This is a genomic window from Bacillus sp. M6-12, assembly GCF_002860285.1.
In the GTDB taxonomy this organism is placed as follows: domain Bacteria; phylum Bacillota; class Bacilli; order Bacillales; family DSM-1321; genus Peribacillus.
This window is the reverse complement of sequence record NZ_PGVF01000020.1, coordinates 1-55,735: the sequence shown is the minus strand read 5'-3', so window position 1 is coordinate 55,735 and position 55,735 is coordinate 1. Positions and strand designations below refer to the sequence as shown.

General features: G+C 38.9%; 64 protein-coding genes, 10 tRNA genes, 1 rRNA gene and 6 pseudogenes (1 of these 81 cut by a window edge). 27 read left to right on the top strand and 54 right to left on the bottom strand.

From position 1 onward, the window contains the following. A protein-coding gene (locus CVD28_RS20320) for a GNAT family N-acetyltransferase (protein WP_101595881.1) crosses the window boundary here: on the bottom strand, positions 1-428 show its 5' portion. Its footprint begins 67 nt before the window's first position; 428 of the gene's 495 nt are visible here — the first part of the coding sequence; its start codon is at positions 426-428; its stop codon lies beyond the left edge, outside the window. 298 nt (positions 429-726) lie between these two features. After that, on the bottom strand, positions 727-876 hold the full coding sequence (locus CVD28_RS28265) for a hypothetical protein (protein WP_180954250.1): 150 nt from the start codon (positions 874-876) through the stop codon (positions 727-729). 145 nt (positions 877-1,021) lie between these two features. Here CVD28_RS28265 and cysK point away from each other — a divergent pair, with 145 nt between their 5' ends. After that, positions 1,022-1,948 (top strand): cysteine synthase A, encoded by a 927-nt coding sequence (cysK, locus tag CVD28_RS20315; protein ID WP_374702555.1) that lies wholly within the window; start codon positions 1,022-1,024, stop codon positions 1,946-1,948. A 339-nt stretch (positions 1,949-2,287) separates the two neighbouring features. On the opposite strand, the gene CVD28_RS20310 is transcribed toward cysK, so the two are convergent. The 3 genes from CVD28_RS20310 to CVD28_RS20300 all read right to left on the bottom strand — a co-directional run bounded on the left by CVD28_RS20310 (position 2,288) and on the right by CVD28_RS20300 (position 3,995). Next, positions 2,288-3,076 carry a YhcN/YlaJ family sporulation lipoprotein gene (locus tag CVD28_RS20310; protein WP_101595877.1) on the bottom strand — a complete coding sequence of 263 codons (789 nt, stop codon included), beginning with the start codon at positions 3,074-3,076 and terminating at the stop codon, positions 2,288-2,290. A 257-nt stretch (positions 3,077-3,333) separates the two neighbouring features. Then, on the bottom strand, positions 3,334-3,513 hold the full coding sequence (locus tag CVD28_RS20305; RefSeq protein ID WP_101595875.1) for a hypothetical protein: 180 nt from the start codon (positions 3,511-3,513) through the stop codon (positions 3,334-3,336). A 170-nt stretch (positions 3,514-3,683) separates the two neighbouring features. After that, complete coding sequence (locus CVD28_RS20300) at positions 3,684-3,995, bottom strand: hypothetical protein (protein ID WP_101595873.1); 312 nt, start codon at positions 3,993-3,995, stop codon at positions 3,684-3,686. Positions 3,996-4,158: 163 nt separating this feature from the next. On the opposite strand from CVD28_RS20300, the gene CVD28_RS20295 reads away from it, so the two are divergent. Both CVD28_RS20295 and CVD28_RS20290 read left to right on the top strand, forming a co-directional pair. Next, on the top strand, positions 4,159-4,302 hold the full coding sequence (locus CVD28_RS20295; protein WP_101595871.1) for a DUF3941 domain-containing protein: 144 nt from the start codon (positions 4,159-4,161) through the stop codon (positions 4,300-4,302). A 411-nt stretch (positions 4,303-4,713) separates the two neighbouring features. Beyond that, positions 4,714-5,034: a hypothetical protein gene (locus CVD28_RS20290; RefSeq protein ID WP_101595869.1), complete on the top strand. Its 321-nt coding sequence runs from the start codon at positions 4,714-4,716 to the stop codon at positions 5,032-5,034. 306 nt (positions 5,035-5,340) lie between these two features. Here the strand turns inward: CVD28_RS20290 and CVD28_RS20285 are convergent, their stop codons facing one another. From CVD28_RS20285 to cidR, 7 genes and pseudogenes are all read right to left on the bottom strand, one after another. Then, positions 5,341-6,138, bottom strand: coding sequence for a cytochrome c oxidase assembly protein (locus CVD28_RS20285; protein ID WP_101595867.1), 798 nt, complete (start codon positions 6,136-6,138; stop codon positions 5,341-5,343). Continuing rightward, positions 6,138-6,641: a DUF2243 domain-containing protein gene (locus CVD28_RS20280; RefSeq protein ID WP_257985935.1), complete on the bottom strand. Its 504-nt coding sequence runs from the start codon at positions 6,639-6,641 to the stop codon at positions 6,138-6,140. Before CVD28_RS20280 ends, CVD28_RS20285 begins: the two co-directional genes overlap by 1 nt. Positions 6,642-6,828: 187 nt before the next feature. Next, positions 6,829-7,209: a YidH family protein gene (locus CVD28_RS20275; RefSeq protein ID WP_101595865.1), complete on the bottom strand. Its 381-nt coding sequence runs from the start codon at positions 7,207-7,209 to the stop codon at positions 6,829-6,831. Between the two features lie 308 nt (positions 7,210-7,517). Then, a pseudogene (locus tag CVD28_RS20270) lies at positions 7,518-7,848 on the bottom strand (zinc ribbon domain-containing protein YjdM). Positions 7,849-8,126: 278 nt separating this feature from the next. Continuing rightward, positions 8,127-8,498: a hypothetical protein gene (locus CVD28_RS20265; RefSeq protein ID WP_101595863.1), complete on the bottom strand. Its 372-nt coding sequence runs from the start codon at positions 8,496-8,498 to the stop codon at positions 8,127-8,129. 15 nt (positions 8,499-8,513) lie between these two features. Beyond that, positions 8,514-9,032 carry an acyl-CoA thioesterase gene (locus tag CVD28_RS20260; RefSeq protein ID WP_101595861.1) on the bottom strand — a complete coding sequence of 173 codons (519 nt, stop codon included), beginning with the start codon at positions 9,030-9,032 and terminating at the stop codon, positions 8,514-8,516. 262 nt (positions 9,033-9,294) lie between these two features. Further along, complete coding sequence (cidR, locus tag CVD28_RS20255; protein WP_101595859.1) at positions 9,295-10,191, bottom strand: cidABC operon transcriptional activator CidR; 897 nt, start codon at positions 10,189-10,191, stop codon at positions 9,295-9,297. 192 nt (positions 10,192-10,383) lie between these two features. Between cidR and CVD28_RS28260 the strand changes: the two genes are divergently transcribed. Further along, the gene (locus tag CVD28_RS28260; protein ID WP_180954249.1) at positions 10,384-10,593 is read left to right on the top strand and encodes a hypothetical protein; all 210 of its coding nucleotides are present in this window, start codon (positions 10,384-10,386) and stop codon (positions 10,591-10,593) included. A gap of 703 nt (positions 10,594-11,296) precedes the next feature. Here the strand turns inward: CVD28_RS28260 and CVD28_RS20240 are convergent. Further along, positions 11,297-11,800, bottom strand: a complete 504-nt coding sequence (locus tag CVD28_RS20240) for a tyrosine-type recombinase/integrase (protein ID WP_257985934.1) — start codon at positions 11,798-11,800, stop codon at positions 11,297-11,299. 332 nt (positions 11,801-12,132) lie between these two features. On the opposite strand from CVD28_RS20240, the gene CVD28_RS20235 reads away from it, so the two are divergent. Further along, the gene (locus CVD28_RS20235; RefSeq protein WP_101595857.1) at positions 12,133-12,954 is read left to right on the top strand and encodes an STAS domain-containing protein; all 822 of its coding nucleotides are present in this window, start codon (positions 12,133-12,135) and stop codon (positions 12,952-12,954) included. Between the two features lie 191 nt (positions 12,955-13,145). On the opposite strand, the gene CVD28_RS20230 is transcribed toward CVD28_RS20235, so the two are convergent. From CVD28_RS20230 to CVD28_RS28255, 6 genes are all read right to left on the bottom strand, one after another. Then, entirely contained in the window at positions 13,146-13,517 is a 372-nt protein-coding gene (locus tag CVD28_RS20230) for an FAS1-like dehydratase domain-containing protein (RefSeq protein WP_101595855.1), read from the bottom strand. Between the two features lie 150 nt (positions 13,518-13,667). Then, complete coding sequence (locus CVD28_RS20225; protein ID WP_101595852.1) at positions 13,668-14,174, bottom strand: SMI1/KNR4 family protein; 507 nt, start codon at positions 14,172-14,174, stop codon at positions 13,668-13,670. A gap of 404 nt (positions 14,175-14,578) precedes the next feature. Next, on the bottom strand, positions 14,579-14,881 hold the full coding sequence (locus tag CVD28_RS28515; protein ID WP_219621205.1) for a hypothetical protein: 303 nt from the start codon (positions 14,879-14,881) through the stop codon (positions 14,579-14,581). Positions 14,882-14,887: 6 nt separating this feature from the next. Next, the gene (locus CVD28_RS28510) at positions 14,888-15,109 is read right to left on the bottom strand and encodes a hypothetical protein (RefSeq protein WP_219621204.1); all 222 of its coding nucleotides are present in this window, start codon (positions 15,107-15,109) and stop codon (positions 14,888-14,890) included. A 9-nt stretch (positions 15,110-15,118) separates the two neighbouring features. Continuing rightward, a complete protein-coding gene (locus CVD28_RS28505) occupies positions 15,119-15,760 on the bottom strand; it encodes a hypothetical protein (RefSeq protein ID WP_219621203.1) in 642 nt (213 codons plus the stop codon). Positions 15,761-16,197: 437 nt separating this feature from the next. Continuing rightward, complete coding sequence (locus tag CVD28_RS28255) at positions 16,198-16,362, bottom strand: hypothetical protein (protein WP_180954248.1); 165 nt, start codon at positions 16,360-16,362, stop codon at positions 16,198-16,200. Positions 16,363-16,776: 414 nt separating this feature from the next. Between CVD28_RS28255 and CVD28_RS20215 the strand changes: the two genes are divergently transcribed. After that, positions 16,777-17,754, top strand: coding sequence for an SDR family oxidoreductase (locus CVD28_RS20215; RefSeq protein ID WP_101596031.1), 978 nt, complete (start codon positions 16,777-16,779; stop codon positions 17,752-17,754). A 679-nt stretch (positions 17,755-18,433) separates the two neighbouring features. Here CVD28_RS20215 and CVD28_RS28250 read toward each other — a convergent pair. The 14 genes and pseudogenes from CVD28_RS28250 to CVD28_RS20150 form a co-directional block, all read right to left on the bottom strand. Continuing rightward, the gene (locus tag CVD28_RS28250) at positions 18,434-18,577 is read right to left on the bottom strand and encodes a hypothetical protein (protein ID WP_180954247.1); all 144 of its coding nucleotides are present in this window, start codon (positions 18,575-18,577) and stop codon (positions 18,434-18,436) included. An 89-nt stretch (positions 18,578-18,666) separates the two neighbouring features. Next, positions 18,667-19,224, bottom strand: a complete 558-nt coding sequence (locus CVD28_RS20210; RefSeq protein ID WP_180954246.1) for an MEDS domain-containing protein — start codon at positions 19,222-19,224, stop codon at positions 18,667-18,669. A gap of 1,012 nt (positions 19,225-20,236) precedes the next feature. After that, positions 20,237-21,010 carry a sulfite exporter TauE/SafE family protein gene (locus CVD28_RS20205; protein ID WP_180954245.1) on the bottom strand — a complete coding sequence of 258 codons (774 nt, stop codon included), beginning with the start codon at positions 21,008-21,010 and terminating at the stop codon, positions 20,237-20,239. A 40-nt stretch (positions 21,011-21,050) separates the two neighbouring features. Next, positions 21,051-21,284 carry a sulfurtransferase TusA family protein gene (locus CVD28_RS20200; RefSeq protein ID WP_101595846.1) on the bottom strand — a complete coding sequence of 78 codons (234 nt, stop codon included), beginning with the start codon at positions 21,282-21,284 and terminating at the stop codon, positions 21,051-21,053. Positions 21,285-21,324: 40 nt separating this feature from the next. Beyond that, a complete protein-coding gene (locus tag CVD28_RS20195; RefSeq protein WP_101595843.1) occupies positions 21,325-22,452 on the bottom strand; it encodes an MBL fold metallo-hydrolase in 1,128 nt (375 codons plus the stop codon). 97 nt (positions 22,453-22,549) lie between these two features. Next, positions 22,550-23,116, bottom strand: coding sequence for a sulfurtransferase TusA family protein (locus tag CVD28_RS20190; protein WP_101595841.1), 567 nt, complete (start codon positions 23,114-23,116; stop codon positions 22,550-22,552). Positions 23,117-23,167: 51 nt separating this feature from the next. Further along, positions 23,168-23,464, bottom strand: coding sequence for a rhodanese-like domain-containing protein (locus tag CVD28_RS20185; RefSeq protein WP_101595839.1), 297 nt, complete (start codon positions 23,462-23,464; stop codon positions 23,168-23,170). 21 nt (positions 23,465-23,485) lie between these two features. Further along, a pseudogene (locus CVD28_RS29380) lies at positions 23,486-23,844 on the bottom strand (rhodanese-like domain-containing protein). Positions 23,845-23,894: 50 nt separating this feature from the next. After that, positions 23,895-24,374 (bottom strand): DsrE/DsrF/DrsH-like family protein, encoded by a 480-nt coding sequence (locus CVD28_RS20175; protein ID WP_101595837.1) that lies wholly within the window; start codon positions 24,372-24,374, stop codon positions 23,895-23,897. 21 nt (positions 24,375-24,395) lie between these two features. Next, a pseudogene (locus CVD28_RS20170) lies at positions 24,396-24,597 on the bottom strand (sulfurtransferase TusA family protein). A 148-nt stretch (positions 24,598-24,745) separates the two neighbouring features. After that, positions 24,746-25,006 (bottom strand): metal-sensitive transcriptional regulator, encoded by a 261-nt coding sequence (locus CVD28_RS20165; protein ID WP_101595835.1) that lies wholly within the window; start codon positions 25,004-25,006, stop codon positions 24,746-24,748. Positions 25,007-25,030: 24 nt separating this feature from the next. Beyond that, positions 25,031-25,357: a sulfurtransferase gene (locus CVD28_RS20160; RefSeq protein ID WP_101595832.1), complete on the bottom strand. Its 327-nt coding sequence runs from the start codon at positions 25,355-25,357 to the stop codon at positions 25,031-25,033. 344 nt (positions 25,358-25,701) lie between these two features. Next, positions 25,702-26,274 (bottom strand): cupin domain-containing protein, encoded by a 573-nt coding sequence (locus CVD28_RS20155; RefSeq protein ID WP_101595831.1) that lies wholly within the window; start codon positions 26,272-26,274, stop codon positions 25,702-25,704. 495 nt (positions 26,275-26,769) lie between these two features. Further along, a pseudogene (locus CVD28_RS20150) lies at positions 26,770-26,972 on the bottom strand (cation:proton antiporter domain-containing protein); the annotation flags it as partial. Positions 26,973-27,335: 363 nt separating this feature from the next. Between CVD28_RS20150 and CVD28_RS20145 the strand changes: the two are divergent. Next, the gene (locus tag CVD28_RS20145; protein WP_101595829.1) at positions 27,336-28,691 is read left to right on the top strand and encodes a TrkH family potassium uptake protein; all 1,356 of its coding nucleotides are present in this window, start codon (positions 27,336-27,338) and stop codon (positions 28,689-28,691) included. A 300-nt stretch (positions 28,692-28,991) separates the two neighbouring features. Here CVD28_RS20145 and CVD28_RS20140 read toward each other — a convergent pair whose 3' ends face one another. Then, positions 28,992-30,140, bottom strand: a complete 1,149-nt coding sequence (locus CVD28_RS20140; protein WP_101595827.1) for a cation:proton antiporter — start codon at positions 30,138-30,140, stop codon at positions 28,992-28,994. 357 nt (positions 30,141-30,497) lie between these two features. Between CVD28_RS20140 and CVD28_RS29375 the strand changes: the two genes are divergently transcribed. The 10 genes and pseudogenes from CVD28_RS29375 to CVD28_RS20095 all read left to right on the top strand — a co-directional run. Further along, the gene (locus CVD28_RS29375) at positions 30,498-30,728 is read left to right on the top strand and encodes a YetF domain-containing protein (RefSeq protein WP_374702557.1); all 231 of its coding nucleotides are present in this window, start codon (positions 30,498-30,500) and stop codon (positions 30,726-30,728) included. Between the two features lie 13 nt (positions 30,729-30,741). Further along, on the top strand, positions 30,742-30,798 hold the full coding sequence (locus tag CVD28_RS29370; protein ID WP_374702556.1) for a hypothetical protein: 57 nt from the start codon (positions 30,742-30,744) through the stop codon (positions 30,796-30,798). An 11-nt stretch (positions 30,799-30,809) separates the two neighbouring features. Continuing rightward, positions 30,810-31,034: a YetF domain-containing protein gene (locus CVD28_RS20130; RefSeq protein WP_180954244.1), complete on the top strand. Its 225-nt coding sequence runs from the start codon at positions 30,810-30,812 to the stop codon at positions 31,032-31,034. A 606-nt stretch (positions 31,035-31,640) separates the two neighbouring features. Continuing rightward, positions 31,641-33,137 (top strand): glycine betaine uptake BCCT transporter, encoded by a 1,497-nt coding sequence (locus CVD28_RS20125; RefSeq protein WP_101595823.1) that lies wholly within the window; start codon positions 31,641-31,643, stop codon positions 33,135-33,137. Between the two features lie 175 nt (positions 33,138-33,312). After that, complete coding sequence (locus CVD28_RS20120; RefSeq protein ID WP_101595821.1) at positions 33,313-33,696, top strand: transposase; 384 nt, start codon at positions 33,313-33,315, stop codon at positions 33,694-33,696. Next, positions 33,683-34,012: a hypothetical protein gene (locus CVD28_RS20115; protein ID WP_101595819.1), complete on the top strand. Its 330-nt coding sequence runs from the start codon at positions 33,683-33,685 to the stop codon at positions 34,010-34,012. Before CVD28_RS20120 ends, CVD28_RS20115 begins: the two co-directional genes overlap by 14 nt. Before the next feature lie 104 nt (positions 34,013-34,116). Further along, positions 34,117-34,587 carry a transposase gene (locus CVD28_RS28915; RefSeq protein WP_257985933.1) on the top strand — a complete coding sequence of 157 codons (471 nt, stop codon included), beginning with the start codon at positions 34,117-34,119 and terminating at the stop codon, positions 34,585-34,587. Next, the gene (locus tag CVD28_RS20110; protein ID WP_257985940.1) at positions 34,469-35,158 is read left to right on the top strand and encodes a transposase; all 690 of its coding nucleotides are present in this window, start codon (positions 34,469-34,471) and stop codon (positions 35,156-35,158) included. Before CVD28_RS28915 ends, CVD28_RS20110 begins: the two co-directional genes overlap by 119 nt. Before the next feature lie 342 nt (positions 35,159-35,500). Continuing rightward, positions 35,501-35,707: pseudogene (locus CVD28_RS29365) on the top strand (magnesium transporter CorA family protein); the annotation flags it as partial. Beyond that, positions 35,700-37,071, top strand: a pseudogene (locus tag CVD28_RS20095) (APC family permease); the annotation flags it as partial. The pseudogenes CVD28_RS29365 and CVD28_RS20095, both read left to right, overlap by 8 nt. 67 nt (positions 37,072-37,138) lie before the next feature. Here CVD28_RS20095 and CVD28_RS20090 read toward each other — a convergent pair. Continuing rightward, entirely contained in the window at positions 37,139-38,119 is a 981-nt protein-coding gene (locus CVD28_RS20090; protein WP_101595813.1) for a zinc-binding dehydrogenase, read from the bottom strand. Between the two features lie 153 nt (positions 38,120-38,272). Between CVD28_RS20090 and CVD28_RS20085 the strand changes: the two genes are divergently transcribed. The 8 genes from CVD28_RS20085 to CVD28_RS20050 all read left to right on the top strand — a co-directional run bounded on the left by CVD28_RS20085 (position 38,273) and on the right by CVD28_RS20050 (position 43,788). Continuing rightward, entirely contained in the window at positions 38,273-38,707 is a 435-nt protein-coding gene (locus tag CVD28_RS20085) for a MarR family winged helix-turn-helix transcriptional regulator (RefSeq protein ID WP_101595811.1), read from the top strand. A gap of 50 nt (positions 38,708-38,757) precedes the next feature. Beyond that, positions 38,758-39,396: an SDR family NAD(P)-dependent oxidoreductase gene (locus CVD28_RS20080; protein WP_101595810.1), complete on the top strand. Its 639-nt coding sequence runs from the start codon at positions 38,758-38,760 to the stop codon at positions 39,394-39,396. A 110-nt stretch (positions 39,397-39,506) separates the two neighbouring features. After that, positions 39,507-40,043, top strand: a complete 537-nt coding sequence (locus tag CVD28_RS20075) for an NAD(P)H-dependent oxidoreductase (RefSeq protein WP_101595807.1) — start codon at positions 39,507-39,509, stop codon at positions 40,041-40,043. A 142-nt stretch (positions 40,044-40,185) separates the two neighbouring features. Next, positions 40,186-40,710: an NAD(P)H-dependent oxidoreductase gene (locus tag CVD28_RS20070; protein WP_101595805.1), complete on the top strand. Its 525-nt coding sequence runs from the start codon at positions 40,186-40,188 to the stop codon at positions 40,708-40,710. A gap of 15 nt (positions 40,711-40,725) precedes the next feature. Beyond that, positions 40,726-41,748 carry an aldo/keto reductase gene (locus tag CVD28_RS20065; protein WP_101595803.1) on the top strand — a complete coding sequence of 341 codons (1,023 nt, stop codon included), beginning with the start codon at positions 40,726-40,728 and terminating at the stop codon, positions 41,746-41,748. Between the two features lie 13 nt (positions 41,749-41,761). Continuing rightward, complete coding sequence (locus CVD28_RS20060) at positions 41,762-42,196, top strand: SDR family NAD(P)-dependent oxidoreductase (protein ID WP_180954242.1); 435 nt, start codon at positions 41,762-41,764, stop codon at positions 42,194-42,196. A gap of 496 nt (positions 42,197-42,692) precedes the next feature. Further along, on the top strand, positions 42,693-43,403 hold the full coding sequence (locus CVD28_RS20055) for an SDR family NAD(P)-dependent oxidoreductase (RefSeq protein ID WP_101595795.1): 711 nt from the start codon (positions 42,693-42,695) through the stop codon (positions 43,401-43,403). Positions 43,404-43,422: 19 nt separating this feature from the next. Further along, positions 43,423-43,788, top strand: a complete 366-nt coding sequence (locus CVD28_RS20050; RefSeq protein ID WP_101595793.1) for a MerR family transcriptional regulator — start codon at positions 43,423-43,425, stop codon at positions 43,786-43,788. A gap of 260 nt (positions 43,789-44,048) precedes the next feature. Here CVD28_RS20050 and CVD28_RS20045 read toward each other — a convergent pair whose 3' ends face one another. Then, a complete protein-coding gene (locus CVD28_RS20045; protein ID WP_101595790.1) occupies positions 44,049-44,579 on the bottom strand; it encodes a cupin domain-containing protein in 531 nt (176 codons plus the stop codon). A gap of 497 nt (positions 44,580-45,076) precedes the next feature. On the opposite strand from CVD28_RS20045, the gene CVD28_RS20040 reads away from it, so the two are divergent. After that, positions 45,077-45,262, top strand: coding sequence for a hypothetical protein (locus CVD28_RS20040; protein WP_101595787.1), 186 nt, complete (start codon positions 45,077-45,079; stop codon positions 45,260-45,262). Between the two features lie 126 nt (positions 45,263-45,388). Here the strand turns inward: CVD28_RS20040 and glmS are convergent, their stop codons facing one another. From glmS to sigW, 6 genes are all read right to left on the bottom strand, one after another. Next, positions 45,389-47,191: a glutamine--fructose-6-phosphate transaminase (isomerizing) gene (gene glmS / locus CVD28_RS20035; RefSeq protein WP_101595784.1), complete on the bottom strand. Its 1,803-nt coding sequence runs from the start codon at positions 47,189-47,191 to the stop codon at positions 45,389-45,391. A gap of 505 nt (positions 47,192-47,696) precedes the next feature. Beyond that, positions 47,697-49,043 (bottom strand): phosphoglucosamine mutase, encoded by a 1,347-nt coding sequence (gene glmM / locus CVD28_RS20030; RefSeq protein ID WP_101595781.1) that lies wholly within the window; start codon positions 49,041-49,043, stop codon positions 47,697-47,699. 49 nt (positions 49,044-49,092) lie between these two features. Further along, positions 49,093-50,424 (bottom strand): CdaR family protein, encoded by a 1,332-nt coding sequence (locus tag CVD28_RS20025; protein ID WP_101595774.1) that lies wholly within the window; start codon positions 50,422-50,424, stop codon positions 49,093-49,095. Further along, the gene (cdaA, locus tag CVD28_RS20020) at positions 50,417-51,238 is read right to left on the bottom strand and encodes a diadenylate cyclase CdaA (RefSeq protein WP_101595771.1); all 822 of its coding nucleotides are present in this window, start codon (positions 51,236-51,238) and stop codon (positions 50,417-50,419) included. Before cdaA ends, CVD28_RS20025 begins: the two co-directional genes overlap by 8 nt. A 499-nt stretch (positions 51,239-51,737) precedes the next feature. After that, positions 51,738-52,364 carry an anti-sigma factor family protein gene (locus tag CVD28_RS20015; protein WP_101595769.1) on the bottom strand — a complete coding sequence of 209 codons (627 nt, stop codon included), beginning with the start codon at positions 52,362-52,364 and terminating at the stop codon, positions 51,738-51,740. Positions 52,365-52,379: 15 nt separating this feature from the next. After that, positions 52,380-52,943 carry an RNA polymerase sigma factor SigW gene (sigW, locus tag CVD28_RS20010; RefSeq protein WP_101595767.1) on the bottom strand — a complete coding sequence of 188 codons (564 nt, stop codon included), beginning with the start codon at positions 52,941-52,943 and terminating at the stop codon, positions 52,380-52,382. Between the two features lie 165 nt (positions 52,944-53,108). On the opposite strand from sigW, the gene CVD28_RS20005 reads away from it, so the two are divergent. Then, positions 53,109-53,282: an aspartyl-phosphate phosphatase Spo0E family protein gene (locus CVD28_RS20005; RefSeq protein WP_101595763.1), complete on the top strand. Its 174-nt coding sequence runs from the start codon at positions 53,109-53,111 to the stop codon at positions 53,280-53,282. A 69-nt stretch (positions 53,283-53,351) separates the two neighbouring features. Here CVD28_RS20005 and rocF read toward each other — a convergent pair whose 3' ends face one another. From rocF to rrf, 12 genes are all read right to left on the bottom strand, one after another. Continuing rightward, positions 53,352-54,248, bottom strand: coding sequence for an arginase (gene rocF / locus CVD28_RS20000; RefSeq protein ID WP_180954255.1), 897 nt, complete (start codon positions 54,246-54,248; stop codon positions 53,352-53,354). Between the two features lie 262 nt (positions 54,249-54,510). Next, positions 54,511-54,586 (bottom strand) — tRNA-Ala (locus CVD28_RS19995). 23 nt (positions 54,587-54,609) lie between these two features. Next, positions 54,610-54,684, bottom strand: a tRNA-Gly gene (locus CVD28_RS19990). Positions 54,685-54,691: 7 nt separating this feature from the next. After that, positions 54,692-54,764 (bottom strand) — tRNA-Lys (locus CVD28_RS19985). 3 nt (positions 54,765-54,767) lie between these two features. Next, a tRNA-Gln gene (locus tag CVD28_RS19980) sits at positions 54,768-54,842 on the bottom strand. 94 nt (positions 54,843-54,936) lie between these two features. Next, positions 54,937-55,020 (bottom strand) — tRNA-Tyr (locus CVD28_RS19975). A 6-nt stretch (positions 55,021-55,026) separates the two neighbouring features. Continuing rightward, a tRNA-Thr gene (locus CVD28_RS19970) sits at positions 55,027-55,102 on the bottom strand. Between the two features lie 17 nt (positions 55,103-55,119). Continuing rightward, a tRNA-Val gene (locus tag CVD28_RS19965) sits at positions 55,120-55,195 on the bottom strand. A gap of 7 nt (positions 55,196-55,202) precedes the next feature. Continuing rightward, positions 55,203-55,277: transfer RNA gene (locus CVD28_RS19960), tRNA-Glu, on the bottom strand. 18 nt (positions 55,278-55,295) lie between these two features. Then, positions 55,296-55,368, bottom strand: a tRNA-Thr gene (locus tag CVD28_RS19955). A 1-nt stretch (position 55,369) separates the two neighbouring features. Next, positions 55,370-55,444: transfer RNA gene (locus CVD28_RS19950), tRNA-Asn, on the bottom strand. Positions 55,445-55,494: 50 nt separating this feature from the next. Continuing rightward, positions 55,495-55,610 (bottom strand): 5S ribosomal RNA (gene rrf, locus CVD28_RS19945). Positions 55,611-55,735: the final 125 nt, after the last annotated feature.

Genomic DNA, 55,735 nt, shown 5'->3' with positions numbered 1-55,735 from the left:
TGGAATCCGCTTCTTAAATATAAATTTTTGGCAGGTAAATTCTTTGCATTTACGGCCAAAACAATCTCTTCGATCTGCGGGAAGTTTTTTTTCACAAAGTCCGTTAGCTTAAGAAGACCTTTTTTGGCATAGCCTTTTCCCTGATCTGCATGGTTAATGGAAAAAGCCCTGAGCAGCATCGCATGTTCCTTGGTTGTATAAGCTTTGATATCTTCCCCGTCATATAAAACGAAAAATCCTACAGGTATAGAATCAGCCAGAATGACGAGTGGAAATCTATGAATATCCTCAATCGCTAAAGAAAGTATATCAACAGGCAGACCTGTAAATTGCTTTTGTTCTTCGGGAAGATAAAACTTGTTCAGTGTTTCTTTATGTTGTGAATGGTATAAGCTCAGTTCCACTTTTACATCTTGTTTTACATTCATAAAAATCACTCCAAATGAAATCAGTAAATTTGCAAGATAACAATATAACAATAAATGGTAACTGTCAATTCAGAAAAGCGGAAGTGCCTTGGCAAAAGGAACTTCGACTAAGGTTGGCACGTCCTCTGCCAAACGTCGACGCCAGCACATCCTCACAAGGCTAATGCTTTGTTTCATGCGATGTATCGCTGCCGAAGCATTCCTTGTCCTGTCGGCCTCGACTAATTCCAAAAATGTGATCCTTTCTTCCCTGAAAATAAAAATACAGGAAACATTACCTGTATTTTTGTAATTGCATCTATTTATCAGTGTTAACGCCTGCAGACTCTTGGTCGATCGATACATGCTGAGGGCGCTTCGGAAAGTTTCTTTTATTTTGGTCATCAGGACCCGTGAGATCATTCCGCTTGTCCAGGTTTCCGTATTCAACTGGTTTTCTATGTGGCATGGTCTTTCACCTCCTTTTTTAGGATTGGTTTAATAACCAGGCAGGATAACAGGTAATTTCTACATCTGCCAAAACGGGGAATTTTATTTACGATCCGCCGTTTGATAAAATATAGCTATGGAGTGGCGGTTTAACTCATGCAAATATGGAGGTTTTTGAATTGAAGGTTGTTAATAACATCACAGAATTAATCGGGGAGACGCCTGTTGTGCGTTTAAACAGGCTTGTTCCGGAAAATGCCGCAGAGGTCTATGTTAAGCTCGAGATGTTCAATCCCTCGGGAAGTGTTAAAGACCGGGCTGCTTATAATATGATCAAGGCTGCCGAGGAAGAAGGATTAATTAAGCCGGGAGATACAATCATTGAACCAACCAGCGGGAATACTGGGATTGGGCTGGCTATGACAGCTGCAGCGAGAGGCTATCGGGCGATCCTGATAATGCCAGATAATATGACTAAAGAGAGAATCAATATATTAAAAGCATATGGAGCGGAGGTTGTCCTGACTCCAAGTGAAAAAAAAATGCCGGGTGCCATTGAAAAGGCATTGGAACTGCATAAGGAGATCGAGGGCAGCTTTATCCCCCAGCAGTTCGAAAATAAAGCGAACCCGGATATTCACCGTACCACAACAGCGATGGAAATCTTCGAACAAATGGAAGGCAAACTCGATGCCTTTGTCGCAACCGCCGGAACTGGAGGAACCATTACCGGCACTGGAGAAAAGCTAAAAGAACTGCTTCCTCACCTTTATGTTGCTGTTGTTGAACCAAAAGGCTCACCTGTCCTGTCTGGCGGAAAACCTGGTCCGCACAAATTGGTCGGCACAAGCCCAGGTTTTGTTCCTAGTATTTTAAACACAGATGTTTATAACGAAATTTTTCAGATCGCTGATGAAGAAGCGGTTGAAATGTTTAAAAGACTGGCTCGCGAAGAAGGAATCTTTGTCGGCCCATCAGCCGGCGCTGCAGTCTACGCGGCCATTGAAGTGGCAAAGAAATTAGGGCCAGGCAAAAAAGTACTCTGTATCGCACCGGATACTGGAGAGAGATATTTAAGTATGGAGCTATAAAAAATTGTTTTTGCAGAAAGTTCTTCATCAGACCGAGTCACATTGTGATTTGGTCTTTTTTGTATAAACGAATGTGAGCAATCTGTCCGTGTTATTTATTTTGTTGGTTCAATTAATCATGCTTTTACCTCCGCAGCTGCTTTAGCTAGCAGTAATGAACACAATTTTGGAAATAGTTGGATATTAGGCAGGAAAAGTAACAAGATGAGTTCCTATTGGGAGAACTTTAGTTTTCGGGTGTATATTTCACCTTCCTAAATATGAAAAAAACGCTTGGTATTTCATTCCCAAGCGTTTTCTCTATAACCTTTAGGTTAATAACGATAGTACTAAAAAATGTTATTTATTTCTTCCAAAGAACCTGCCTACTGCATCATTAAAATCTTCAAAGAGACCTTCTCCATTGTTATTGCCTCCGCGAAGACCCTCTGCATAATCGGTCATATTGTTATATACATCAGGACTTGTTGATACATACACGTTGTTAATATTTCTGTCGACTTTTCGAATCTGATCAGCAACTTTTTGTTCAAATGCCGTTGAAACCCGGCTATATTCACCGCCGTCGTTTCCGCTAGCACCGTTATTTCCGTTATTATTATTGTTGCCGATATTCATATCACCTAGATTGTTATCCCCCACTCCGGCATCACCATCATTAGCTCCTATAACTCTTCCCGTGCCGTCCGTGTTATAACCGGCTCCATTACCAAGCCCATAACCATTCCCAATGCCATTGTCATTGGCGTCACCAGTTCCGTCATTATTCCTAATTCCTAATGGATTTCCATTATTATCTCCGTTGGCATTGTTGTCCCCGCCATTATTTCCATTCTTGTTTCCATTCCCATTATTCTTCAATCTAACGGCTACATATGCATCATTGTTTGATACAATTACATTCGCGTCATCAACTTCACCCATTTTCTCTACATTGCGTTCCAGCTTGTTGGAAATTCTGACTTTATCATCGTTTCCATTTCCATTGTTCCCAACGTTTCGAGTTTGAACATTGTTACCATTGTTATTTCTAATGCCCATATCCCCTGCATTATCATTATCTCCAGCACAGCCTGCCAATCCGGTCAGCAATACTGCCGAAAGGATTATCTTTGATCCTTTTTTCATCTATGCTCACTCCTTATATATAGTGTTGCAATGATTAGCATGCCAACAACAAAGGGAAACTATTCTGTACTCAGAAAAAGCGGAATGAGGAAATAATTTGTCGGTTTTTGCAAAATTCTACTGTAGAAGTTTAGTCATTTATGCGGTTCAAATATCAATTGTAGATTATTGCAATAGAGTATTTCTAGAGAAGATGATAAGGATTAAGGTTCATAACAAAAAGAAGAAAAGCAGCCTGTTTAAGGCCGCTCGTCTTTTTAACGCAGGGAGTTTTCACGATTAATTGCGAATGTATCGCGGGACAAACCAGCACGATTTAAAAATGAATTAGCATCCGTTCCCAATTGAAACCTATCTAATTCGTCGTTGCTTAAAGTCAATTCTCTTTGAAATTCTGTTCCCTCGATGGGTCTTAGTACACCATTTACATTTGCCATGGATACTCACCCCCTACCTATAATGTGTGAAAGAAGATGAATAACATGAAAGGAAATATTCGGAAATAATATTGTGTTTAGTTCATCACATCGACTAAATGTAATAAGTACGCTATTTCTACTCAGGACGAATTCACATAAAAAGCACCCCAAAGGATGCCCTAAAATACTCACTTATAATTTGTTACTATATTCCGGTTAGACCTTGCTGCATCCACCATTAAAAGAATAGCAGTAATAATATGCATAATCATTCCTACAAACGGAATCCATGCCAGCAGGGAAGTGACAATCCCCAGGATGCTGCCATGCTTGTTTTGATTTTCTTTAGCAGAAAAAACTAAAGTTATGATATGTAAAAGAGCCATTATAAATAAAGGTGTCCAAGCAAAACCGATAACAATTGCACCGCCTAAGACCGGGATACCCAACAAACCTTCCAGTCCTCCTGAAACCCATTTAAGAATCGTTGAAGTTTTCATCTATTCACCTCCGTTATATTCGTACATTTTACCATAAATAATTGGTATTTCCTTTCCATTACATTTATTTCACGCTAACTGCAGCTAAGCAAAAATCTATCCATCACACATAAAAAGATTCACTCAAGCTAACATTAAGTAAAAGGTGAAAGGAGAGATTAATGTGGTTAAATCCAATCCTACAACTAAAGATGATGATAAAAGACCTGATGATAATAATGAGAAAAACCGCCAAAAAAATATTTTGGCAGAGCACAATGCGGAGATGGGAAGGCACCAGTATTCCAAGAAAACTGATCACCTCTAACTAAAAGCCGGATGGATGTAAATCCCGATTTCTGAATTTGAACACTATATATATGGCAGACACCTGCTAGCGCGAAAAAAACTGGTCAAATTTCCTAGACCAGTTTTTCATTATATCGTTGTTTATGGAAATTCTGTTTTATTTATGGACCTGATGCAGAAAAATCCCCATCTCAGCAAAGTCTTCGTAAAAACTAGTTTACCCTTTATAGACTCCATATTTAATGATCGTAAAAATACCATCAACTTGTTTTAATATCTTATCATCCCAGTCATCATCCTCTGCGTCAATTAAGACCGTTTTATTAAATAAATAACCCAATAAATTAAGGTCCAAATTCATATATAAGTAATCGGTATACTTTTTTAGGTAATACTATAAACAAATTTTTAAATAGCAAGGAGGGAAAGGATGCCGCGAAAGCCTGCAGCAAGTAAAGAAGAGTCGGAAAAAGGAAATGAAGGAGTACCTAATGAGCAAATAAATGAAAAAGAAATCGGAAAACTCCATCGAATGTTAGCAGCTGTCTTAAATTATCTGTCAGATGATGAAGTAGAAGAGATTGATATTGAATATCTTCTTAGCAATACAGAAGGACTACGGGAATGGTGGGACCAATATCGTGAAAGCACCAGAAAAGAACTCGAGGCAGAAATCAAACAATCACTTGGGGAGCTGTCACTTGAAGAATTAGAACGTATCCGTGAAAAGATAGAAGAAAAGAAGAAGTGATTTCCTTAGTTATTTACTCTTAACCCGCAATGTGTTTTTCTTTTTGAAGTTACGGGTGTCTTAAACTCCCACTTTACCCTCGATCTAAACTTGAATCCTGGTGAGTTATTTTACTCGGCTTAAAATAAAAGGCTCCCCTACTATCGTCATCCTAATTACGTTCATAAGTTCAATCAGCTTAAGGCTTTATTTATCCACATTGCCTGTCCACTCAAACTTACCGGTGGGGTATATTTTTAATTTTGAAGCCTATCTCTTTTTGCCATTCGCCAGCAAGACTTCCTGATTCTAATCGTGAAGACAGTCCTACGTATTTAATGCGCTATTGGATTCTGATGAGCTCGGTCTGCTGGACTTGAACCATTGATAGCAAAGTCCAATAATAAGACAAGCATCTATTAAATCCCCGCCATAGTACATTAGCATAGCTCCTGTCTCTGCCTGGTGTACGGGAACGTTGCCAGGCGGGTTAGCGTATATGTTCTTGGATAGAATTCCGTGGGCAGCTAAAGCCAATACCAGCACTGCTGTACGATAAATGAAGCTGCTCTTATGGGGTTTCGGATCTATATCAATAAAAGCAATCGCAAAAAGATAGCCCGCGAAAAATATATGTATGTGTATTAAGACATAAACCAGCATACTTTGGTGCATTATGGAGTACAAATTTGTCGTGTAGAGTAGCCACAATCCTCCAACATTTAGCGTAGAAGCAACAATGGGATCGGTATACATACGTACTGGCCAACTTTTCAGAAGGGATGAGATGCGTCTTGCCAGAGTTACATTGATTGTCCGAAGGAGGAGTGTCATAGGCGCAGAAAACACTACTAGGAGCGGAGAAAGCATACCAAGGAGCAAATGAACCAGCATATGTGCTAAAAAGTTTTTATGAGCAAGATCTGCTAACGGGCCCACAACTGCAGAAGCCATACACAACACTCCCAATATCCAAAAAGCAGTCCGGTACAACGGCCATGGTTTATTGCGGTGACCCGATAGAATAGAGGCAAAAATATAAACAGCTATGGCCAGAATAAATGATATAGCCAGGAGAGATTCAAACGAAATTCCATTATCATGGTGGGTGTGGCTATTGGTCATTATGAGACGTCCCTTCCAGTGAATTTCAGCTGGCGGCCCGTCCTAATAACAATAATGAAACCGATGGCCAGCATGGCAGCGGCAAGTATGTTCCACGTGAAATCATAAGGCAGAATATTCACATTATATCGAATTTGGTGTAATTTCATGAGCTTGTGCTGGATAATGCCATCATATAATTGGAATGCGCCTCCGCCCAGCATTACTCCTCCCAGCCACCGTTTAAACCAAAATGCATGCCTGCGATTCAGATCAGCTATAAGGAAAGACGACCCAATAGTAGAAAACCAGCTAAAGGCATGAAAAAAACCGTCCGATACGAGACCTATATCTGTAGTAGACTTGTCATAGAAATGGTGCCAATGCAGCAGCTGATGAAAGACAGCTTCATCTATAAAGCCAACCAAGCCTAGGCCGAACAGAATTCCGGACCATAAATTGCGACTAGAGTATTTAGTGCGATTCTTATCATGTTTATTATTTATTGTAACAACTGTTTCCACCAGTTTATTCTCCCTTCGTTCTACAGGTGATCGTCACTGATGTTCATTTATAAAAACATTATTTATTCTATTTCCAATTAGAACGAAAATAAACGCAGAGGGGTAATCTTAACCAGAATAATTCACTCTGCTTAATAGGTCTTTCCTACCCAACTTGACGCCTGTGATCTAAAGAGGGAGCCTTTAATTAAAGCATTCTCAACAGAACTAAGTAATAAACTCCAAATGTCAGGAAAATAAGGGTTATTAAAATCGATAAAGTAAGAATGACCATTTTGGAGAAAACAAATGTTTGTTCGTTAATCTCCTTTCCTTTTCTGAAATAATTAACGGTTGTTAGGATCAGTCCTATAATCCCTACAACAATAGAGGAGAGTCCAATGACCTTTGCCAGTGTATCACTTGCAGCCACGCCACTGGCCATAGTATTAAAATGCAGGTTGATGATGAGAAAGCCTATCCCGATTATCGCAATGCAAGTTCGTACCCACGCCAGATAAGTACGTTCATTAGCCAAATGCTGCTGAATATATTTCGAGTCTTTTGTGGTTAAATCCATACCTTCCATTGTTTCCGCCTCACTATACTTAGAGTTCCGATGATCTTTATTTCTTATAGTTATTTTTAAAGTACCCATTTTTAATGTTGGATTAAGCTAGAGATGAATAATAATAAGACCAATACAAGTTGTTGATTTACGATGTAAAATAAAAGACGTGGCACCCACGTCTTATTCGGATAATATTAAAAAGCATTTATTCCTACTCTTATCGACAGGCTTACTAGACCTTCCCTTTGGAAAGTTCTTTTATTCTTGTCATAATGGGTGCTTACTGTTCAGAACAAAGTTTTAACGATAGTTCCTTAATATTGTACTTATATCTTCTTAACAAACTCTGATTTCAATTTCACCGCACCAAAACATCTTACAATCAAAATCATGGTCACCGTCAACGAGACGAATGCTTTTTACTTTTGTACCCATTTTTAACACTGAAGAGGAACCCTTTACCTTTAAATCCTTAATTATAGTGACAGAATCCCCATCATTTAACACATTTCCATTCGCATCTTTCGTAATCTTTTCACTTTCCTCATTTTCTGTTTGTAAGTTCCACTCATGGGCACATTCCGGACAAACAAACATGCTTCCATCCTTATAAGTATACTTCGACTGACACTTTGGGCAATTAGGCAAACCTGACATTATATATTCCCCCATCCCTTCACTTTACTCCCATTATATCGGAATGGTCTTTGTTAAATTGGCAATGTTTTTTCATTTAATTTAGACAATAAAAAAACTGGTCAAAATCTTGGCCAGTTTGTTACTAATAAAATATGATTTGTTAAAGTTCAATATTGATTTTTGCACTAAGTTGAGATTGGAGCGGAAATCAACTGGCAAATATATCAGAGCTAAAAAATAAAATTGTATACAAATAACTAGCGGAACCGCTTCGTTTTTATTAATTGAATATGAATTTACCTAATGCAAGTTGAATCTACAAATGATTCAGGTTTCATACCGAGAACTAAAAGACTGATTTTTGCGTAACCGGCATTTTTGAATTCAGCAAAAGTTTGTTTTAACACTTGGTAATCTTGATCATCTTTTAATTTTTGCATTTCTTTTTTATACAAGCGCAGTACAGAGCCATACACAAAATTAGGGGTATATTGACCAGGATCTTCATCCATAATTAAACATCCCATGTAATGATATTTAAATTGGAATGCACGAGTTAGATTAACTATATGCAAAACTTTTTCAAAAAGATTTGGGTAGTCTTTTTTTATCTTTTCAAAGGCTTCTTTGGCGGAGTTTAACTCATCAATACTAGATAAAGTTATCATAAATTCTTCCTCCTCTTATTTATCCCACGGTTTTTCAAGTGAGATATACTCAGCTAATTCTTTACTTTTCTGTCTTCTAAATCTACGAATCTCTGCTCTTTCTTTAGCTGTTTTATAGAGAAATTCTTCTTCTTTTGTTTCTGGAATAACATTTGGAACTTCAACAGGCCGCTTATTTTCATCCAAAGCTACAAAAGTCAAAAATGCCGTAGCAGCAATTCGGCGTTCACCACTCATAATATCTTCGGCGATGACTTTACAAAAAATTTCCATAGAAGTTTTTCCTGTATATGTTACAAACGATTCCACACAGACTGAATCAGTTTGATGAATTGCGCATAAGAAATCGATTGAATCTGTAGATGCAGTCACACACTCTTTCATCCTAGAATGCCTGCGAGCTGATAATGTTGCGGCATCATCCAGCTTTTTCATTAGAACGCCGCCAAACAATGTATTGTAGTTATTTAAATCGCATGATAATACTTGAGCTGTATTTATAATACGGCTTTCTCTCACCTTTTTTGCTTCCATTTAGTAGCTTCCTTTCATGATGTGGATTTCACCTGGTAAATACCATATCCATGTTAATAAAAGGTTTTTCCACCTCACACTAGTGTACGCCTCATGGTTCAGAGAGTAAAATGGTTATATTTTATCATCAGCATAGCTTTTATCTATGTAAACGCTTACAAGTATTCATCATATGTATAAATTGATTAAATGTAAAAAAAAACGGTTCTCCACAAAGAACCGTTTTCCCGAAATATAGAATATCATATAAATTATATGTGAACTAATCTTCTTGATTACCCATTTTAAACTGTTCTATAGTAAAATTCAGCCATTCTGATGCAGCATAGGAGAAGTATTGATCTTTGCCCCAAATAATCGCTAGGTTCCAGCTGATAGTTGGGTTCACCACTGTAACCGCAATTACATTTTTATTTAGCTGGTTACAAACACTTTCCGGCAAAAGAGAAACTCCCAACTTGCTTGCAACCATTTCTTCTATAAATGATCGTTGTGAACTTTCTGAAATAATGTGTGGATTAAAGCCTGCACTTTTACACGAGTGAATAATCCGGTCATTTAGGACAAAGTCCTTATTAAATAAGATGAACGATTCATTTGCCAATTCAGCTAAATTGACTTCCTTTCTTTTGGCTAGCGGGTGCGATGGGTGAAGGATAAGCTTCAGGTCTTCTTCCATAAAGGAAAAATGCTCAAAGATGTCATTCTTAGTCGGAAGAACAATCACACCAACATCAAGAAGATTGTTTGCTACATCTTCTTCTATTTTCTTGGAACCATCCTCAACCAATTGGAACGTAATCCCAGGGTATCTTTCGTGAAATCTGCCAACTATTTTGAGAAAATAATGCGCATTAAATATTGGCGGTAAACCAATGCGTATATGCCCTTTTTTTAACCCTGTAAGGTTATCTAATTCAATTTCCAGATTATTGAATGCTTTATCAATCAATTTTGCTTGCTCCAAAATGATACGTCCTGCATCGGTTAGGGTTAATTGCTTTCGAGACCGATCAAAAAGGGCAACTCCTAGCTCAGTCTCAAGGTTTTTAATCATTTTACTAATGGTTGGCTGAGTAATAAATAGGTGATCAGCCGCCCGGGAAAAACTATTGAAGTTTGACACTTCAATAAAATATTGCAAATGCTTGATATCCAATATCTTACACCTTCTTGCGATTCAATTTGTAGGTTTAAAGCCCGAGAGGAATTTTTATTAATAATAGTAGCTTAAATAGCTTAAAGCCACAAATTTGGTTATCGAAAGGCCTATTCCCAGCTTAATCTTTGTCCAAATTACATTCTTTTTAATTGTATGGAAATATAGAGTTCAATTATAAGTTTTAGTGCATTGAACAAATCAATGAAGTTTAGATATTGGAAGGAAATCGATTCAAAAGATGTTAGAAGGAGCCAACGTAAAGCTGGCACTGTTGTTTCTGATGTAATAGGTGTTTTTGCTCGAGAAATGCTTAACGCGATTGCTGATGGAGAAGAGGATCCTGAAAAACTAGCAGATTTTACACGAAGAACCATGAAAAAGAAAAAAGAGGAACTTTAATTAGCTCTAAAAGGATATATAAGTTCCCATCAACGAATGATGCTTAAAACCATTCTTACTCACATTGACTTCTCACTGATCAAACCGAAATGTTAGATAAGGAAGCGGCTCGGAAAGTCAGTGGCCACCAGGAAGATATTAATTGCTTATTGCTCGTTACCATTCTTTCAATAAATTGGTTGAATAAAAGACTTATAGATTGGGAATAATGTTATCAATAGTAACTTTAAAGGAGGAATTACAATGAAACAGATTACAGAATTCATTAACGAAAACGGGTTTGAGCTCAAGGGGTACATTACTCAACTGTTTGAAAAAGCAGGGGATAAAAATGAAAAAAACTGATCCTATTTGGTCAGTTTTTTTTGTTAAACGATAGTGTTGATATTTGTTTCAACAAAAAGAGACCGAAAAAATTGGTCTTTTTGTTTGTTGAACTAATGCACCCATTAGTTTAAGTACATTACTTCACAATCTTTAGTTTTTCGCATTAAATAAATCCTTTCACTTCTTTTCAACATATAATGATGTAACCTAACTAAAAGGAGTGAAATCACATAGGATATTTCTCTCGCCAGGGGACACTGAGCCCACAATCTCCTCCTCCAACATTTATACCACCAAAACCTTCCGTATCTTATATCGTAGACTGTGTATATCAATACACTTATGTATGGCTTAGAAATGGGAGTCAATTTTGGTTTTATCCAACTCGTGTGGAATATGGTGAGGTATCTGGATATAGGTGGAACGGCGTGATTGAATTTCTATCTAAGTTTACAACTTCTCCTATTCTAGATCCAGTTGAATACATAAACTCGAATAACGCTTTCTCAAAAGTAGAATCACATGCTTCACGCAATAACTCGATTTCCTCTTCTGTTAAAAAATTAGGAATTCTACTTTCAGGCTTCGGTTCTTTTATTGTAGATACTGAGTTTGTAGAAACATATTTCTCTTCTTGAGCCCATTTAAACAATGATTTTATAAATCGAATTCGATGGCAAAGACTAGATGCCTTCAACTCTGCAGCTACTTCTCCAAGATATAGTTTAATAGATTCAGTCGTAATATCAGTAATCTTGATATCACCAAAATATCTAATTAATAAGGATAACTGAACTTTGTATACCTTCAATGTTTGAGAAGAATAGCCCTGAATTTGTTTATCTGCTTTATATAGATTCCAGGCTTCGGATACAAGCATTATGTACAACTTCCCGATCGTTCTTTTACTAACAGTATTCACCTATAAGCTATAAAATATACTAGTTTTATAGTTTTTTATTAAGTTATTGCCCCCGTTTGTTTAAGTATAATATTACACAATCCTGCTTGTCTTTGGCTAATCTGACCCTTTAGTACCCAAAGGGGTACTAATATATTAATGCCAAATCTTTCACTACTCATTATTTAAATAAGAACCTTTGCTATCCCTAGCTGAGAAAAGAAAGATGAAGGTTTAAATGTCATCAATCACGGGTATAATTAATAAGTTCTTTTTTTATCAAGTGGATTATTAGGAGGAGCATAAGAGAAATGCGTACAAAACAATTCTTAGAGAATGAATTAAGAGCTTATCTTAATGAAAATACAGACAAGTTTGAAGAAAAATTACTAAATGAAGCAGTAAATGTTTCAGGAAAAATCAGTGAGATTCTAAATAAGGGGAACATCGATTTATTAAGTAACGCCAAGAAATTAACTTACTATATAATAGAAAGAAATGAAAAAGATTTAATCGCTTTTGCAAACCAGGAGGGGATAGCTTGGGCGGGACAATCATTAACACTTGCTTTGAAATTAGAATGGGTTCAAGCAATCAGAAGAACATTGTGGCAGTTTGTTTTTTCTCTTAACGAGGAAAAAGACAAAACTTTCGAACCTTCAGAATTTTCCGAGCTGGAAAAAGTAATAAATGACCAGATAGACCAATTTCTCAACAATTTTTTCCTTAGTTACTCAAAATATAAAGATGAGATGCTCTTTAAGCAGAGAAAAATAGTTGAGCATTTGTCGGTTCCAATTATTCCAGTCAGTGAAAGTGTTTACGTTTTACCTTTAATTGGTGCAATTGACACTTACAGAGTTGATATAATTGAAGAGAAAGTATTAAACGAAATAGGTTCCAGAAGATTCCAAACCCTTATTATAGACCTATCAGGTGTGGCTGTAATGGATATGGATGTAATTAATCATTTTGAAAAAATCTTAGCTGGGGTATCTATGATGGGCTGCAAAGCCATTATAACTGGAATTCGACCTGACCTTGTTAGAAAGATGGTACATGCAGGAATCCGATTTGAAAAAGACGCAGAAACGAAAGGTACTCTCCAAGAGACTTTAAAGAAATATCTTTAATTACGGGAACAAGACCACTGCAATGGTCTTGTTTATTTTTTATTCACTTTAAAATGCAGGCTTATTGAGTCAACCTGCCCCGTTATCATAATAAGGAATTCTACAAAAAAGGAGGTTAATCCTTCTTAAACTAACGCATCCGTTAGTACAATAAGTGGGTTTTGAAATCTTTTATGAAAACATCATTTTTCCTAGTCTCTGATTATCCCATGACTTGAACCTTTAAGAACTTCTTTTCCTTTTTGATTACGATATACCGTTTTCATTTTCACAGTTTTAAAACCTTCAGATTGCTCAACATTTGTAAGGGTTATTTCGCATGTGATAGTATCTCCAGTAAAAACAGGTCGAATAAATTCACTTACCATTTCTCTAGCGATGTAGTTTAAATCCCCACCAATCTTCGTTCCTATACTTGCAGTTAATAACCCTTGAACCATTAATCGTCCATTTTCATCAGGTTCAACATGATGCTTACCTTGGTCTCCAGAAATTCTCCCGAACTCTAACACCTCATTTTTAGTAAAAGTTCTTTCCCATGTGTAGACATCACCAGTTTTCATAAAAGCCCCTCCAGTATTTAGAATTTTCTGTCTACTAATCATAACATTAAATGAATGGTTGTTCATTCTTTTTTTCTTATTTAACTAACCTCCCCGTTTGTTCAATAACGAATCAACAATCCCTCTAACAAGCCATTGAATCCCCCCTAGTTACAACTCTTTACTTGCCCACTCCCAATACATTTCTCCATTTACTCTTATCATCCGATCCAGCCAAGCGGGAAAATCGCAAAGTAAATCGTATACAGGTATTCCCATTAAAATCAAATGATTCTTATCTGATGAAAGATCGATGTAAAGTCCACCTATATCTTGGACGTAACCAATTGGGAACCAATCATCTTTATATTCCATTGGCACATAGTCACCTGTTTTTACCTTTTCTAATATTGATACCGCTTCTTCTAAGGAATGTACAGCAAACAAAGTACCGTATTCCCAAGAAAAGAATTCTGTTCCATTGTGTAGCCGAAGAAAATTTTTATAGTCTTCAGGTAAACTTTCGTACGTGTTCAGAACATCTTCATCAATTGGTGCATTAAATTTAAAACTCATATCGAAAAGATGCCCGTCACTTGATTGAATGGTTAGAGAGTTTGTATCGCCCAGCCGATTTTTTAAGCCACTCAGTACATTTGCAATACTCGGCTTTGACAAATTCATCCCCTCCGTTTTTATGTTGGTAATTGAACTAACCTCCCTCAATAAAAGAAGCTAATACGGCCGATTTCTTCGTTTTTCTTAGATTTTCATAGTTGTTTACCTAACGGTGAATGTTTTATGTTGGGGAATTATCACTGGAAAGGGTATATTTGAATCCTCAAAGGAAAAAGAGATATAACCCATTAACCCACCTATTACAGAAATTGGTAGATTAGTAAAAATATGATCGCACTGGTGGATGTCCACATTTCTCATGGAGGTCAACCCTCCCATGCCTCAAAGAGTCTTCGCTCTCAAATTCCTTCGTTCAACCTGGTTAAACTACATTTCTTAACAAAGTGAGAATTTCTATCCAGGATAAAATGTTCATTGTCTCTTTTACTGTTACCGTCACATCCTTAGATTTCCTTTCCAGGTAAGGTAAGCGTCTCACCAATTGTAGCTGAATTTCCTTTTGATTTAGCATACCAAGGTGATTTTCCTCCTGATTGGACCTTTACATCCAGTTCAGAGATAAGGTCACCAGTTGAAACGAAAACATTACCTTTACGCAGGCTTTCCATGACGTCTTTATAGTCTTTCTCTGCTTTTACATATGTTTTTGAATATTCACCAGGCCAGAAATCACTACCTCCGTCGCGCCAGTTTACATGGGAGTCAGATGTGGAAGTAATCCACCAGTGCCTTCCTTCCCCTAACATGGAATCCTATAGCCCGCCGACTTTTGCCGTCATTTGGTCAAAACCGCCCATTGTAGGAGCATTTACGTTTCCGTATGAACCACGGGCTCCTTTCGGATCAAGAGAGCCGTCTGGATTAATGGCAGCAGCCTGGTGTCCAGGAGCTCCTTCCATCCCAATGGAGATATTCGGAGCTGTATCGTTCCAATTGCGGAATTCCTGTGGCGTGTCCTGTCCCCACTTATCCATGCCGGTTGCTTAACGTGAAGGATGATGGGCTATATGGATAGGAAGCTCGTCCATTTCCTTCATATAATTTAGAGCTTCAATCATAACCTCTTCTTTATCCCTGCTTCCGTCGATTGGATGAGGGTCACGCTTATTGAATTTGCTTTCAATTTCATACAGTGTCTGGGATTCCTTTTCACTTTTGGGAATAATAATGGAACTGTGGTCAGCAGCTGGTGTGTCGAACTCCATTCCATAGAACTGAAGGACTTCAGGAACTGCTTGCCGAGACTTCAGTAACTCGGGATATGCTTGTTCTAAATTTACCTTTGAGTGGTTAGGACCACCGTGGTCAGTTGTAACCATCCAATCCAGACCGTATTTCTTTGCGTTTTCAGCATTCTTTAAGGTTGGGTAAATGGCATCCCCGCCTCTGATGGGAGTTGGAGGGTTTGTGGAGTTGTCCCAGCTCACACTCCACTCGCTATTTATATGGTGATCTCCTGCTAGCCAACTGGGTTTGTTCTTCTTCGATTCTTCTTTTGAGAAACCTCTCGCTTCCGCCTTTTGATCGCTTCCCTCATTAAAAAAGCTTTGCGTTGTAAGTGCTGTGGCAGCAAGAACCGTTGTTGCAAGTATAGGAATAGCCTTCTTTTTCAATCCGGATTTCATGTTCCCAGTCCCTTCGCTAATGTATTTCATGCAAAATTGTAGGAAAATTTTGTATAGAGAATATAAATGCACGGTAAAAACAGTGTTAATATTCTGTTACTTCTTTCCGGTATTTTCAATATCACCGGTCGCCTGATACCTAGCGATTTCCTCGCTGGAAGTGGTGCCCTACAGTCCCATGCCTCCCAGCTCTACATGAATATCTTGTTTTAAACCATTTCGCTTTTGATCCATGATCCTCACCTCCTGAAGAAAATGTAACCATTATGCAAAATCTTAATAGTAGTGTTTTTTCCGTGCTAGTTTTTAGAGAATTGCCTTTCACTTGCTTTAAGGGTTGCATGAACATTAATAATGCCTGTATCAATGATCACTGCTGGATCAAAAAATACAGGCTTTTTTATTTACCTATTGCTATGATGTATCTGCTAAAAAATTCAAATGACAGGATAGTTAAAACCATAACGCGGGTTGGTGTAAAATGGCGGTCTCCAGCCGATTTCAGGCATTGGCCAGGAATGAGCGTCATATACCATCGTTACCTTGGCGTCTGAGTGGTTGACCAGCAAAAGTCTTACTTCTGGATTAAATTCAAATTGCAAAGCTTTAGCCCCCTCTAGTCATTAATTCTTACGTGTTACCTTATTCAATCCCTTTCAATGTGGAGCCAGTACTACCCTGCCTATTAATAGTAGGTACAGGCTCCTTCGCGAATAACTTTCTCTGTTCGTGATTTTTGGCATTTTACTTTATTTAGGAACATGCACTTCAATTTCTATTGCCACATACGGTAAACAGAACGTTTAAAACCCAGGAGGATTCCAATGAACAGAGAAAAAGAAAATCGCGAAATGCCTGAAAACGATGAATATCAAATGGACTCAATGGACCAAACGATGAACCAACAGTATAGCTACGATTACCAACAAACGAGTGAAATGCCGAAATATCAAATGCCGCAGTATCAGTTCCCCCCGTACCCAATGAACCAATATCAACATGATAACGGAATGCAGATGGGGCAGCTGGATGAAATGAAACTGCAACAGATTCAACAGCTGCAACAAATGTTTGATGCGAACAAAGTTGAACATCCATACCCGATGTACCCTAACTATGGGCGAATAGTCCGATATGAGGAAATCCCATTAAACTTACCAGAACAGCGTCAGCTCTTTCATCCTGGGGTTGAAGGGTTAATGGTTCCCCGGCCGATTATTGAAAATCCAAATTATCGAGGAAGCGGGAAACTAAAAGGAAAGATTGCGCTCATTACAGGCGGTGACAGCGGAATTGGCGCGGCCGTAGCTATTGCTTTCGCCAAGGAAGGTGCCGACGTAGCTATTGCTTATTTAAATGAACATGAGGATGCAAACCGAACAAGAATGAGAGTCGAACAGCTAGGTCAACGCTGTTTGTTATTGCCGGGTGATTTGCGGGATAAAGGACAGTGCATCGCCATTGTAGAGGAAACAATAAGGATGTTTGGATGCCTGGATATTCTCTGTAACCATGTAGGTATCCAATTCCAGCAAAAGAGCTTACTTGATATTACTGACGAGCAATTTGATGACACCTTTAAAGTAAACATTTACTCACATTTTTACACAACGAGAGCCGCACTTCCCTATATGAAACCCGGAAGTTCCATCATCCAAACTTCATCTGTAGTAACCTATGTCGGAGAAAAACAAATGATTGACTACACTGCTACAAAGGGTGCCAATGTTGGCTTTACACGTGCATTGGCGAAAAACGTAGTAGATAAAGGCATCAGGGTAAATGCCGTTGCACCTGGCCGGATTTGGACTCCTTTGATCGCCGCTAGTTTCTCATCAGACACAGTTGCCGTTTACGGAGCTTTTAATCCAATGCAGCGTGTGGCTCATCCATTTGAACTGGCGCCAACCTATGTTTATCTGGCTTCCGATGATTCTCGTTTTGTAACCGGCCAAGTCCTTCATGTAGATGGTGGGGAATCGACGCATTCTTAATAGCAAGCAGTCAAGCTGGAGCAGTAATATATAATGGATTTATCTTCCATTTTTAAAAGTGCTTTTTTGTTATAATGAAAAAATATTCCTTTAATAGCTAAATGTAAAGAAATTACATGGATTGACCCTTATAAAAAAGGAGTGGCAAAGCAGGAGCGTTAAAGCAGAGGCAAAACGGATGAAAGGCGCTTTAGGCGATATACTCGGTTGCAGAACCATTTTGCATGGTTTATTACATTTCCGCTCTGACAATTTGGCCTAAAGATTAGGGCATTCCTCTTATACTTTTGCCATTCCATGGAATTGAGTTCAAATAGCCAAATCATGGGATGGCTTTTTGTAATAAGCGTTGTACATATCGTGCTTTTAAAGCATTTTGTTTGAGTCACTGTTGATTCAGGCTGCTTAAAAGGGATGTAGCATATATCCCTGATGCCATATCTCCGTGCAATTTATGATGTAGAGATGCAAATAGACTGGGGTTTATATTTCCTCAGAGTTTACTTTAATCACTTTCAGAAATAATCTATCCGATTTTAACAATAATCTATCCAATTTGATGATTAATCTATCCAAAAGTCACGCTAATCCTATTATCATGCCAAGTAAATCTTACCTAACCAAAAAAAGGGCTGATCTGTAACAATGTATGCAACAAGTCATCCTGGACTTAAAAGGTTTATATATTCTCAATTTCATAAGCACGCCAGCGTACGAACCGCTCCAATAAAATAGAAATCACCACACCAGTGATAAGCCCATTTGAAATGATCGGCTGGATTACAACGGGAAGATCTGTGAACATGGCTGGAGAAGAATTCATTAGACAGACTCCTGTCAGAACTGGCACTGCAATGGGAGCCAATTTCAAATATCAACTGAATTAAGTGATAACCAAACCAAGCATAGCAACTATACTATAATTGTTCTGATGTAATAAGCGGAAGGTTGAAGTTCAGTGTCTGTCATGATGAATTCATGGCTTTTCATTAAATTTTGCATTATTGATGCAGATAATGTTGCGGTATCATATGCGCAAACTGATAATAATCCCATTTCATTTACGCTTTTATTTGCTATTTCTTCAAATTGTTTTATTTTTTGTTCTATTTCTAGCTGGCGCCTCCATTCTACATGAGCCCATGTTCGAATGTTAAAGTTTTCATCAAGGAACGGTTTTAACATTTCGTAAAAATGCGCTACAATTGTTGGCGTATGAAAATCCCCGTGTTGACAGTAGAAAGCAAAGTTGTCTGTATAGTGTACGTTAGACAATTCTTCATCGGTAAGCACTAATCTAACTTTATTAAATATCCTTACAGAAATACTTTCATTTTCGATAAATATTATATGGTCTCCTTGTTTAATACCGATGACTATAAAAGAAACAGCATTTTCAATATAATGGTCAATTTGCTCAAAGTGATAAAATATATGTTCTCCATTGGTTAATTTCAAATTATATTCCACGTTATTTTGTCTCCCTTTAAATTCTATTGTGCACAAAACAAACTTGAAGACAATTGAATCTAGGAATAAAAAAATATTTTATCACAAACCGTCATTTACCTAAATATACCATCAACATGGACACATGTCAGGACTTATCTGCAATATTCCCTATAATTTAAGGATTTGGCTTTGGTTCATTTGGGTAAAAAATATTTCTTTTACTGTTTTCCCCCCTCAATAGGCAGCAGTGATTTACATGGTATAACAAGCACCTTTTCTTCTATTGCATATTGAACTAAATTACCCTGCCACTTTAGCTCAAAAACATCGACCTTTCCTCGTCATTATATAAAGAATTAATCCAAGGAGCGTTGAAGCTATAAAAACAATTAAAACTTTTTTAGCAGAAACTCTGCTAACGAAAGTATCCTCACTTGTTTTCTCAATATAGAGGGCTGTCCACCACTCCTTTCCAGTAGAAAAATAAAGAGATAACAATTTTTCTATTCAATATTGATTTCCCCATAGAATAATATTCGATTTTTTAGGTAGGTTCATTTGTTCGTCCTAGTCACTAATTTATCAGTAAAACTTTTTCTTAGCAGCGGGGGGCATTAAGAACTCCCGACATTTTGTCTTTCAAAAAAGAACCAATCCTGCCCAACAAAATATGTTGAAGGATTGGTTCTTTTTTTACATAACATCATTTTAATTATTTACCCCTCATGTCACGATTGAGTTGTTTATGGCATGATGAGTTGTCTATGTCAAAACTGAGTTGTATTGGACACCCCACTTAATTTCAAAGGCTCTTTCATCTTTTTTAAAAGGGTACTGTTTACAAAATCTGACAGCTCTTCTTCAACTAACGCACCAAATAGTTTAAGTACACATATTTCGCAATCTCTTGAAATTTTCCAATAAGCGCTATACGTTGTAAAAGCATAAAATTTCCTCAGTATACAAGAAAGCCGAGCCGACTATATCAGAAGCTCGGTTGTTGTTTATATATATTTTCCGTTTCAAATCTCTATAAAAGTATGTCTGACCATAATTTTATAGAAGTCATGAGAATTAAAAGCGCTAAAGACCATTGAAGAACTTCATTGTTAAGTTGCTTACTTGCCTTAACTCCAAGCGGAGCAGCAATCAAGCTGACTATCACAATCAGAATGGAAGGCAGGAAAAGAACTTGATTGGTGGTTACTTTTCCAATGACTCCCCCTATGGACGATACAAAAGTGATGGCCATTGAAGTAGCAAGTGTCATCCGCATTGGAATCTTTAGAACAGTGAGCATGATAGGGATTAAGATAAATGAACCCCCAGCTCCAATGATACCAGACACAAGTCCGACAATGAACGCAAGTACGGCCGCCAGCTTTTGATTGAAACCTGTATATGTGTCTCCTGGTGTATCATTTGTTGGAATAAACATTATGATAGCCGCAAGAAGGGCCAATACCCCATAAATCACATTCACATAGATTTCGGAAATATACCGGGATATATACCCACCTAACAGACTGCCAATAAATATACTGGAACCCATGATCATAAACAAAGGCTTGTTAATGTATCCGCCCTTTCGATAACACCATACACCGCCTAGGCTGGCAAAAAACACCTGCACCGCCACAATCCCAGCAGCCTCATGAGCTGTAAACCCTTCTAAGCCCAGCATCACGGGAATATACAGAAGGATGGGATAGTTAATAATTGCCCCGCCTATTCCTAACAATCCTGAAGAAAAGGAGCCTATAAAGCCGAGGATAAGAATGGTTATAATAAATGCAGAATTCATATCTATCTCACCTCCAAAAGGAGATCGCGCAGATCTCCCTTTAATTATTGCCCTTTTTAATCCAAAACTTTAGTACGCCGCCCTCTTCTTGTGTATCCAACAGTTCGTGACCTCCGGAAGTGGACCAGGCGGCCAGGTCTGCCTTGGCCCCTTTATCCGTCGCGTGGATTTCAAGCACTTGTCCGGCTTGCAATTCATTCATTGCTTTTTTTGTCTTCACAATCGGCAGCGGACAAGCAAGTCCTTTTGCATCTAGTATTTTATCTGCATTCATTCTGTATCTCTCCTTCTATAAGTCTATTTTTCTTGTTAATTTATCTAATGGCACAACGGTTTGGGCCTATTTCCATTTCATGTTGTTTCTCTGTATCAGGACTTATCTTCCCCATGTTTGTTTCTCGGATTTCCTGATAGGAATTAGGTTGTGGAGGGAGATTGCCGGTTACCATTTTTCTGAATTCCTCCTCATCCGCAATGTTCAATCCATGATTTTGAGAAAGCAGCGTTCCTAACTTTGCCGCCACCGTTCCATCATCATTGAGCTCATCATTTGTCATGAAATGAGCTGGCAACACTATCAATTCTTTTGAAAGCTCTCTGTAGCGTTGATATAACGTTTCTCTTAAGTCCCCGACCCAATCTTCTGCCAACCCCGCCAGGTCTGGTCGCCCGATGCTGTCGATGAATAGAATATCACCGGAAAGCAAGTATGATTCATCCACTACAAAGGAAGTGGACCCGATTGTGTGACCTGGTGAATACAATGCAGCAATGTCTATAGATGTATTTCCCAACACAATCTTGTTTCCATCTTCCAATGCCTGATAAGGAAACGTTACTTCTTCCGCATCCTTAGGCGGCAGCCAGTAGACTGCATTTACTTTTTCAGCAATGGATCGGCCGCCTGAAATATGGTCTGCATGAAGGTGAGTATCCAATACATGAGTAATTTTCGCTCCAATGCTTTCAGCAAATTCGATATATACTTCTGTCATACGCGAGGCATCCACAATGGCTGCCTCGCCGTTTGAAACAACCATGTAAGACAAACATCCTTTTCCGACACGGATGAATTGATAGATAGTTCCGCCGTCCCGTAAGCTGCCCGCTTTCACAGGTTCCAGATATTCACTCCAAGCTTTCATACCGCCCTGCAAGTAAAAAACATCACGCCCTGCTTCCGCCAGCATGTCGGCGATCATAATGGAGGAACCTTCCTTCGCACATACCACAATAACCTCTTTATCGGTTGGAATTTGGCTAAGAATTTCGTCTACTCCATCAAGCAAATCAAAGTATGGAACATTCAGATACTCGAACTTCCGACCTTCAATTTTCCAATCATTAAAGTCGTTTTGATTCCTCACATCCAGAATAAAGAGTGGTTCTTGATTCAATATTTTCTTTGTGACTTCTTCTAAAGTCATGGGTTTCATGCTCATAATGCCCAAATACCCCCTGTGGTATATTTTTTATCAAAATTTTTTTCTAGCCTTCTAAAGACGAAACTGGTTAACCGTCTTAACCCTATTTAGCTTATTAAAGTTGTTCTGTCTCGCCCGACCATTCGCTCATACCAGGCACCACATTTATTACCTTGAAGCCTTGTTCAGCTAACTTCTGTGCTGCCAGATCACTTCGGCTGCCGGTACGGCATATCACATAGGTTTTTCTATCTTTATCTAGCTCATTCATGCGACTTTCCAGTTCACCCAGAGGAAGAGACTTGGAATTTGGTATGTGGTTAAACATGTATTCCGCGGATTCCCTCACATCTAATAGAAGAATATCTTCATCGGATTTCAATTTTTCTTTTAGCTCTTCATTGTTGATAACATCAGGATGTTTTCTTTCCGCTGTTTCTTCCCCTGAAGCTTTTCTTAGGTAATGTTTTAACACGTCCCCTTCTTCGACCGTGCCTAAATACTGGTGCCCCGTACTTTCAGCCCAAGCTTTCAAATCTGCCTTTGAGCCTTTGTCTGTAGCCTGTACCTCTATTACCTGTCCTGCTTCTAACCCCGCCATTGCCTTTTTTGTTTTTATAATCGGCATCGGACACGCTAATCCCTTTGCATCCAGTGCTACGTTTGAAATGACCGCCTTCATCCGTATTCCTCCTCTTTTAATACCACCTGGGGTATCCTTCTTTATAAAAAATTATTCAATCTTGCCTTCCCAAGCGAGCATTCCGCCTGTCATGTTAATAACCGTAAAGCCTTGGCTTTCCAAGAATTTCGAAGCTTTTCCGCTCCTGCCTCCTGAACGGCACACCATGATATATTCCTTGGACTTCTCCAGTTCGTTCATCTTAAATTCCAGCAAACCTAATGGGATGTTTACTGCACCTTTAATCTTTCCTTCTGCTACTTCTTCAACCTCCCTGACATCGATAACATTTAGCGATTTTCCTTCTTCGATCAATTGCTGCACTTCTTTAGCTGACATCTGTTTCATTCTTCCTTCACCTTCCTACGTTTACTTCCAGGCACTCATTCCGCCCCTTACATTTGTTACCTTGTTAAAACTTGTTTTTTCAGTAGTCTGCTCGCTTTATTACTTCTCATTCCGCTTTTGCAGATTAAGATGACTTCTTTCTCTTTAGTTAAGACGTATTTTTTGGCGTATAGCGAAGCAAAAGGGACATTTTTAAATTCGTTTATATATTCAATTGGAATTCACCCTGTGTACGTACGTCAATAAATGTTGGTTTTATCAGAAAGCTGGCTCTTCAATTCGGAAACCGTATTTTGTCTTATTCCCCTAGCAGGTATTAAGCGTTGGATTAAAAAGAAAATCACGAGTCCATTCAATACAATAATTAAAGTACTCCACATTTCAGTCCTCCTAAAACCGACAGGAACGGTTTTCTGCTCCCCAGGTTATGTTAGATAAATAAGTTCACGTTGCCATTTTCAGCATCTGCTAAATAGGCAGCCACGCCCGCATATTCAATATTAGCCAGCAATTCTTTTTCCTGCAGACCCAACAAATCCATCGTCATCGTGCAGGCAACCAGTTTGATTTCTTGTTCCTGAGCCATCTCAATGAGCTGCGGCAAGGTCATCGCATTGTGCTTTTTAATCACCTGCTTGATCATCTTTGGCCCCATTCCAGCAAAGTTCATTTTTGATAGCCCCAACTTATCTGCACCGCGAGGCATCATTTTCGCAAACATCTTTTCTAAGAATCCTTTTCTCAATTCAATGGGTTCGTCTTTGCGTAAGGCATTCAGGCCCCAAAACGTGTGGAAAATAGTCACTTCATGGTCATACGCTGCTGCACCGTTTGCAATGATATAAGCAGCCATTGCTTTATCGTAATCCCCGCTGAATAAAATGATATTGGTTTTCTTTGTCTCTGACATGTGTTCTCCTCCTTACGAAAATTACCCCATAGGGTATAATACAAAATAAAAAAATTTAATCCAGAACTTCAGCATATCACTTGCTTCATCATGTTTTACGAGCTTACTGTTAATTGAGCCCATGCGGTAAATCTGCTTTCGCTCTTTTATCGGTCGCATGCACTTCTAAAACCGGTCCTGATTCCAATTCATCCATTACTTTTTTGGTACTAATGATCGGCATTGGAAATGCCAAACCTTTTACATATACTATTTTCTCTTATTAATACATATACCCGTATGAGTATTGAATTAAATTAAAAAAAGAGCTTTTGAATACCCATAAGGGTATATTACATAACACAATACGGGATGTCAATCCCGGATTGTGTTTATCTACTTTTTACTAGTAAATTCACTGCTTGCTTGACTAGTTCATCGGCATCCTGTCCTTGTTCATTCGCTTCACGAACACACTCAACCAAATTGGAGCTGACAATAAGGCCGATGGTGCGGTCGATCCCCGTTCTGGATGCTGAGAGTTGAGTCACCACATCCTTACAGTCCTTATTTTCTTCCATCATCTTCAATATCCCTCGAAGCTGGCCTTCAATACGCTTGACTCTATTCTTCATTTGATCATCGTACTTCATCCAATGTGTCCTCCTTAATCGCTTTTATTTCATACAAGTATAGCCAACAACTGTAAAGCCATTGTGCTGCAGAATCCTGACCCCAAGGTTTCTTTCTAGTTTATCAGACACGATCAGATGTACCTGTTTTTCTGATATGTCCCGAAATTGTCTGGTTAGATACGCCACAGGCAGATCAACGGATCCTTCGACCGGGCTATTAGAAGACATGGTATAGTCCCTGACATCCACTATGACTGCACTGTTATTTGCTTGATTATGTTGAGCCCTAGGAACTCCCATTACAGGGAAATACCTTCTATATATCGAAATAAAAAGTATGATAACAGCTAGTCCACAAAAAAAATTCATGTATATCAACTCCTAAGGTTAGGAAACAAATGTTATGAACTAAATATATACCCTATAGGGTATAATGTCAACAACAAGATTACTTGCAGGGAAAGTTAAGACAAATAACCTAAAAAAGGGCTGTATAGCCCCTTCTATACACTCTTATCCATTCAGGCAACCAATCGCACTTCAATATCTCTTGACATCTTTTGTAAGGCAGGTTGGTTTCCCATACTATAAGAGCAGTTGGCTTAGGCGGTTCAAGAATTGTTTCACAGTTTATTCCTGATTAGACATAATAAAGCTAATATTTCTGCTGTTGACTTTAATTTTTCTTAATAAAACTAAACTACATTTATTAGTCAGCCCCATTCTCGTTCCGCAGTCAATGCATCTGCCTTAGTCATATGAACGGTACCAAATGGATGATGTGGGGGTGCATATATAGAATAAAGTTTTAAAGGGATATTACCTGTATTGGTTACATTATGCCATGTTCCAGCCGGAATCATAATCGCAGAATCATCATAAACTTTTCTTACAAAGTTTAAGTTATCTTTTGTCATCCCCATTTGAACAATCCCTTGACCTTGTTCAATCCGTAAGAATTGGTCTACGTCAGGGTGAATTTCTATACCTATATCTTCACCAACTTTAAGACTCATCAATGTTACTTGCAAATGATTTCCGGTCCATAGTACAGTACGATAGGTATTGTTTTGCTTCGTAGCCTCATTGATATTTACTACAAATGGTTTCGATCCATAATCTTTTATGTTAATTTTATTTCTTCCATTTGGTGATTGAAAATTACCAAGGATAGCATCACCAGCCCAGTAATTGGGCTGCCTGGTATAGTTATACACCGGTAAATTAACATAATAAGGATTTTGATACTGATACTGGTAAGGATTCATACCATAAGAATTGTACATTTTTCTCAACTCCATAACACGTTTAAAATTATTCTATGCATACGTTAAGGAAATGTACTTTTCAGGACGATAAAATTCTCAGGTTAAGACCTATTTTTATAAAGTGAACATACTAACTTCCGAGGTGATAGATTGTGTTATTTAACACAGTTTTTAATAAGTTAAACTCATTACCTAACTATGAGGGATAAAAATTGTGCCTCTTTTAAAATACGTTAGCTATTACTTTAAACAGATGAGTTCAATTAAGAAAAAAACCTCCAGCTTGGTAAGCTGTTGCTGAAGATAGAGTGTTTGGTTCAATAATGGTACTTGATGTTACACAACAACTATTTTCTTCTTTTTTTCCCAAAAATTTATAGAAAACGTAGTTCGATCAGAATTACTTTCACTTTCTTTAAAAAATAAATATAACTATTTTCCTGAACGGATATACAGAAACCTCCAAGGAAATTGGTGGTTTTTTATATGAAGACTGAGATAAATTCTTTGCTTTCATTTAAAGAATTGTTTCATTTTGGCGGAGTCACAATCGTTGTGACCAATACCACAACAACAATAACAGCAAACATATCTTGTGTTAACAATTGACTCTCTAAGCCGATTGCTGAAATAATTAATGCTACTTCTCCCCTCGAAACCATTGCTGAACCAATGCCCAGTGAACTGTTCCAATTGAACCCAGCTAGTTTTGCACCAACTTGTAAGAAAGATGGTACAAGCAGGAATCCGATTTGAAAAAGACGCAGAACGAAAGGTATTCTCCAAGAGACTCTAAAGAAATATCTTTAATTACGGGAACAAGACCATTGTTTTATTTTTTATTCACTTTAAAATGCAGGCTTACTGAGTCAACCTGCCCCGTTTTCATAATAAGGAATTCTACAAAAAAGAGGTTAATCCTTCTTAAACTATACCATTCTTCACAATCAAAACTGTCTCAAATATAACTAAAAAGTCCTTTAACCAATCCTCGTAATCAACACACCATTATTTGAAAATGGATTGTAAAAAGAATAAGATGAAAACAAAAGTAAATTGTGGTCTTTAGGAGAAAAAATATGACTTTTTTTAATCACATAAAAAGATTAAAGACAATAAATCTACACCCTGCCCATATTCTGGTCCTAGGTTTTCTGGTTTTAATCTTTATAGGTACTTGCCTATTTATGATTCCAGCAGCAACAAAAGACAGGCATCACCTTAGCTTAATTGATGCCTTGTTTGAAGCCACTTCGGCAGTATGTGTAACAGGATTAGCCGTTGTTGATACAGGGACCACCTTTACCTTATTTGGTCAAATTACCTTATTAGCCCTTATTCAACTGGGTGGCTGGGGATTTATGACCAGTGGAATACTGATGTTTATCATACTTGGGAAAAAGATCGGCTTAAAACAAAGGCTGTTACTTCAAGAATCGTTAAACACATTCTCACTACAAGGAATTATACGATTGCTTCAACGAGTTATTATCATCACGTTAATAGTGGAAGCCCTTGGGGCAATTGCCTTGGCTATCCGTTGGTCCCAGGAAATGAGTTGGGGCCAAGCCCTATACTACGGAATATTCCATTCTATTTCTGCTTTTAATAATGCTGGGTTTGGTCTTGAAGCGGATAGTTTAAGTAAATGGGTTGGTGATCCCACTATAAATATCGTCATAACCTCATTATTTATTCTTGGCGGTATAGGCTTTTTTGTGGTTGCGGATATTTTCGAAAAGAGGAATTTGAGAAAGGTCTCTCTTCACACTAAGATAACGTTAAGTTTTACTTTGGTTATCAATATAGTTAGTACACTTATCATATTTGGTTTGGAATATGATAATCCAGGTACTCTAGGAGGTTTGGGGACAACCGATAAGTGGTGGGCTGCTTATTTCCAGGGAGTTGTTCCTCGTACTGCTGGTTTTAATTCAATTGATATTAGTCAAATGACATTAAGTTCTCAAGTTTATATGACGGGGTTAATGTTTGTAGGTGCAGGGTCGGGTTCAGTAGCAGGTGGAATCAAAGTAACAACATTTGCTCTCTTGTTACTGGCTCTTTGGTCTGTCGTAACTAACAAAGAAGATATAAATATCTTTAAACGCAGAGTTCCTAAGACACTTGTATTTAGAGCACTATCCATTGCTGTTTCTGGAGTTATTTTTATTTTCTTGATCTTCTTTTTACTGACAATAACAGAAAAAGGAGCAGAAATGTCTAAAATACTATTTGAAACAGTCTCAGCTTTTGGAACAGTCGGAATGAGTGCTGGATTAACAATGGAATTAAGTCCTATGGGGCGGATTTTAATTACAGTAATGATGTTTATAGGAAGAGTAGGTCCTTTAACAATGGCTTTTGCACTAGCCATCCACGCAAATAATAAAGCGAAGATCCGTTATGCTGAGGAAAAAATATTAATTGGCTAAAAAGCCCTAGTCCAACCAGTGATTTTTAAATAACTAATAGTTCCTTGTTTGACTAACCTGCCCCTTTAGAATAAAAAAAAACCGCCAAATGGCAGCCAAAATCTTAGAGTAAAGCAACCGTTTCTTTAAGTGCAAATCTTCATAAATTAACTTTGGAATAAGAAAAAGAGGTGCAGTAGGCTACCTCTTCTTATCCGTGTTTTCTCCCGTTCATTGAACAAGAGATGTAGAAAGAAAATTATGATTCCTAGATGTGAAAGCTCCGAAAAAGTAACAAATTCATCTTTGGATGAAGAAAAATTATTCTACCCCCTTTACTTGCATATTTGATTTAAAAAACCACTTCATCATTGGAGGGGTGACAATGGTTGTTACCAATACGACAACCACAATAACAGCAAACATATCCGGCGTTAACAATTTAGCTTCTAAACCAATACCTGCAATAATTAATGCCACTTCCCCCCTGGAGACCATTGCTGAACCTATTGCTAATGAACTGTTCACATTGAATCCAGCTAATTTGGCTCCAACGCCTGCTCCAATTAATTTCGTTAATATAGCAATGATACTTAAAATAACGATTAAACCTAAATTTTCCGTAATGCCAACAAATTGGGCTGTTACTCCAATCGAAGTAAAAAACACAGGAACAAAGATAGAATAACTAATGGTTTCAACCTTCTCAAATACCTCGTGTTTAAAATTTGTTACGCTGATAGCGACACCTGCTATATAGGCTCCAATGATGGCTGCGACTCCTGTATACTCAGCCAAGTATGCAAAAACAAAACAGATAATTAAGGCAGAAGAAATCACTGTTTCCGTAACTCTTAATGTTGAAAACTTATTTAGGAACCAAGGAACCACTTTCCATCCAATAAGAATCGCTCCAGCAAAGAATAGTACCTTTTTAAGCAAGACTGTCGTCAAACTTACATCTCCGCCTGCAAAGCTCATTAAGAATGCCAAGGCAATGATTACAACTACGTCGTCAATTACAGCTGCCCCTAAAATCGTGGTGCCTTCTCGGGTTTGCAATTGATTCATCTCCTTTAGAGCCTGCACAGAAATACTAACGCTGGTTGCAGAGAGCAGCAAACCGAGGAACCAGGATTCGAAAGTACCAAGGTTCAATGTAATGCCTGCTAAGAAACCAATTAACAGAGGAACAACGATACCGCCCAAACCTACAAATGCGGAGGCTTTCCCGGTGCGTTTAAATTCATCCAGGTCCGTTTCTAAGCCAGCGATGAACATTAAAAGTATAACACCGATCTGACTAAATTCTGCCAGTGTTTCTGTTTCATTCACCAAGCCCAGGACGGAGGGACCCAAGAAAATTCCGATCAATAATTGTCCGAGAACTGCGGGCTGCCCCAATCTCACGCTTAAGCTTCCGGCTATTTTGGCTGTAACTAGAATAATGGCTAACTGTAGTATTAACATCCATATTCCACCTTTCATTTTTATTATTGGTTTTATAACACACAGACATACAAAAAGAGCCTGTCACCAAGGGACATACGTATCCCTTGGTGACAGGCTCCTCCAAGTCATTGAAGTATTCAAATGTATTATTATTTATTAGTATCTCATACTTTGATGAAATCCGCACCCTATCGCTGTTAAATGGGTATCCTTATTCAACTAACCTCCCTTTAAGAAAAAAACGTCTATAAGTGGCATACGGACTTGAAAACCTATCACAGTTTCTTCGTAATGCGACGCAACGTTTTTTGGATACTTTCTAGTTGCGTTTTAAATAAAACTTCTAATTAATTGCAATAATATTACTACTCATTCATAGATCCCTCTTTAAGTATTAGGAATGGATTAATAGCATTAGTAGGTTGGAGCGCTTTTACAATTGCACTTGGAGTCCTGGATTTAAATTCAATAATAGCTCGTAAAGTTATCGTAGGTGAACCTAGGATTGTTATAAAAAAAGGAAAGATCATGGAAAATGAACTTCAAAAAGTACGTCTAGATTTAAACTCTTTAAAGAAGGAAGAAAAATGTATTTTCGCTCTCTGAAGTAGATTTCGCAATCTTTGAAACAGATGGTACATTATCAGTTATGAAAAAAGATTTCAACAAACAGTAGTAAAATCTGATTTGAACATTCAGAAAACTAAGCCTGATCAGTTTCCTATTTCTACTGAAGTCATATCTGACGGAAAGATTAATACTCAAAACCTAGAAAAGCTGAATCTTAATCAGCAAGGGTTAGAACAACAACTTAAAATGTCAGGCATGGATTCAATATCTGATGTTTTTTATGATGAAGTACTTAAGAACGGTACATTATATATTGACAATAATAATGATGTGCTACATTAATTTTGTGAATTAATGTAAATCCTTCTTTTTTCAATCTTTACAAAATGAATATGTAATCTGTTTTTAGTCTGCTGGATATTTCACGCCTCTGCGACAATTTTATTTTCTTGGATGCCTCACAGAGTCTTCGCTGCCCAATTAGTTCAATTAAAGATCAGAAATATTATATAGACCACCTTAGTTGGTTCTTAGGTTTGTGTTAGCCGAAGACTGGCATTCAGTTGAAATCTTTGTTAGCATTAATGACATTGGAGGTGATGACAAGAATTATTTGGTGAGGAAAAATCGACAATACCATTGAGTTGCTTTTCCTAATTTCATGATGTCTGCTTTGCTGAAAGAAGGGGTACTTCATTTTTAGAAGTTTATTGGGACCTAAGTTTTGATTGGTTCCTGGTTAAAGTGGACTCAAATCATGAAAGTATGAAAAATAATTTAACGTCGAATAAACTATACAATCTACGATGGTCTGTTAACTCATACATCTTCTGTATTTTATCTATTAGGCCTTTTTGTACTTCCCCTTCGGCCTCACTCATTTTATTTTCAGAAATTCTAAATAAACAATTATATCAATACGTTCCTATTGGAGCAAAGGGGGATTGGATGAAAAAAATATCACCAGTTTTTACGATATCCGTTATGATTACTGTAGTATTCATAATATGGGGCATTATTCCCAATAGTAATCTTGATAAGGTGACCCAAGCCATACAAGGAATACTTTTGAAGAAATTCGGATGGTTCTATATGTTATCCGCTACCTTATTTCTCGTTTTCGCTATATTTATGATTTTTTCAAAATACGGCAATATACGTTTAGGTAAAGATACCGATAGGCCAGCGTACAGCTACATAACATGGTTTGCCATGCTTTTTAGTGCAGGTATGGGAATTGGACTAGTTTTCTGGGGAGTAGCTGAGCCGTTGATTCATTATTACACACCACCTTTTATTAAGGGGGAGACAGTTGAAGCAGCAAGAACTGCAATGAGATACTCTTTTTTCCACTGGGGGCTTCATCCTTGGGCCATCTACGCAGTAATCGGCCTTGCACTTGCCTACTTTCAATTCCGTAAAGACCAACCAGGTGTAATCAGTTCACTTTTACGGCCGATTTTAGGCGATAAGGTTAACGGCCCAGTAGGCGTTTTGATAGATTGTGTAGCAGTTTTTGCCACAGTATTTGGAGTAGCAACCTCTTTGGGTCTTGGGGCAATTCAAATAAGCGGCGGTCTTTCTCATACTTTCACCGGAGTAGAGAATAAATTTACGACACAATTAATCATTATCGGGATCGTCACTATACTATTTATGCTTTCAGCGCAAACAGGTATAAATAAAGGAATTAAGTATTTGAGCAATCTTAATATTTTTCTGGCTATTGCTCTTCTTGTTTTCTTGCTATTTATTGGCCCGACCAACTTTATCATGGATTTGTTCACTACAACTCTAGGTTCTTATTTGCAGAACCTGCCTTCTATGAGTTTTCGTCTAAGTCCTTTTTATCAAGATATGACCTGGTTCCAGGATTGGACTATTTTTTATTGGGCCTGGTGGATTGCGTGGGCTCCATTTGTGGGTACTTTTATTGCCCGTATTTCAAAAGGAAGAACGATTAGGGAATTTGTACTAGGGGTCTTGCTGGTTCCAACAATATTTGGTGCTTTGTGGTTCTCAGTATTTGGGGGGACAGGAATTTACCTTGAGTTCTTTAAACATAAAGAACTTATAGAGGTAATTAACACGCAAGGGAGCGAAGTAGCACTCTTTACTATGTTTGAGAATTTCCCTCTTTCTAGTGTACTTTCCATGATAGCTATTTTTCTAATCAGTACCTTTTTTATTACCTCAGCCGACTCAGCCACATTTGTGCTTGGAATGCAAACGACTAATGGAAGCCTTAACCCGACTAACAAGGTAAAGTTTGTTTGGGGCATTATCCAATCAAGTACTGCAGCAATTTTATTATGGACAGGCGGACTTGAGGCATTGCAAAGGGCGTCAATCATTGCAGCATTTCCTTTTGCAATTATAATGCTGCTAATTGTATTTTCACTTTTTAAAGCACTTAACAATGAAAAATTAGCTGATAGAAAATAGACGTTTTTTACACTCCCTCCTATAGTAGGGAGAGTACTATCATAAGGGGCTGTCCCGAAAGTCGGTTTAACCGACTCTCGGACGGCCTCTTTTTATTCGAAAAAAACACAAAAAAATCGTCACTTCTAGTAAAATGTAAGTTACCACACAAACACTCTAGAAAGGACGATTTTTTATGAGCAATCTTTCGACTACTATTGAGAATTATACCATGCAAACCAGCCTGACTCTAGAGGTGAAAGAAGAAAATATGGTCTCCCAAAAGCAATACTCTCCTACATTCAAACCTTACAATAACCATCAGGTCCAGGTTATCTTCGATATCCAGGAAATGATACCCTCTCACCATGTCGCACGGGTAGTAGATGAAATGATGGAATCCATACCGGATGAAAAGTTATTCTTCCATTATCCAGGAGGCGGAAGGCCTCCGTTCCATCCCAAATTGATGCTTAAGGTTATCTTGTTTGGCTACTCCCAAAAGGTGTACTCCTGCCGCGGCAAAGCTGACGCTAGAAAACCTCCCGACTATGTGGCTGGCAGCCATGCAACAGCCTGACTACCGCACCATCAACGAATCCCGTGGAAAACGGATGAAGGGTTTGATGGATGAACTATTTGAAACCATGATCCTGAAGCTGATCGAGGACAACCATATCACGATGGAACATTACTTTTTGGATGGAACGAAGATTGAGGCCGACGCCAACAAGTATTCTTTTGTATGGAAGAAATCAACGGCACGGTCCGAAGAAAAATTAAAGGAGAAAATCAAGGAAACTCTCCAACATATCGAGGAGATGACAAAGGCGGAAGAACTATACATTCTAGAGGAGAGCCTGGATGAAATAGGGCCAGACCCTTCCGGGTTGTAAAAAATCGCATCTGAATTGGAAACACACATAACCGCTTTAACACAGGATATTGAAAAAGAAACAAATACAGAGGTCCGTAAGGAAAGAAGAAAAAAACGAAGTCAATGGAAGAAGCCCCTCAAACTGATCCGGGAAGATTTTTGCCGAGGCTGGCAAAATACAAGGTTCAGAATGAGACATTCGGTGATCGAAACAGCTATTCCAAGACTGACCCCGAAGCTACTTTCATGAGGATGAAGGAAGACCATATGAAGAACGGCCAGCTCAAACCTGGCTACAATGTTCAGATGGCAACGGAAAATCAGTTCATCCTATTTTACACCATTCATCAACGTCCGACGGATACACGCTGCTTCATCCCTCATCTGGAGAAGTTGGCTTCCTCTTCTTTGCCGATGCCAAAAACGGTCATTGCGGATGCGGGTTATGGGAGCGAGGAAAACTATCTGTATGCCCATCGGGGAAGAAAAAGAGCCAAGGTTCGATTTCCTCATTCCATATGGGACCTATCTGAAAGACAAAACAAGAAAAGCAAGAAAGGACATAAAGAACGTAAAGAACTGGACATACGTTGAACAGGATGATTGTTTCATCTGCCCGAATGACCGCAAGGTTACATTCAAGAAGTATCAAATGAAGAAAAATGCGTCCGGACACGAACAAAGCTACAAAATCTACGAATGCGAGGATTGTACAGACTGTCCATTGAAACCACAATGTACAAAAGGCAAAGGGAACCGCCAGGTTCATTGGAATACAGTCTTTGAAGAAATGAAGGCAAAGGCAAAAGCAGCCCTTGAATGTGATGACAAAGCCGCTATCTATGCCCGACGGAAGGTCGAGGTAGAAAGCGTTTTTGGCCACATCAAGGGCAATCGGTCGTTCCGCCGGTTTTCTCTACGGGGACTCGACAAGGTGCATGTCGAGTTCGGTATCGTGGCACTCGCCCACAATATGATGAAAGTGGCGGGCATCCGCCTAGCCACTTTCATCAAACTAATCCGAACTAAAAGAAGCTGGAGAAAAAGTGTTGTTTTTCTCCAGCTTCTTTACTGTTTTAGGGACTTTTTAGAAAGCCCCTTTTTTATGATGTGTATTCAACAAATGATGGAATGCGCAATAACCCCGCTTTTGTATAGTTTCTGAACTTCACCTTGCACTTTATCTTTGGGTCAATAAAAAAGCTGTTTTATTTTCATCAATTATCAAATCCAGATACAGGGTGTAAAATTGCTTTTTGGCGTTTTGGTCCATGAATTCCATCACGCCGGCAGGCTTCATGCCACTTGCTTCCTAAATTCCCAAAGTAATCCGAATTTTTCTTTTTTCAAGCCTGTAATAAACACATCGGTGTATTGATAATTTAGGAGTATATACATTGCTTGTTTATTCAATTTTTATGTTTTAGTACCCAATATAATACCAAGCCTCAACATTTATTCTGGTGACTGTACAATAAAAAAACTTAAAATGCCGCTACTGTCAAAAGATGAAAATGATATCCCTATATATGACACAATCCCTTTGGGAATGATTATTGCAAATGATTGTTTTATAACAATTTGCTTGAAAGATAATCCCATTTTTCACATTTTTGCGCAGAACAAAATCAAACAATTTTTTACCTTTAAACGAACAAGGTTTGCCTTTCAAATTTTGTATTTAATAGCCACTTCTTTCCTAAAATATCTTAAACACGATCTTAAACCTAAGAGGTGTCACTGAATCCGCATCTATCTTAGCTTATCCAGTGTATCTGTTTGTTCTAGCGTTATTTATATTAATTGGAGTCGGTATATATAACATTTTGACGGGTCAGGTCCCTCCTGAACTCCATACACCAGTAGGAACACCAATTTCAGGCATTAATTTATTTATTTTACTGAGAGCTTTTGCATCTGGAAGTTCAGCGTTAACAGGAGTGGAAGCAATCTCAAATGCCATTCTTAATTTTAAAGATCCCGCACCCAATAATGCTGCTAAAACATTAATGGCTATGGGAGCGCTGCTTGCCGTACTCTTTTCTGGTATTGTAATTTTAGCTTACTATTACGGTATTACTCCTACGGAAGAAGTGACAGTCGTTTCGCAAATTGCAGAAGAAACATTTGGGCGCAACTTCATGTATTACTTTGTTCAAGGGACAACTGCCCTTATATTAATTCTTGCTGCCAATACTGGTTACACCGCATTTCCTTTATTGGCGGTTAATCTGGCGAAGGATAAGTTTATACCTAGAATGTTTACCGTCCGGGGGGACAGATTAGGGTACTCAAACGGAATACTTATTCTTGCCCTTTTTTCCATGATACTGATTGTTGCGTTCAAAGGGCAGACAGAACATCTCATCCCCCTTTATGCAGTGGGGGTATTCATTCCTTTTACACTCTCACAGACTGGTATGATGCTGAAGTGGATTAGAGAAAAGCCAGAAGGATGGGTTTCTAAATTAATAATCAATACAGCGGGTGCCATTATTAGTTTTATTGTGACCATCATGTTCTTTTTAACAAAATTTGCACAAGTGTGGTCAATTCTAGTATTCCTACCAATCATCATCATCATCTTTCATCGGATCAGAAAGCATTATGAAGCAGTAGGAGACCTTTTGAGACTATCCACTTGTGACCCATCTATTCCGATTCAAGGCAATGTGGATTATTGTTCCTGTGGCTGGGATAACGCATGTTGTAGAAAACTCACTGCAATACGCTAAGTCTCTATCAGCTGATCAGATCATTGCTGTTTATGTTGCTTTTGAAAGAGAAGATGAAAGGAAATTCGAAGAAAAGTGGAAGAAATGGCAGCCAGATGTAAGGCTAGTGACTCTTCACTCTCATTATAGAAGCATTATTCAGCCGCTTACTAAATTTGTTGATACGGTAGAACATAAAGCCAGTGAATTAAATTATCGAGCTACTGTTGTTATTCCACAATTCATACCTAAGAAAGGATGGCATAACATTCTTCATAGCCAATCAAGTTTGTTGATTCGAACATTTTTGCTTTATCGGAGAAACGTGGTTGTTACAACAGTTCCTTATCATTTAAAGAAATAACATTAAAATAAATCAAATGCCCCACTGGACCGGTGAGGCATTTTGGCATTAAATTAATCTTAAAAACTTATTTTATTTTTGCTACAATTTTCCCCTTCACATGTCGCTCTGAGAGACAGGATAACGCTTCTGGAACTTCCTCAAGGCTTATCACTTCTTTTAACATAGAAGACACTTTCCCTTCAGCCACTAACTTAAGCATTTCATCGCCCATTATTCCCAGATCTTGCCCGGCCTTATGACTACCGGATTGGTGTGCTGCACCGAGGGCGATTTCATGATACGAAACCGATTTTGTAAAAGGCTTTATTTTTGTAAAATCAGGTGCACCTGAAATAAAAACGATGTGACCCAAAAAGGCAAGAGTATCTAATGAATCCGTTGCACTTTGTCTGCTTACTGCATCTACCACTGCATCCACACCACGACCGTTCGTAATCTCTAACACTCTTGCGGTCACGTCTTCCTCATTGTAATCAATGACATAATCTGCACCAAGTGATTTTACATATTTATGATTATGACTGGAAGCTGTCGAAATCACTTTTTTGCCTGCATTTTTGGCTAATTGAACAGCAAATCCTCCTACTCCGCCAGCACCGCCATGTATTAAAATAGTTTCAATTTGATCCATTGGCAGTTTACGGAATAACGACTGGTATGCTGTGTACCCAGCTGTCGGCAAAGCCGCCGCACTTTCAAACGTTACTTCGTCTGGAATTCGAGAAACAGTATGTGCAGTGGTAACAGTATATTCCGCATAGCCACCTTTCTTTGTAAGGTCTCCATGATAAACTACTCGATCTCCTTTTTTCCACTGTATGACCCCTTCACCAAGCTCTGCCACTATACCTGCTACGTCTAAACCAAGAATGTGAGGATATGACCAATTCGGATTACCACCAGTAGCTGTTTTATAATCAACAGGATTTAACCCAACCGCATATATCTCTACTAAAATTTCACCTGGACCGGGTTTTGGTGTTTCCACTTCTTCAATCTTCATTGCTTTCCAATGACCTTTTTCACGCAATAGCAATGCTTTCATTTCTCTCATCCTTTTCATGTAATCTTAATAAGTTTTTGGAACAAAGTTTATAATATATACTGTGTCTGATGGAAACAAGAAATATGATTTAGTTGACCTTAATGTAATTCCGTGTTAATTTGTATATGCAAATGAATAAAAGGATTTGATTAAATGAATGAAGAAGAACAGGTATTAATTCATTGTCTTTACTTTACAGCCAGCCGGTTTGCTCGTAACATTACAAAATTAGCCGAAAAGACATTTGATTTTGGTGACCTTGCTCCATCGTATTTTTACATGATTATGATTGTGAAATTTCATCCAGAAATCACACAGAAGGAACTATGCCACAAGTTATCTATTGCTCCTTCCACAAGTACAAGGTTTATTGATAAACTTGAAAAATTAAAACTTGTTACCAGAAAAATGGATGGAAAACAAACCCTTATCTCTTTAACAGAAGAAGGAGAAAATGTATACCGGCAGTTTCGGGTTTCTTTAAAAGAGTTGTTTACCAGCTATTCCGAAGTCTTAGGACGCGAGTTCAGTAAAGATTTAAGTAAAATGCTTCACGAAGCAAGCAATAAGCTAGAAAGGGAACTGTAATTTTTTTACCCTTTCATTTGCATATACAAATAAGTTGCGAGGCAGTTGTTATGTCAGGAAAGATATTGCTAATTGTCGGTGCTGGACCTGGGATTAGCTTAAATACAGCAAGGAAATTCGGAAAAGAAGGCTTTAATGTTGCCTTGATTTCCCGCAATATGGAGTCATTACAGAAATATGAAAATGAACTTAAAAATGATGGGATTGCAGCAAAAGGTTTTCCAGGGGATGTCTCATCAGTAGAATCTTTAAAAACAGCCCTTAATGCGGTAATTAAAACTTATGGAAAAATTGATGTACTCTTATACAATGCTGCTCCAGGAAGACCAGGCAAACCAACAACATTAAGCGCGCGTCAATTAGTGGAAGATTTTAAAATCAGTGTAGCTGGAGCTCTTACAAGTGTAAATGAAGTGATTGCCCATATAGAAAATGGAACAATTTTATTAACGGGCGGAGGATTAGCTCTTCACCCCTATGCTGACTATGCTTCATTATCGATTGGAAAAGCAGGTATTCGCAATTTAGCATACAGCTTGCACCAAGAATTGAGCCCTAAAGGAATTTATGTTGGAACATTAACGATTAAAGGGTTTGTACAAGAAGGAACCTATTTCTCAGCTAAAAATATTGCGAATGCATTTTATACGCATGTACGAAAATCAAACGGAAACAGAAATTATATTTGAAGAAAATATAAAATTTTTTTGAATTACATTTGTATATACAAATGTAAAAAACTGTTGAAACAATAAGTAAAATAAAAACATTAAAAGAAAAAACAAAAGGAGACTTACTATTGAAAACTCTTGTAATTATCAGCCACCCTAATTTGGAACAATCTCGAATTAACCGCACTTGGATGCAGGAATTAAAAAAACACGAAGAAATTACGATTCATACGCTTTATCAAGCTTATCCAGACGGGAAAATAAACGTAGCACACGAACAAAGCCTATTAGAATCACATGACCGTATTATTCTTCAATTTCCATTCTACTGGTACAGCACGCCTTCTTTGTTAAAACAATGGCAGGATGAAGTGCTCTCCTACGGCTGGGCATATGGCGAAGGTGGCGACAAGCTTCAGGGTAAAGAACTAGGTCTTGCGATTTCAACCTTTGGACCAGAAGATTCTTATCAGCCTACTGGCTACAATCATTTTACCATGGAGACCTTCACAACTCCTTTACAGCAAACAAGCAACCTCATAGGTACCCGTTTTATACCGTTATTTGTGCTGAATGGTGTTATGCATGTCACAGATAAACAACTTGAAGAAAATGCAAAAGCATATGTTAATTACGTTCTTCAGCCATCAAAGGTAGATGCATAGTTTAAACAAACACCACGGAAAGAACGCTTAATCCCCAACTATCAAACGTTAATCTAAAGTTGAAATGAAAAAAGGTATTTTTTCCACTGAAATACCTTTTGATGATTTTAATTCGTGTACAAACAATTGAAAGGTGATCAAGATGAAAACATTAGTTATTGTAGCCCATCCAAACTTGGAACAATCGCAGGTAAATAGAACGTGGATGAACCGTCTTCAACAAGAAGAAAATATTACGGTCCACAACCTATATGCACATTACCCAACATTTGAGATTGATGTGGAAAAAGAACAGCAGCTTCTATTGGAGCATGATCGTATCGTTTTGCAATTCCCATTCTACTGGTACAGTTCACCCGCTTTATTAAAACAATGGCAGGATTTGGTTCTCACTTACGGTTGGGCATATGGGTCGGAAGGAACGAAATTGCGAGGCAAGGAGTTTGTGTTAGCTATTTCAACTGGCGGACCAGAAGCAGCTTATCAAGCTGGCGGATACAATCACTTCAGCATGAGCGAATTAACCAAACCATTCCAAGCAACCGCTAACTTGACCGGAATGAGGTTCTTGCCTACTTTTACGAAGCAGGGAGTACGCCTCTTAACGAACGAACAAGTAAGCGAGAGTGCTGAAGAATTGCTTCATCATTTGAAAAATAACTATTAGAAAAGGGGTCTTGCCATGAGATATAAATTGTTAGGAGGAAGCGGCTTACGAGTATCTGAATTAGCTTTGGGCACGATGACTTTCGGGGAAGACTGGGGATTTGGTGCTTCTAAGGAAGAAAGCAAAAAAATCTTCAATGCTTTCGTTGAAGCTGGTGGGAATTTTATTGATACGGCTGTCAATTATACAAATGGAACAAGTGAAAAATATGTTGGGGAATTTATTCGTGAAAAGCGTGAACAGTTTGTTGTTGCGACTAAATATACACTGAACACTCGTCCACACGATCCAAACGGCGGCGGCAACCATCGAAAAAATCTCGTTCAATCCGTCGAAAAGAGTTTAAAACAGCTTCAAAGCGATTATATAGATTTACTTTGGCTTCATGCTTGGGATTTCATGACACCGGTCGAAGAAGTGATGCGCGCACTTGACGATTTAGTCCGTTCCGGAAAAATTCTTTATGTAGGAGTCTCGGATACACCTGCTTGGATTGTTTCACAAGCTAATACGCTGTCCACACTCCGTGGTTGGACTCCGTTTATTGGCTTGCAAGTGGAGTACAATTTGCTGCAGCGGACTCCAGAAAGAGATTTATTACCAATGGCACGCGCTTTAAATATCGGGATTACTGCATGGGCACCAATGGCCGGCGGTGCACTAACGGGAAAATACAGTAATCCTTCATCTGAAAAAGGGAGATTATCTCCTCAAAGTGCGCGCTTAAATGAACGCAACCGGGCTATTGCTACAGTTGTGGAAGATATCGCAAAAGAACTGGTTGTTTCCCCTGCCCAAGTTGCAATAAATTGGGTCCGGCAACAAGCCGGTACCGTCATTCCGCTAATTGGAGCAAAACGGGAAGAACAAATGAAAGACAACCTTGGAAGTCTGGCTTTCCGTCTTTCAGAAACAAGTCTTACCCAATTAAATGAAGCTAGCAAAATTGATCTGGGATTCCCACATGATTTTCTTGCATCTGAATCTGTTTTAAATGCCATCCATGGAAAAACGTTTGAAAAGATTGAAAAAAAATAATAGGGAGAAATCGATGAAGGGGAAAATTTGTTTAATTACTGGTGGCAACTCAGGGATTGGTAAAGCAACAGCCATAGAATTAGCTAAAAAAGGAGCAACAATATTTCTATTATGCAGAAATGAGGAACGAGGCAAAAAAACGATTCAAGATATTATTGAAGAAACAGGTAATACCCAAGTAGATCTCATTCTTGCTGATTTATCATCTCAGCGTTCAGTCAAACAGGCAGCTGATCAATTTAAGAAAAAGTATAACAAGTTAGATGTTTTAATCAATAATGCAGCAGTCTTTTTAGCAAAACGTTCTGAAACTGAAGATGGAATTGAAACCACATTTGCCACAAATTATTTATCTCAATTTATCCTTTCCCACCTCTTACTGGAGTCGCTGGAAGCAAGTGGTGAAGGAAGAATAATTAATGTAGCCTCCCAAGCACAACGGAGTTAAAATGAACTTTGATGACCTTATGACCAAACAAAATTATGCCTTTTTTTGAGCAGTAGGTCCTACTAAATTAGGTTTAATTTTATTTACTAAGGAATTTTCAAAGAGGCATGAAGGAAAGTGTGTTACCGTTAACAGCTTGCATCCAGGAATTATCCACACTAATCTTATGCATGACATGCCTTGGATCCTACGGACAATATTCAAAACGGTCTCAACTAATCCGAAAAAAGGTGCGGTTACACCAGTCTATCTTGCTTCCTCCCCTGATGTTCTTGCCGTTAGCGGTAAATCTTTGTTAACTGCAAAGAAACAGAAACTACCGAAGCTGCAAATAACCAGGACTCTGCCCAGAAATTATGGGATATCAGTATGATCTTAATCAAGCCTGGAATCCTCTTTTAGGGATACCAAGTTGTTGGGGCTTGACCTAAACTTAGGTTGAGGTTGTATCTTTTTAACTGTAACTAATCAAAATAAGCATTGGAGGAAATAAAATATGACAAAATTTGCTTTTGTAACAGGGGCTAACAAAGGTATTGGCTATGAGATTGTCCGTCAATTGGCAGAAAAAAATTATCACGTATTTTTAGGGGCCCGTAATGAAGAACTCGGACAAAAAGCTGTACAATCTTTAGGTTTTTCGAATGTTTCATTTGTTCAAATTGATATCTCAGACGCACAATCCATTCAAAACTCAAAAAATAAAATCCTTGAAGTTACGGATCACCTGGATTTGTTAATAAATAACGCTGGGATTGCACTCGATTTCGGTATATTGCCTAGTGAATTAAAAGTAGAAACGCTGCGCCAAGAATTTGATGTTAACTTCTTTGGAACATTTCAGATGATCCAAACCTTTATGCCATTAGTAAAAAATTCTCAGGGTGGAAAAATTGTAAACGTCACTACCGATATGGCTTCCCAAACGATGTTTGACAATGGAGAAGCTGGACATCTTAATATACTAGGATATAATTCATCAAAAACCGCTGTGAATTCTTTAACATTAGCCTTTGGTAAAGAATTTGGTCAGAACGGTCCTGAAATTTTTGGGATTACACCTGGTTTTACCACCACTGACCTTAATGGCAATGCTCCAGGAGGCAAAACACCTGCGGAAGGTGCACAAATCATTGTTGAATACGCCCTAAGCGAAACAAATTATAATGGGAAAATCCTTAATAAGAATGGGGTTATTCCTTGGTAAACACCATAAGGGAAATCCTATGAATTATACGATTGGACAAGTTGCAAAAATCAATCAATTATCCATTTCTCAATTACGCTATTATTATAATCAAGGATTGTTCCCCTTTCTCAAAAGAACAGAAAAAGGAAACCGAGTTTTTGATCATGATGCGCTTAAATTTCTGGATATTATATTATGTTTAAAAAATACCGGAATGCTAATCAAGGACATTAAACAGTTTGTAGATTGGTCAATGGGTGGGAATGATACTATCCCTCAACGACTAGAAATGATGAAACAACAAGAAATCAATGTTCTACAACAAATTCGTGATACCGAAGAAAATGTAATAAAAATTCAACAGAAAATAGCAAGACTGGAACGTGAGAGGAAAAAATGTTAGTCAAAAAGACCAACGTATACACGGTTGGTCTTTTGCAATATTTTGTAGAATTTGAGATATACCATTCTGGCAACTGTATCTTTAATTCTTTTTCTATTTTTGCTATGTCACTTTCGCTTTCCGTTTTCCAACAAAGTTAGGGTATTTTAACTTTATTCTATCTACTAACTGTTTAGCTTCAAGAGGAACCTCAATTTTGTACCTCACATAAGTACATTTAAATAGTTGCACCAGTCGTAAAAGAAGGTATTAATCTTCTATTATTCCACCGCCAAAGCCTGTGCTTTAGTTAAATGAACCGTACCAGTTGGATGTTGCGGAGGAGCATATATAGTATAAAGTTTTAACGGGGTACTACCTGTATTGGTTACATTATGCCAGGTGCCAGCAGGTATCATAATGGCAAAATCATCATAGACTTTTTGAACAAAGTTCAAATTATCTTTTCTCTGACCCATTTGCACAACCCCTTGACCTTGTTCAATCCGTAAGAATTGGTCAACGTTAGGGTGAATTTCTAAACCGATGTCTTCACCAACGTTAAGACTCATCAATGTAACTTGCATATGATTTCCTGTCCATAAAGCAGTTCGATAAGTGTTGTTTTGCTTCGCAGCCTCATTAATATTGACAACAAATGGTTTTCGCCCATAATCTTGTACCTGATTTCTTGCATCATCATAAATATACCAGTAATCAGGCTGTCTTATATAATTATTATACATTGGGACATTAGCACAAAAAACATTAGGGTGATATGGGTATGGATACATCCAAGGGGTATAGGACATCTTATTCAATCCCTGGGTTTATACATGTTTATCGTATGCACTATTTTATAGGAATGTACTTATGTGAAGGGCGAACTTAGCCCAAAACAGTTAGTCAATTTAATAAAACTATTGAACAAAAGATAAACACAATCTTCAACTCCCTCAGTTTAATACGATTTTCTCACGAATAATCGCTTATTCGCAGGATTTCATACTCCTTGAATTTAATTATCATGATTGATAGGAGTAGTACCGGACGATTATGTACTTTGTTTCAGGTTTCTTCTTGTTCCAGCCGATGCACTATCATTAATAATTCTTAGATGGCCATTTCTCTTCAACTATCCTACCCCGTTTATTAAATAATAAAGGATGCATTATTCACAAGAAACACTCTAATTAAACGCTAAAAAAGTCCCGTCAACAATTAAGTTTTTATCCTCTTATCTTATGTTTTTATTTTTAAAGGAAGGGAATGAATAAAGTAATATACAAAAGAAAGAGGAGGCTTGGTTATGGCTGCAAATGATAAAGCAAAACTCCAAGTAAACGTGGAACTTGGCAACGTAGACGAACAAGATTTAAAGGACCGGATTACTAGTGGTGAGCCGGAAGCAATAGAGGCTAATCTTAAACTTCAGGATAAGTTACATGGTGACAATGCAATAGACGTCAACTACCCTGCCCCTATAGTACAATAAGAAAAACCGAAATCCCTTCTTTATTAAGAGAAGGAATTTCGGTTCATCCTTTTTAAATATCTGATGTGAATTTTCTAAAACCCACTTTATTTTTTACAAACAACACTCAGTTTTCCAGCCTGAATCTTACTCCACAGTAACCGACTTTGCAAGGTTACGTGGCTTATCCACGTCACAGTCGCGGTGAAGGGCTGCGTAGTAAGAGATGAGTTGCAATGGTATTACAGAGACAAGAGGTGCTAATACTTCATGCACGGCAGGCAGCACGAAACGATCTTCTTCTGTTTCGAGGCCTTTCATGGAAATGATACATGGGTTAGCGCCGCGTGCAACTACTTCTTTTACGTTGCCGCGGATGCTTAAGTTAACGGCTTCTTGAGTTGCAAGGGCAATGATTGGAGTTCCATCCTCAATTAGAGCGATTGTTCCATGTTTCAGCTCTCCGCCTGCAAATCCTTCAGCTTGAATATAGGAAATTTCCTTTAGCTTCAATGCGCCTTCAAGGCCAACATAGAAGTCCAGGGAACGGCCGATAAAGAATGCGTTGCGTGTTGTAGACAAGTACTCACGCGCAATTGCTTCCATTTCTTCTTTGGCATCAATTAGCCCATCCATAGTGTTAGCCACGATTCCCAATTCACGGCTCAAATCAATTTCTGTGTTTAAGCCTAGGTTTCTGGCTGTTACATTGGCCAAGATAGAAAGTACAGCCAGCTGTGCCGTATAAGCTTTTGTAGAAGCAACGGCTATTTCAGGACCAGCGTGCAGCAATAACGTATAATCCGCCTCACGGGAGAGTGTTGAGCCCGGTACGTTCGTGATAGTTAAGGCTTTAAAGCCAAGCTCCTTCACTTCCACTAACACAGCCCGGCTGTCTGCAGTTTCACCGCTTTGAGAGATGAAAATGAATAAAGGATTTTCTGATAGCAACGGCATATTATAGACGAACTCAGATGCTACATGGACTTCCACTGGGATTTTAGCCATTTTTTCAATGAACTGTTTTCCAACAAGCCCAGCATGGTAGCTTGTTCCAGCGGCAATAATATAAATTCGGTCTGCCGCACCCATTGCACTTAAAATGTTTTGGTCGATAGTTAGATCGCCTGCTTCATTTTGGTATGCTTGGACAATCTTACGCATAACAGCAGGCTGCTCATCGATTTCCTTTAGCATATAGTGAGGGTACGTTCCTTTTTCAATATCACTCATGTCCAGTTCAGCTGTATAAGGCTCACGGCTTACTACTTGGCCATCCAGCGTTTGGATCGTTACATGGTCCTTTGTTACAATTACCATTTCCTTATCCATAAGCTCCAGGTATTGATCCGTCACCTGGATCATTGCCATTGCGTCAGATGCTACAACATTAAAGCCTTCTCCAACTCCCACTAGAAGAGGGCTTTTATTTTTAGCTACAAATATCGTTTGGTCATTCTGGTCATCTAAAAGCGCTAGAGCATAGGAACCTTTTAAAAGTGTCAGCGTTTTGCGGAACGCTTCTTCGACTTCCAGTCCATCATTCACGAACTTTTCAATAAGCTGAACAATGACTTCTGTGTCAGTTTCACTGATAAAAGCTGCATCTGCTAAATATTCACGCTTTAAAATCGCATAGTTTTCAATAACCCCGTTATGAACCAAAGTAAGGCGTCCCGAAACACTTTGATGCGGGTGAGCATTTACCCGGCTTGGAACACCATGGGTAGCCCAACGTGTATGTCCAATTCCTGTTTTGGCAACAACGCTCTCATCCACAACTCCACGAAGGTCGGCAATCCGGCCCTTTTCTTTAAAAACTGTTACGCCACTTTCATTCTTAACCGCGATACCTGCAGAATCATAGCCTCTATATTCAAGCTTTTCTAAGCCTTTTAATAAAATTTCCTTTGAATCCAAGTTTCCGATATATCCAACGATACCACACATAAAACTGTTCCTCCCATATGAGTGAAAGGGGACAAGTTTGCGCGGGGGCATACTTGCCCCCTTATCTCTGAAATTGTATTAGTTGTATGCACTTCATTCCGTTTGTGCAGCGAGTTGCCTCCGCTGTTTTAAGGAAGGAATTAGCGGCTGTGCAGATCAGCCGGGAGGTATCCGCCGAAAAATCGATAACCCTCCTCCTCGTCAACTAAACCCTTTCGTCCATAGTTTAGTCCAGGCGCTTTATAAACATGTAAATAACGTCTATCCACCTTTCTGCTTTTTGAATAGTTTTACGAAAACACGCTTTATCTTAACTTAAGTCGAACGGTTCGTCAATCATTTGTTACTGCGCTCTTTTATTTACCACTCAGCAAAGAAATCAAACTCATAATAATATATGCACAGGGGAATATGATGTTCACCCTGTGCATTCCTATTTCATGGCATATTTAAACCTATAACATGTTTAAACGGCTATCCCTGTAGTTTACCGGAAGCTTTAAGCTTATTCTAGTCCCATTTCTTCCTCAACCACTTTTACAATACGGTGTACATAAGCTTCACACTGCTGCTGTGTGGGGGCTTCAGCCATAACGCGCACCAATGGTTCTGTTCCGGAAGGGCGGACAAGGATCCGGCCGTTGCCATTCATTTCTGCTTCTACCTGCGCGATTACTTCATGAACTTTTTCGTTCTTTGTCACACCATGTTTATCAGTTACCCTGACATTCACAAGCGTTTGCGGGAATTTTTTCATGTCTGCAGCAAGTTCTGATAAAGGCTTCTGGGTTATTTTCATGATATTCACCAGCTGTAGCCCTGTAAGAAGGCCATCACCCGTCGTATTGTAGTCAAGGAAGATGATATGGCCTGACTGTTCGCCGCCAAGGTTATAGCCGCCTTTCTTCATCTCTTCTACTACATAGCGATCACCAACTGCAGTCTGGGCACTATTTACACCAGATGCTTCCATTCCTTTATAAAAGCCAAGGTTGCTCATCACTGTTGATACAACGGTTGAATGCTTTAAACGTCCCTGTTCTTTCATGAACTTGGCACAAATAAACATAATTTGGTCACCATCAACAATATCCCCATTTTCATCAACTGCTATGAGACGATCCCCATCCCCATCAAAGGCTAGTCCGATATCCGCTCCTTTTTCCTTTACGAATGCAGCTAATGTCCCTGGATGGGTTGAACCTACGCCATCATTAATGTTTAATCCGTTTGGGCTTGACCCCATCGTTGAAACATCGGCATCAAGATCGGCAAATAAGTGTGTTGCAAGGGAAGAAGTCGCCCCATGTGCACAGTCCAGCGCAATATGAATATCAGTGAAATCTTCATCCACCGATTGCTTTAAGTACTGCAGATATTTTTGGCCGCCTTCAAAATAATCATTTACATTACCTAAATCAGCGCCAACTGGCCTGGGAAGCGTATCCGTTTCCTGATCCATAAGCTGCTCTATTTCATTTTCCTGCTCATCGGACAATTTAAAGCCATCCGGTCCAAAAAATTTAATGCCGTTATCCGCTACAGGATTGTGCGAAGCCGAAATCATAACACCAGCCTCGGCACTAAGAGCTTTTGTTAAATAGGCTACTCCCGGAGTTGAAATAACCCCAAGACGCATAACTTCAGCTCCAATAGACAGCAATCCTGCCACAAGGGCACCTTCAAGCATATGTCCCGAAATGCGGGTATCCCGGCCTATCAATACTTTAGGACGTTTTGTATCTTTTGTTAGGACATATCCTCCAAAGCGGCCTAGTTTAAAAGCAAGCTCCGGTGTTAATTCACTATTGGCAACCCCTCTTACTCCATCTGTTCCAAAATATTTACCCATGTGTATATCGCTCCTTATCAGAATCATAAACTGATTGAATTCGTATATATTACGTCTCTTTTTCTGCTTTCGTTATTTTAACTGTTGCCTGAGAAGAAGCAAGTTCCCATTTAGCCGCAGTTGGTGCTTTGACTTTTATGTCCACCGTATGCTGGCCTTCCTGCAAATTGCTTACGTCTATAGATAACTGGATGTCAGAATCACTGATTTTCTTAATTTCTTCCTCAGAGCCTTTCAGTGTAACATTTGTTTGGCCCTGTGCAGGCGTTATAAACTCTAAAAGGTAATCCGGGGGCAATCCTGCAGGCAGTACATTTACCTTAAAGATGGTTCTTGTCTTAACAGCCTGGGGGGTTTTCTCCTCCTCCGCTGGGGTTTCTTCTTCTTCAACTAATTCAGCGGCTTCCTTATCTTTTTGAGCAGAGTCAGCGGTTACCGTCACTGCTACTGTTCTCCTGGATGCCTTTTGGACACCTTCAGGAAGATTGACATCCATATCGAATGTGATGGACTTATTGATTTTGCTGATATCAACAGGAACCCTGAGTTCGCCAATGTCTGCCAGTTTGGATTCTTCTCCGTACAGGGTAATTTCATTGGGTTCTACAGAAATGTCAGATATTTTCACTCCGTCCATTTGGCTGCCTGTTTGTACAGGTTTTATTGGTACCGTCTTGGCAGGAATTCTTATAGTTAATGAGGCATTTACTGTTTCAGGTTCAATTAAGACATTTTCGAGCTTGTTCAAATCTCGGTCAAGCGCACGGACCCGGGCCTCCCGATGTATAGTTCCATTTACCCCGCGGCCCAGTTCTATTGTCGCTTTTACATAAGAGATCCGGTCAATAACATCCTTAGCCCCTGTTATTTTAACTTTTTCAGGGCTGATATTAGGCTTATCGGCAAAGTAGCCATCCTGAAGTAAGGAACGGTCATACTCAGCCTCTACCCGGAATTCTTTTGTTATTTTTTCCTGAACGGAAACCTGTGCATAGCCAGGATTAATGCTCACTTTTAATTTTTCGTTTACGTCCTTGATTTTAATGGGAACTCTTTTTTCTCCCATAGAAAGTTCTGGATTAGTTAAGTCAATGTATACTTTAAAATCCCTTTGGTTTTTGGCAGAAAGCAGCAGAACTTTAGGACCTTCCAGTGTAACATTTACTGTCTTGGGTGCTCCTGAAACAACAAGATTTTCACGGTCATACCACACTTCAACTGGTACAGATTCTATCTTTTCCGTGCCATTTTTTGCACGGGGAGAAAAGAGGGGAGATTCACTGGATCCCGCCTGCTGAAAACTAACTGAAACTGCTAACAGAACTGCCAGAACTAAGGATACTATTTTTATAAACCATGAACTATTCATGAGTCTATCCATTTTTCTTCGCCCTCCAGTTCCATCTGGCTGATGAAGTTGCCTTATTTTCAAGAGCAAGCTCACTCTCTAGTAATTCTCTGAAGTTCTCTGCGCTTAATTCCCGATGCAGCTCTCCATTTTTGGTTAATGAAATACTTCCTGTTTCTTCTGACACAACAATTGTTATACAGTCTGTAACCTCACTCACTCCAAGAGCCGCCCTATGTCTTGTGCCCAGTTCCTTTGAGATAAATGGGCTTTCGGAAAGGGGCAGATAGCATGCAGCCGCAGCTACCTGGTTATTTTGTATAATGACTGCTCCATCGTGCAGCGGTGTATTTGGTATAAAAATATTGATCAGTAATTCAGAGGAAATTTGCGATTCCAATGGTATACCAGTTTCAATGTAATCGTTTAGCCCTGTTTCCCTTTCAACAGAAATCAGTGCCCCGATTCTCCGTTTTGCCATATAGCTGGTAGCTTTCATAATTGCTTCAACAAGCCGATCTTGATTATCATCTTCCTGGATAGCGGAACGCGTAAATAGCTTTCCTCTTCCAAGCTGCTCAAGAGCACGGCGAAGCTCCGGCTGAAAAATAATAATGATAGCAAGAAATCCCCAAGTCAGCGCTTGATCCATTAACCAGAGAAGGGTATTAAGCCCAAAGGCTGCACTCAAACTTCGAACCACAACGATAACGAAGATCCCCTTAAGCAGCTGGACAGCCTTTGTTCCTTTAATAACCATTAACAGTTTATATATCACAAACCAGACAAGGAGAATATCAATGGAATTCACCAGGAATTCCAAGAAAGTAAAATCGGATAAAGACATGATACTTCCTCCAGTCGGTAATAAAGAAAAGCAACAGCGCCCAAAAAGATGAACAGCATACTTTGGTTCATCCTAAAGCAAAAATCCTATATTACGCGAGACTTTCTCTTTGCGTATCTTAGATTTGCACTGGAGCTTGACATTAAAAATAATAGTTAGATTGCCAATTGTTTCATTAGTACGAGAGTAAAGCTGCTAACCCAGTGAAATAACTAAATGCTGCAGCTGCAATCAAATCGTTTTTCTTAACCATAACCCTCTTATTATAACATAAAATAGTTGAACTCCAATTTTGAAGTTGGTTCATTTTGAATGGCTGTTTTTACCTTCCGAAGTTAACAAACTTTTGCCTAAAAGGAACTTGCCCGCTTCCAGAGGTGTAACTGAACTCTTCCCCTTCTCCAAACTAAAAAAGCCAGCTGCCCGTTACCCCGTTTAAGACCGCAACTTTTCAATGGTTGCTTAGTCTGCAGAAGTATTGGAAAGCCAGCCAACATGTTTATTCTTTTTCTTCATTATCCTTCATGTTCAGTACTTCCTTGCCTGTTCCTTTGATGTTATACCACAGCCACTCAAACAATTGATCGACTTCCTTTATTTCTCCGGTAACATTGCCTGCGGATGCCATATATTGCTTTCCGTGAATAACAGTTACATTTCCTTTTACTTCTCCCTCAACCTTAATATCGCCGTTCCTGACAACGATATCACCTTCCACGGTCTTCCCCTTTGGTACAATCACGGTATCATTCTCCACAACAAGGTTTGTCTGTTTCGAAAAGGAAAATTCCTGGTCCTGATTCCATGTAGATAACACAGTTCCTGACATTAACACAAAAAATAAGGCAGCTGCAGTGAAAAATGGATGATTACGAAACCACCGCTGAGTTTTCACCTTCTTATTTTCCTCTGGGAGATTGGCCATAACCTTTGCGGTAAAATCAGCCGGAGCTGTTATATGGGAAGTACTCTGAACCAAAGCGATTGCCTTTTTTAATTCATGAAAATAAGTTCTGCAATCTTCACATTCATGCAAATGTTTTTTTAAGTATCCTTTATGTTCTTCACTGATTTCTTCATCTAAATAATCATGCATATATTCAATGGCCTCTTCAGGACATTTCATTTTTTCACCTTCTTATCATAAATGGCGCAATTGCTTACGGAGCGCTTCACGTCCACGATGAATCCTTGTCTTTACAGTGCCAATCGGCAAATCTAAAATATCACTGATCTCCTTTAAAGACAATTCTTCTATATACTTTAATACAATAACCGAACGGTATTTTTCAGGCAGCTTAATAATTTGCCCCTGAATGGTTTCCTGCAGTTCAAGAGTTTCCAGCTCATCTTCTGGCAAAAGAGTATCTGATGCAAGCTGGGAATACATATTCAGCCCGTCAGTTCCGGCTACCTCAGCATCCAGGTACACGGATGGCTTTTTTTTACGCATCCGGTCTATACATAGGTTCGTTGCAATCCGGTAAAGCCAGGTGGAGAATTTTAAATTGATATTAAAACTTCGTATATTAACATAAGCCCTTACAAAGGCCTCCTGAGCAATATCTTCTGCTTCATGGCGATTACCCAGCATCCTGTAGCATATTTGAAACACCTTGTCTTTATACAGTTCAACTACTTCGCCAAACGCATTTTGGTCACCCTTTAGAACCTGTTTAATCCTTAGTTTGACAAGCGCATCCATTCCGTTTTACCCCCGCTCTATGCGGCTATACGATAATTACGAATCGCAAGCTGAAAGGTTTCAAAAAATTATTTACTTTATTTTAACAAAGTTTTACATTTGATGTTTAATATTTTTACAGGAGGGTATATAGTATAAGGAATATATGGAAAGTGGGGATGCACTATGGCCTCAAGGCTTGGAGAGTTACTAAAGAATATTGAAGAATGCCGTGAAGAAATGATTGTTTTAGCAACTCACTCCTCCATGGTTGACGACCGCGTTGTTGAAGCGAGTTCAAAACTTGACTATTTGCTAAATGAGTATTTTTCCCTTACCTCTAAAGACAGCCATTATTAAAATAGATGCTATAAAAAAGGAAACCCCTTGTTTTTTGAACAAGGGGTTTTATCATGGCAATTTATACTTTTATAATAATTTTTCTCCAAACAATGATCCCATCAATGCAACAGCCACCGTAGCCGTTTTGTTTCGTTCATCCAGTATTGGGTTTACTTCCACAAACTCCGCTGATGTTACCATTTCTGATTCTGCAAGCATTTCCATTGCTAAATGACTTTCCCGATAGCTTATGCCTCCGATAACAGGGGTTCCAACACCAGGAGCATCGTTTGGATCGAGTCCATCTAAATCAAGCGATAAATGAACTCCGTCTGTCCGCCCTTTTAGGTACTCTATTGCTTCCTCCATAACCCTAGTCATTCCAAGTCTATCTATTTCATGCATTGTGAAAACTCTTATACCCTTCTCCTTAATGAGTTCCCTCTCACCTTCATCCAGAGAACGGGCTCCGATTATGACGACGTTTTCCGGCTTAACTTTAGGTGTATAATCCAGGATATCGGTTAAATCTGGATGGCCCAGGCCAAGGCTCACAGCAAGCGGCATCCCATGGATATTGCCAGACGGTGACGTAGCTTCTGTATTTAAATCCCCATGGGCGTCATACCAGATCACACCCAGACTTTTATAATGCTTGGAAATGCCCGCAAGCGTCCCAATTGCAATACTATGATCCCCGCCCAAAACAAGAGGAAAGGACCCGCTCGCCACAATTTCATCCACCTTTTGAGCAAGCATAGTATTTGCCTTCGAGACTAATTCAAGATTTTTTAAATTGGAATTGGGATTTTCAATTAATCTGGGCCTGCCGACAACTATATCTCCTAAATCATCTATTTCAATATGTAAATTCTCAAGCCGTTCGACCACTCCTGCATATCGGATGGCGCTAGGTCCCATATCGACTCCCCTGCGCGTTTGCCCTAAATCCATTGGCAGCCCGATAATTGAAAGTTTCTTGATTCTCATCTCTCCATCTCCCTTTTCTACAAATCCAGCCTTTACTAAACCACCTGCAGCGTCTTTACTCTTATTTTATATCAGAAAATTCAAATGGTTCAACCAAGCAATGTTCTGCATAAGTATACGTAAACGGACAGTTGTTAATTGTTCACTCAAGGGGAATGAAAGCTGGAAGGTAATAATGAGGGCAGCTTTTTTAAAGCGTAAAAAAAGCCTTAAACCTTATGGTTTAAGACAGAAGTTATGGTGTTATGTAGTTAGATGGTGGAGCCTAGCGGGATCGAACCGCTGACCTCCTGCGTGCAAGGCAGGCGCTCTCCCAGCTGAGCTAAGGCCCCAAATATGTTTAATAGGTGTTCGCTGGAGCGGAAGACGGGATTCGAACCCGCGACCCCAACCTTGGCAAGGTTGTATTCTACCACTGAACTACTTCCGCAAAAAAATGAGCCATGAAGGACTCGAACCTTCGACCCTCTGATTAAAAGTCAGATGCTCTACCGACTGAGCTAATGGCTCATATGGCTGGGCTAGCTGGATTCGAACCAACGCATGACGGAGTCAAAGTCCGTTGCCTTACCGCTTGGCTATAGCCCAATATTACATCTCTACAAAAAAATAGGGGGTAGCTATATAATTCCCATAAAAATAGAATTTATAACTGTCCACTAATAATTTTTTATAGAAAGGATGGTGGAGGGGGGCAGATTCGAACTGCCGAACCCGAAGGAGCGGATTTACAGTCCGCCGCGTTTAGCCACTTCGCTACCCCTCCATAAAATGGTGCCGGCAAGAGGACTTGAACCCCCAACCTACTGATTACAAGTCAGTTGCTCTACCAATTGAGCTACACCGGCAAAAAAAATAACATAAATGGTGGAGGATGACGGGATCGAACCGCCGACCCCCTGCTTGTAAGGCAGGTGCTCTCCCAGCTGAGCTAATCCTCCGATATAATGGTGACCCCTACGGGATTCGAACCCGTGTTACCGCCGTGAAAGGGCGGTGTCTTAACCGCTTGACCAAGGGGCCATATAAACTTAATTAGGAAGCTCCCAAGCGGGCTCGAACCGCTGACCTCTTCCTTACCATGGAAGTGCTCTACCTGCTGAGCTATGGAAGCATGGCTCCGCAGGTAGGACTCGAACCTACGACCGTTCGGTTAACAGCCGAATGCTCTACCACTGAGCTACTGCGGAATAATATGATGTTTCCTAAAACCCACCTTTGCAACAGCAAGAATATTGCTGCCTGGCGACGTCCTACTCTCACAGGGGGAATCCCCCAACTACCATCGGCGCTGAAGAGCTTAACTTCCGTGTTCGGGATGGGAACGGGTGTGGCCTCTTCGCCATCGTCACCAGACAATATTCTAAACTATTGAAAAGACATTATTTATTATACTATCTTTTAATAGAGTTTTTCAAGAAGAAATTTTGTTCCTTCAAAACTAGATAACAGATAAGGTGAATTTGCGTTTTTCAAAACAG

Coding starts and splice junctions, on each gene's coding strand:
- CVD28_RS28265 (WP_180954250.1), bottom strand. CDS start 876: ATGCCACATAGAAAACCAGTTGAATACGGAAACCTGGACAAGCGGAAT.
- cysK (WP_374702555.1), top strand. CDS start 1,022: ATGGAGGTTTTTGAATTGAAGGTTGTTAATAACATCACAGAATTAATC.
- CVD28_RS20310 (WP_101595877.1), bottom strand. CDS start 3,076: ATGAAAAAAGGATCAAAGATAATCCTTTCGGCAGTATTGCTGACCGGA.
- CVD28_RS20305 (WP_101595875.1), bottom strand. CDS start 3,513: ATGGCAAATGTAAATGGTGTACTAAGACCCATCGAGGGAACAGAATTT.
- CVD28_RS20300 (WP_101595873.1), bottom strand. CDS start 3,995: ATGAAAACTTCAACGATTCTTAAATGGGTTTCAGGAGGACTGGAAGGT.
- CVD28_RS20290 (WP_101595869.1), top strand. CDS start 4,714: ATGCCGCGAAAGCCTGCAGCAAGTAAAGAAGAGTCGGAAAAAGGAAAT.
- CVD28_RS20285 (WP_101595867.1), bottom strand. CDS start 6,138: ATGACCAATAGCCACACCCACCATGATAATGGAATTTCGTTTGAATCT.
- CVD28_RS20275 (WP_101595865.1), bottom strand. CDS start 7,209: ATGGAAGGTATGGATTTAACCACAAAAGACTCGAAATATATTCAGCAG.
- CVD28_RS20265 (WP_101595863.1), bottom strand. CDS start 8,498: ATGATAACTTTATCTAGTATTGATGAGTTAAACTCCGCCAAAGAAGCC.
- CVD28_RS20260 (WP_101595861.1), bottom strand. CDS start 9,032: ATGGAAGCAAAAAAGGTGAGAGAAAGCCGTATTATAAATACAGCTCAA.
- CVD28_RS20240 (WP_257985934.1), bottom strand. CDS start 11,800: ATGCTTGTATCCGAAGCCTGGAATCTATATAAAGCAGATAAACAAATT.
- CVD28_RS20235 (WP_101595857.1), top strand. CDS start 12,133: ATGCGTACAAAACAATTCTTAGAGAATGAATTAAGAGCTTATCTTAAT.
- CVD28_RS20230 (WP_101595855.1), bottom strand. CDS start 13,517: ATGAAAACTGGTGATGTCTACACATGGGAAAGAACTTTTACTAAAAAT.
- CVD28_RS28515 (WP_219621205.1), bottom strand. CDS start 14,881: ATGTTAGGGGAAGGAAGGCACTGGTGGATTACTTCCACATCTGACTCC.
- CVD28_RS28510 (WP_219621204.1), bottom strand. CDS start 15,109: ATGGATAAGTGGGGACAGGACACGCCACAGGAATTCCGCAATTGGAAC.
- CVD28_RS28505 (WP_219621203.1), bottom strand. CDS start 15,760: ATGAAATCCGGATTGAAAAAGAAGGCTATTCCTATACTTGCAACAACG.
- CVD28_RS20215 (WP_101596031.1), top strand. CDS start 16,777: ATGGGGCAGCTGGATGAAATGAAACTGCAACAGATTCAACAGCTGCAA.
- CVD28_RS28250 (WP_180954247.1), bottom strand. CDS start 18,577: ATGAATTCTTCTCCAGCCATGTTCACAGATCTTCCCGTTGTAATCCAG.
- CVD28_RS20205 (WP_180954245.1), bottom strand. CDS start 21,010: ATGAATTCTGCATTTATTATAACCATTCTTATCCTCGGCTTTATAGGC.
- CVD28_RS20200 (WP_101595846.1), bottom strand. CDS start 21,284: ATGAATGCAGATAAAATACTAGATGCAAAAGGACTTGCTTGTCCGCTG.
- CVD28_RS20195 (WP_101595843.1), bottom strand. CDS start 22,452: ATGAGCATGAAACCCATGACTTTAGAAGAAGTCACAAAGAAAATATTG.
- CVD28_RS20190 (WP_101595841.1), bottom strand. CDS start 23,116: ATGAAGGCGGTCATTTCAAACGTAGCACTGGATGCAAAGGGATTAGCG.
- CVD28_RS20185 (WP_101595839.1), bottom strand. CDS start 23,464: ATGAAACAGATGTCAGCTAAAGAAGTGCAGCAATTGATCGAAGAAGGA.
- CVD28_RS20175 (WP_101595837.1), bottom strand. CDS start 24,374: ATGTCAGAGACAAAGAAAACCAATATCATTTTATTCAGCGGGGATTAC.
- CVD28_RS20165 (WP_101595835.1), bottom strand. CDS start 25,006: ATGAAGTACGATGATCAAATGAAGAATAGAGTCAAGCGTATTGAAGGC.
- CVD28_RS20160 (WP_101595832.1), bottom strand. CDS start 25,357: ATGAATTTTTTTTGTGGACTAGCTGTTATCATACTTTTTATTTCGATA.
- CVD28_RS20155 (WP_101595831.1), bottom strand. CDS start 26,274: ATGTACAATTCTTATGGTATGAATCCTTACCAGTATCAGTATCAAAAT.
- CVD28_RS20145 (WP_101595829.1), top strand. CDS start 27,336: ATGACTTTTTTTAATCACATAAAAAGATTAAAGACAATAAATCTACAC.
- CVD28_RS20140 (WP_101595827.1), bottom strand. CDS start 30,140: ATGTTAATACTACAGTTAGCCATTATTCTAGTTACAGCCAAAATAGCC.
- CVD28_RS20125 (WP_101595823.1), top strand. CDS start 31,641: ATGAAAAAAATATCACCAGTTTTTACGATATCCGTTATGATTACTGTA.
- CVD28_RS20120 (WP_101595821.1), top strand. CDS start 33,313: ATGAGCAATCTTTCGACTACTATTGAGAATTATACCATGCAAACCAGC.
- CVD28_RS20115 (WP_101595819.1), top strand. CDS start 33,683: ATGCAACAGCCTGACTACCGCACCATCAACGAATCCCGTGGAAAACGG.
- CVD28_RS28915 (WP_257985933.1), top strand. CDS start 34,117: ATGGAAGAAGCCCCTCAAACTGATCCGGGAAGATTTTTGCCGAGGCTG.
- CVD28_RS20090 (WP_101595813.1), bottom strand. CDS start 38,119: ATGAAAGCATTGCTATTGCGTGAAAAAGGTCATTGGAAAGCAATGAAG.
- CVD28_RS20085 (WP_101595811.1), top strand. CDS start 38,273: ATGAATGAAGAAGAACAGGTATTAATTCATTGTCTTTACTTTACAGCC.
- CVD28_RS20080 (WP_101595810.1), top strand. CDS start 38,758: ATGTCAGGAAAGATATTGCTAATTGTCGGTGCTGGACCTGGGATTAGC.
- CVD28_RS20070 (WP_101595805.1), top strand. CDS start 40,186: ATGAAAACATTAGTTATTGTAGCCCATCCAAACTTGGAACAATCGCAG.
- CVD28_RS20065 (WP_101595803.1), top strand. CDS start 40,726: ATGAGATATAAATTGTTAGGAGGAAGCGGCTTACGAGTATCTGAATTA.
- CVD28_RS20060 (WP_180954242.1), top strand. CDS start 41,762: ATGAAGGGGAAAATTTGTTTAATTACTGGTGGCAACTCAGGGATTGGT.
- CVD28_RS20055 (WP_101595795.1), top strand. CDS start 42,693: ATGACAAAATTTGCTTTTGTAACAGGGGCTAACAAAGGTATTGGCTAT.
- CVD28_RS20050 (WP_101595793.1), top strand. CDS start 43,423: ATGAATTATACGATTGGACAAGTTGCAAAAATCAATCAATTATCCATT.
- CVD28_RS20045 (WP_101595790.1), bottom strand. CDS start 44,579: ATGTCCTATACCCCTTGGATGTATCCATACCCATATCACCCTAATGTT.
- CVD28_RS20040 (WP_101595787.1), top strand. CDS start 45,077: ATGGCTGCAAATGATAAAGCAAAACTCCAAGTAAACGTGGAACTTGGC.
- glmS (WP_101595784.1), bottom strand. CDS start 47,191: ATGTGTGGTATCGTTGGATATATCGGAAACTTGGATTCAAAGGAAATT.
- glmM (WP_101595781.1), bottom strand. CDS start 49,043: ATGGGTAAATATTTTGGAACAGATGGAGTAAGAGGGGTTGCCAATAGT.
- CVD28_RS20025 (WP_101595774.1), bottom strand. CDS start 50,424: ATGGATAGACTCATGAATAGTTCATGGTTTATAAAAATAGTATCCTTA.
- cdaA (WP_101595771.1), bottom strand. CDS start 51,238: ATGTCTTTATCCGATTTTACTTTCTTGGAATTCCTGGTGAATTCCATT.
- CVD28_RS20015 (WP_101595769.1), bottom strand. CDS start 52,364: ATGAAATGTCCTGAAGAGGCCATTGAATATATGCATGATTATTTAGAT.
- sigW (WP_101595767.1), bottom strand. CDS start 52,943: ATGGATGCGCTTGTCAAACTAAGGATTAAACAGGTTCTAAAGGGTGAC.
- CVD28_RS20005 (WP_101595763.1), top strand. CDS start 53,109: ATGGCCTCAAGGCTTGGAGAGTTACTAAAGAATATTGAAGAATGCCGT.